Here is a 56,381-nt window from a genome sequence, read left to right as displayed (position 1 = left end):
CATGACGAGGCCGGTCCACGAGATCAGCGTGTCGAGTGTCTTGCGCATCATTGGCTTCTTTCATCGGATGGGTGTCGGTTCCCCAGCACCGCCAAACTACTACCGCACGTAGTAGGCGAGTTGCCCTTTCAACCAGTGGCGACTGAGGGCTGTGTCACATCGCGTCCGGACCGCCCGCGCCCCAGCAGGCTCCCAGCCGACTCCCAGTGGGAACACCACCCCACAGCCGCTCGTTCACCCGACATGCACAACCACTTCAACGGGCTCAAGACGGCCGCCCTCTTCGGCGGCATCTGGGCCCTGCTGCTCGGGATCGGCGCGCTCGTCGGTGGCGGCCGCTTCATCTGGTTCTTCGCGCTGATCGGTGTCGCGATGACGTTCTACGGCTACTGGAACAGCGACAAGCTCGCGATCCGGGCCATGCACGCCTACCCGGTCTCCGAGGCGCAGGCGCCGGCGATGTACCGCATCGTGCGCGAGCTCTCCACGGCCGCCGGCAAGCCGATGCCGCGCCTCTACATCAGCCCCACCCAGGCGCCGAACGCCTTCGCGACCGGCCGCAACCCGTCGAACGCCGCGGTCTGCTGCACCGAGGGGATCCTCGGCCTCCTCGACGAGCGCGAGCTGCGCGGCGTGCTCGGTCACGAGCTCATGCACGTCTACAACCGCGACATCCTCACCAGCTCGGTCGCCGCCGCGGTCGCCGGCGTCATCACCTCGATCGGCCAGATGCTCATGTTCTCGAGCATCTTCGGCGGCGGTGGCTCCGACGAGGACCGCCCCAACCCGCTCGCGCTGCTCGCGATGAGCCTGCTCGCGCCGATGGCCGCGATGATGATCCAGATGGCGATCAGCCGCACCCGCGAGTACGACGCCGACGAGGACGGCGCCAAGCTGACCGGCGACCCGCTCGCTCTCGCCTCGGCGCTGCGCAAGCTCGAGTCCGGCGTCGCGCGGGCACCGCTCGCACCCTCCCAGGACATCGTCAACGCGAGCCACATGATGATCGCGAGCCCCTTCCGGGCGCAGGACGTCACCCGGTTCCTCTCGACGCACCCGCCGATGGACCAGCGCATCGCGCGCCTCGAGAGCATGGCCGGCGGTCCGCTCCACCGCTGACCGAGCACGAGGCGGCCACGACGAGGGGGGTGGCCCCGGCGACGGCGGGCCCGTCGATCTGGCAGGCTCGCCCCTATGCGCAGTCTCACCCTGGCCGAAGCCCGCGAGCGATCCTCGCTGATCACCGTCACGTCGTATGCCGTCGAGCTCGACCTCGACCAGGGGACGGAGGTCTTCGGCTCGCGCACGAGCGTCCGGTTCACGTGCGCCGAGCCCGGCGCGGGCTCGTGGATCGACCTCAAGGCCCGCTCGGTCGAGACGATCTCGCTCAACGGTGAGTCCCTCGACCCGGCCGACGTCGTCGTCGACGGCCGACTCCCGCTGGAGGGGCTGGCCGCCGACAACGAGCTCGTCGTGGCCGCGACGATGGCCTACAGCCACGACGGGCAGGGGCTGCACCGGGCCACCGACCCCGCCGACGACCTCGACTACGTCTACGGGCACCTCTTCCTCGACGCGGCTCCGAGCGCCTACGCGTGCTTCGACCAGCCCGACCTCAAGGCGCCCTACGACGTCACGGTCCACGCGCCCCTCGAGTGGACGGTCATCGGCAACGGCGCCGCCTCCAAGGCCGGCGCGGGCACGTGGACCCTCGCGACGACGAAGCCGCTCGCGACGTACTTCATGACGGTGTGCGCGGGACCCTACGTCTCCGTCCACGACGAGCACGACGGCATACCGCTGGGCCTCCACGCGCGGGCCTCGCTGCGCGAGCCGCTCGAGCGTCACGCGGCCGAGCTCTTCGACGTGACGAAGCGGTCGTTCGACTACTTCCACGGGCTCTTCGGGATCCGCTACCCGTTCGGCGAGTACCACCAGGTCTTCGTGCCGGAGTTCAACGCCGGCGCGATGGAGAACCCCGGCTGCGTGACGTTCCGAGACCAGTACCTCTACCGCGGTGCCGCGACGCGCGACGAGCTGCTCACCCGGGCCAACACCGTCAGCCACGAGATGTCGCACATGTGGTTCGGCGACATCGTGACGATGAAGTGGTGGGACGACCTCTGGCTCAACGAGTCGTTCGCGGAGTACATGTCGCACCGGTGCCTCGTCGACGCGACCGAGTACACCGACGCGTGGGTCGACTCCTCGATCGTGCGCAAGGTCTGGGGCTACGGCGCCGAGCGCTCCCCGTCGACCCACCCCGTCGCGGGCGTCGAGGCGCTCGACGCGCAGAGCGCGCTGCAGAACTTCGACGGCATCTCGTACGCCAAGGGCGCGGCCACGCTGCGCCAGCTCATCGCGTACGTCGGCGACGAGCACTTCATCGCCGGCGTCCGTGCCTACCTGACCGACAAGTCCTACGGCAACGGCACGCTCGCCGACTTCCTCGGCGCGATCGAGACGGCGAGCGGCAAGGACCTCGAGGCCTGGTCGCGCGCCTGGCTGCTGACGGCAGACCGCGACACGATCTCGGTCGACGTCGAGGAGCAGGCGGGCGTCGTCGAGTCGGCGGTCGTGCGCCGCGAGGCACCGGCCGACCGGCCGGCCGACCGCCCGCACGCCTTCGACGTCGCGGGGTGGACCGACGGGCGCGAGCTCGGTCGGGTCATGGTCACCGCCACCGGACCCGAGACCACCCTCGCCGAGCTCGAGGGGACCCCGGAGCCCTCCGTCGTCGTGCCCAACGCGTCCGACCTGACGTGGGCTCGCGTACGCCTGTCCGACGCCACGGTCGCTGCGCTGCCGTCCCAGCTCGGCCAGATCCCCGACGCGCAGGCCCGCGCCGTCGTGTGGTCCGCGCTCATCGACGGGGTGCACGGGGCGACGGTCGCTCCCGAGGCCTTCCTCGACGTCTTCGACGCCGCATGGCCGCTCGAGACGAACTCCTCGATCCTGACCCGGGTCGCGGCCTACGCCGAGCACCGGATCGTCCCGTACTTCGTGCCGCGCGAGCTGCAGGAGGCGGCCATGGCCCGTCTCAACCGGGCCGCTGTGGGGCTGCTCGAGCGGGCCACGGCCGGCACGACCGAGTCGCTCCCCGGGCCCCGCCTCGTCGCCGGCACGAGCGACGACGAGGCGCTGCTGCGCGCCTGGGCCGACGGTCAGGGGCTGCCGGCCGGACTCGAGGACGACGGCGACTTCCGCTGGATCGTCGTGCGCAACCTCTCGGCGCGCGGACTCATCGGGGTCGCAGAGGTCGAGTCGTTCCGCGCCAAGGACGACACCCTGCAGGGCGGGCTCAACGCGCTCATGTGCCGGGCCAGCCTGCCCGACGCGGACGCCAAGGCGTGGGCGTGGGAGCAGCTGACCGGCCGCCAGGGCCGCTCCAACTACGAGATGGTCCACCTGGCCCGCGGCTTCTGGGTCGCGCCCGACGACTCGCTCGTCGCCGACTACGTGCCGCGCTACTTCACCGACGTCCCGGCGATGTCGGACTGGGTCGGGGAGGACGCCCTGTCGCGGGTCGTCCTCGTCGCCTTCCCGCGCGTCTTCGACGACGAGACGGCACGTCTCAGCGCCGCGGCCATCTCGCGTGACGACCTCACCCCGGCGGTCCACCGCTCCCTCGTCGACGCCGACGCCGAGCTGCGTGAGGCCCTCGCGTCGCGGGCGACGTTCGGCGCGGCCGTCTGACCGCGGTGGGCGTCCCGACCCGCGACGAGCTCCCGGACGTCGTCCGCGACGTGTGCGGCTCCCATCTCGCCCTCCTCGACGAGCGCGTGCCGGGGTTGCTCGACGGTCTCCACCTCCACGGGTCGCTCGGTTTCGACGGGGAGTTCCACGGCGGCAGTGACATCGACTTCGTCGCGGTCGTGAGCCGCCGTCCCACCGAGGCCGACGTCGAGGTGCTCCGGGAGGTCCACGCCGAGCTCGCCCGGCTCTGGCCGGAGCCCGACTACGACGGCTTCTACGTCGTCGAGAGCGACCTGGCCGGTGCTCCGGGCGACGTGCCCGAGGGACCCGGCGTCCTGCACCAGTGGTTCGACGTCGGCACCCACTGCGACCTCAAGGAGATCACGTGGCGTGAGCTGCGGGACCACGGGATCACGGTGCGCGGCAAGGACATCCGTGACATCGCGATCGCGAGCGACGACACCGCGCTGCACGACTCCACGCGCGAGAACCTCGACACCTTCTGGCGCTCGCAGCTCGAGGCGATGGAGCACCACCCGCGGGAGGCGTCCTTGCCCCAGGCCGCCGAGTGGGGCGCCCTCGGGGCGCCGCGGCTCGTCCACCTGCTCGTGACCGGACAGCCCACGTCGAAGTCCGGGGCGGGTCGATGGGCACGCGAGGCGTACCCCCAGCACCGCGAGATCGTCGAGGAGGGCCTCCGGGTGCGGGAGCGTCCCGACGACCCGTCGACGTATGCCACCGACCCCGGTCGTCGTCGCCGTGACCTCGTGGCCCTGATGACCGAGGTGATCGCCGACGGGGTGGCGATGACGGCCCCGCCACGGCAGTGAGTCGCCCGCGGGCCACGGGGTGGGTCGTCGAGCGCGGGGACGTCACGTCGGAGGAGTCCGCCACGATCCTGCGCGACTACCTCGTCGACGTCAGCGACCGGTGGTTCCGCCTGCGCGAAGGCCGCGACTCGACGCCGGAGGAGATCGAGCAGAGCCTCGCCGAGATGCCGAGCGACGACCTCGCACCACCCACGGGCGCGTTCGTCGTGGCGCGGTCCGGGGCGCGGTCCGGGGCGCGGCTCGTCGGCTGCGCCGGCGTCCGCCTCGTCCCTGACCGACCCGACGTCGTGGAGCTGAAGCGGATGTTCGTACGACCCGAGGCGCGCGGGTCCGGCATCGCAGCGGCGCTGCTGGCCGCGGCGGAGGAGGCCGCGCGCGACCTCGGCGCGACGACGGTCCGGCTGGACACCCGTCTCGACCTCGTCGAGGCCCGCGCGCTCTACCGCCGGCAGGGCTACGTCGAGGTGCCCGCCTTCAACGAGGGCGACTACGCCGAGGTCTGGTACGCCAAGACCCTGCGTTGACCGCTCGTTCCTGGAGATCGTCCGGCACCGGGTGCCGAAGGATCTCCACGAAGAGGTGTCCCGAAGGCCGGGGTCGAGGTCAGCGGTCGTAGGCCGTCGTGTGGTGGGGCTCGTAGAGCTGGATCTCGTCGGCTCCCGGGACCGCCATCATGACGACGACGCCGAACCCCCGGTCGGTGGGCTCGGTCGTGAACACCGCTCCGCGGGCGATGAGCTCGTCCATCGTCGAGCGCAGGTCGTCGCAGATGAGCGAGATCGCATGGTGCCGTGGTGCCGACCACGTCGACCCCTCCGGTCCGCGGGTCGGGTGCACCCCGAGCTCGCTGGGCCCTGTCGCGAAGATGAGCCAGGCGTTCGTGTCGTCGGCACCCTCCGAGCCGTCGTCGGTCACGCATGGCCACTGCAGCACGTCACGGAAGAAGGCCCGCGTCGCGGCCGCGTCGTCGGAGTACACGAGATTGTGGACGGCTGTGATCATGCACGGGACGCTACGCCCGAAGAAGCTCGGGTGTCAGGTGTGCTCGTGTGGTTCGATGCGCTGGTGGTACCGAGAGGTCGTCAGGGGAAGCGGAAGCCGTCGAAGAGGGCGCCCTTCCTCGTCCGCTGTCTCTACGTCTGCATGTTCCTCCGGCTGCCGGTCGAGCGCTTCGGCTACGGTCCCGTCCTGGCGGTCGCCGGGGTCGTCGCGGCCGTGCTGGTCGCGGTCCGAGGCGCCGGTGTCCTCGTCCACGTGCAGGAGCTCCGACGGTCGGGACAGCACCTGACGTCTCGCGCGATCCTGCGGCTGGTCATGACGATGCCCCAGGTCGCGCTGAGGTCGACACCGGACGCTCCCGGCCTCGTCTACCGTTGGCGCGGTCACCTGCGCCGTGAAGGTGCCGAGATGCGGGACCTCGTGCACCACCGCGGAGGGCGGGTCGCGGTCACCGTGCTGTACAAGGACCCCGAGCGCGACCCGGTGTCCCAGGTGCCGCCCTGGTGCCCCGGGTCGTTCACGGTGGAGGTCGAGGGCGCGGTCCTCACCCCGAACCGAAGCCACCCGCCCCTGCTCGGCGACCCGACCACCTTCTGGTCGACGCTCGTCGCCGACGCCGCCGCGGGACACCTCGTGGTGCTGCGCGGGGCGGGCGACGTGTGTGTCGTGGCCCGGGTCGGGTTCCCGCGCGGCGCGACGTTCGCGATCGTCATGGCCGACTCGGACTGGGACCTAGTCCGGGCGGCTCACCCCGCTCGCCGGGTGGCGGCCCGCGGTGTCACCAGGGGCTGGGCTCGTAGTCCTTGACGAAGCAGCCGTAGAGGTCCTCGCCGGCCTCGCCGCGCACTATCGGGTCGTAGACGCGGGCGGCGCCGTCGACGAGGTCGAGCGGGGCGTGCCAGCCCTCCGCGGCGATGCGCAGCTTCTCGTCGTGCGGGCGCTCGTCGGTGATCCAGCCGGTGTCGACGGCCGTCATGAGGATGCGGTCGGTCTCGAACATCTCGCCCGCGCTCGTGCGGGTCATCATGTTGAGGGCGGCCTTGGCCATGTTCGTGTGGGGGTGCCCGGGCCCCTTGTAGCGGCGCGAGAACTGCCCCTCCATGGCCGAGACGTTGACGACGTACGCCCGTCGCGCACCACCCGCGACTGCGGCCCGCATCGCCGGACGCAGACGCGAGACGAGGATGAACGGCGCCGTCGAGTTGCACAGCTGCACCTCGAGCAGCTCGAGGGGGTCGACCTCCTCGACCTTCTGCGTCCACGAGTTGGTGCGCTGCAGGTCGGGCAGCAGGCCGCCGGCGTCGACGGCCGTGCCGGCCCGGTGGGCCTCGAGGCTCGCGTGCCCGGCGGTCAGCGCCAGGGCGGTCATCGACGCGGCTGTCTGGGCCGCGATCGCGTGCTCGACCGACTCGCCGTCGTGGTGCGCGATGGCATGGGTGCCGAGGGCCCCGGCGATCGAGGCCGGGTGCGCCTCGCTGATCCGGTCGAAGGTCACCATCTCGGGCAGGGCGACGCCGTCGGGCAGCGGAGCCGACTCGAGCTCGACGAGGTTGCTGTAGGCGCCGGGGGAGCGGCGCACCGTCTGGGCTGCGTTGTTGATGAGGATGTCGAGCGGCCCGGCCGCGCTGACCTCGTCGGTCAGGGCGACGACCTGGGTGGGGTCGCGCAGGTCGATGCCGACGATCTTGAGCCGGTGGATCCAGTCCGCCGAGTCCTCCATGGCGGAGAAGCGGCGCATCGCGTCCTTGGGGAAGCGCGTCGTGATCGTCGTGTGGGCGCCGTCGCGCAGCAGGCGCAGGGCGATGTACATCCCGATCTTCGCGCGGCCCCCGGTGAGCAGGGCCCGCTTCCCCGTGAGGTCGGTGCGCTGGTCACGCTTCGCGTGCGAGCGAGCCGCGCAGTCCGGGCAGAGCCAGTGGTAGAACGCGTCGACGAGCGTGTAGTCGGTCTTGCAGATGTAGCACCCGCGCGGGTTGATGAGCTCACCGGCGAAGGCGCCCGTTGCGTTGGACACCAAGGGGATTCCCTTGGTCTCGTCGTCGATCCGCATCGGCGATCCGGTGGCCGTCGACTCGATGACCTGCCGGTCGGCCTTGCGCTCGGCCCACGTCTTCGCGTTGCGCCGGTCCTTCTTGAGCCGCTTGTACATCAGCGACGCGGCCCGCTTCAGCGTCTCGAAGTCCGGGTCGTCGATCTCGAGCGAGGGCGCCAGGGCCAGCACACGCACCGCGGTCGCGACGTCCTCGGGGTCGAGGTGCACGACGGCAGCGGGGTCCAGCTCGATCTCGGTCTCACTCACCGCGCAAGGGTACGCGGGCGACTCGCTCCGCCCCCAATCCGCGGTCCCGGCCCGGAGATGAGGTATGCCGCCGGGCCGGCGACCGTCCGAGCCACCACGAGCGTGGTGGCGGGGACAGGCGCGAGCCCGACGGCATACGAGACCGGGGAGGTTGGCCTCGCCCGGGTCACGTCCAGCGTGTCGTCACCCTGTCCGTGACCCGGTGCGAAGTGGAGGGGTCAGTTCGAGCTGGCCGGCTTGACCGCAAGGGTCACGGGGACGTCCTGGCGGGCGCCGTCCCGGATCACCGTGAGCGTGGTCTTGTCGCCGGCCGTCATCTCACGGATCTGGGCGACGAGGGCCGTCGCGGAGTCGATGCGCTGTCCGTCGACGGCGATGATGACGTCGCCGTTCTTGATGCCGGCGTTCGCGGCGGGCGTCCCGCCGTTGACCGCGACGACCTGGGCCCCGGCCCGCTTGGCGCTGCCGTCGGAGACCACCGTGTCGCGGGTGCTGACTCCGAGGAAGGCGTGCTCGGCCTTGCCGCTCTTGATGAGCTGGTCGGCGATCGACTTGGCCTCCTTGACGGGGATCGCGAAGCCGATGCCGATGTTGCCGCTCTGGCTGCCGCTCGAGCTCTGGCCCAGCGACGCGATGGAGCTGTTGATGCCGATGAGCTCGCCCTTGGCGTTGACGAGCGCGCCACCGGAGTTGCCGGGGTTGATCGCGGCCGACGTCTGGATGGCGTTCGTCACGACCTCGTCGCCGGACGTCTGCTGCTGACCGAGGGGCGACTCGCTCGCCGTCCCGGTGCTGACCGGACGGTTGAGCGCCGACACGATGCCCGTGGTGACGGTGCCCGACAGGCCGAGCGGGTTGCCGACGGCCATGGCCGGGTCGCCGACCTTGAGGGACTCGGAGTCCCCGAGGGTGATCGGGGTCAGGTCGCTCGGTCCGTTGGTCAGCTTGATGACGGCAAGGTCGGTCGAGGGGTCCGTGCCGACGATGGTCGCGGCGTAGGTACGGCCGTCGTTCAGCGTCACGGTGATGGCGCCGTTGCCGGTCGCGTCACCGACGACGTGGTTGTTGGTGAGGATGTGTCCGCTCTTGTCGAAGACGACGCCGGAGCCGGCGCCCGACCCCTGCTGGGTCGTGACGTCGATGCTGACGACGCTCGGCGTCACGGCGGCGGAGACGGCGGTCCAGTCGGGCGCCGTGGCGTTGCCCTGCACGACAGTCGGCGAGGAGCCCTGGTTCTGGTTCGTCGTCGACGTGGTGGACGTCGGCGACGCGGCGGTGCCCTGGTCGCCGAGCTGCGTGGCGGCATACGTGCCACCGCTCGCGAGGACGGCTGCGAGCAGCGCGACGCCGATGGTCTGGCCGATTCGGCTCTCGCGCTTGGGCGCCGGACGGCTGCCCTCACCCAGGGGCGGCGTCGGCGGGGCCGGCGGCGCGGGTGGTGCGGACTGGCTGTAGTAGCTGCCCTGCGGGATCTGCTGGGTGTGGTCCTCAGGTGCCAGGGTCATGGCTCCTCCTCGCTCTGGTCTGTTGTCTCCATGACATCGACCCAGCTTTGGACGACGTTGTGGTGTTCCTAGGAATCCGCTGTGCCTTGGGACGGGCGATGGTGACGTGGCTCACTCGTGGTCCGGGTGATCGGCAGCTCGACGACGACGGTGGCCCCACCGCCGGGCGTCTCGTCGACACGGACGGTGCCGTCGTGGGCCTCGATGATCGCGTGGACGATGGCCAGCCCGAGCCCGTTGCCGCCCCCCTGGCCACGGCTGCGGCTGCGGTCGGCCCGGTAGAAGCGCTCGAAGACCTCGTCCCGGGCGTCGGCGGGGATGCCGGGTCCGTGGTCGCGCACGTGGAGTGCGACGTGCCGGGCGTCGACCCGTCCGACGAGGATCTCGATCGGGGTGCCGTCGGGCGTGTGCACGCGCGCGTTGGTCACGAGGTTGGTCACGACCTGGCGCAGCTGTTGCTCGTCGGCGCGCAGCTCGGTCGGCTCGATCGGTCCACTGATGCCGGTCGCGACGATGTGGCGGCCCGGCGCGATGGTGCGCGCGTCCTGGGCCGCATCCGCCGCGAGGACGGCGAGGTCGACGGTCTGCAGCTCGAGCGGGCGCTCGCCGTCGAGGCGGGCGAGGGTCAGCAGGTCCTCGACGAGACCGCTCATCCGGTGCGCCTCGGACTCGATGCGCCCCATGGCTCCGGTCACGGCGTCGGCCGTCGGCAGCGCGCCCTGGCGGTAGAGCTCGGCGTAGCCGCCGACCGCGGCGAGCGGGGTGCGCAGCTCGTGGGACGCGTCGGCGATGAAGCGGCGCATCTTCTCCTCGTTGGCCTCACGCGCGGCGAAGCTCTGCTCGATCCGGGCGAGCATCGCGTTGAGCGACCGGGAGAGCGAGGCCACCTCGTCGTCGGTGTCGGGCACGTCGACGCGCTGGGTCAGGTCGCCCACGGCGATCTGGGCCGCGGTGTCCTCGATGCGGGTCAGCGGCCGGAAGGTGCGCCCGATGAGGTACCAGCCGAGCAGCGCCGTCAGGAGCAGGGCGATGCCGCCGATGGCGGCGGCATACAGGAGGAACTGACTGACGGTGGCCTCGAGCGGCCGCAGGGGCAACGCGACCTCGACGATCCCGCTGCCCTCGTCGTTGAGCTTGGCGAGAGCCAGCCACTGGCCCTCCCCGGTGGCGGAGCCGACCTGGAACGTCGACGGCTCGAGCAGGTTCGTGTCGGTGAGCTTCGGCGTGGGCAGGGCAGGGGTCGTGGGCTCCAGCAGTGCGGCGTCGCGGAGGTTCGTGATCTCGCCGGTCGACAGGTCGAGCACCTTCGCGGTGAAGTTCGACGGCAGCTGCGAGCTCGTGGCCTGCAGCTCGGAGAGCTCGACCGAGGCCAGGCTCGCCGCGTAGACCTCGAGCTCCTGCTCCGTCTGGCTGACGAGGTAGCCGCGCAGCAGGGCGCTGACCGCGAGCGAGGTGACGGCGAGGGCTGCTGCGACGAGACCGAGGGTGACGGCGAGGAGGCGCCAGCGCAAGGGCAGGGCCCGCAGGCGGCGGGTCAGCGAGCGTCCACGCACCGCGGCGGGCGGGACGCTCGCGTCGTCAGCGGTGGCGCGCAGGTCGGCCGCCGGGGCGGTCAGGTCGGCCATCCGGTCAGGGGGCGGTCAGCTCTGGGGGCACCCGGAGAACGTAACCCACGCCGCGCTTGGTGTGGATGAGCGAGGGGCCGTCGGCGTCGATCTTGCGCCGGAGGTAGGAGATGTAGGACTCGACGATGCCGGACTCGCCGCGGAAGTCGTAGTCCCAGACGTGGTCGAGGATCTGCAGCTTCGAGAGCACGCGGTTGGGGTTGAGCAGCAGGTAGCGCAGCAGCTTGAACTCGGTCGGGGACAGGTCGATGATCCGCCCGCCGCGGCGCACCTCGTGGGAGTCCTCGTTGAGCTCGAGGTCGTGGAAGCGGAGCGTCGCGCCGTCGTCGGCCTGTCCGCGGGTGCGGCGCAGGACCGCCCGGATGCGGGCGATGACCTCCTCGAGGCTGAACGGCTTGGTGACGTAGTCGTCGCCACCCACGGTGAGGCCCTGGATCTTGTCGCCCGTCGCGTCACGAGCGGTGACGAAGACGATCGGCTGCTGGCGGCCGCGGTCGCGCAGGCGACGGGTCACCTCGAAGCCGTCGACGTCGGGGAGCATGACGTCGAGCACGACGAGGTCGGGCTCGGACTCGGCGGCCATGGCGAGGGCGGTCGTGCCGTCACCGGCCGTCTCGACCTCGAAGCCGGCGAAGCGGAGTGAGGTTGCGAGGAGCTCGCGGATGTTCGGCTCGTCCTCGACGACGAGCAGGCGAGCCTCGGGTGCCGCAGCTGTCTGGGTGTCCACCGTCCCAGTGTCAGGGTGTTCGCTGGGAGTTCGCTGGGAACCCTCGGTCTCTCAAGTGGCGAAAACGGACAAATCGGGCAGGGTGGAGACGTTCGAAGGATCACGGGGGGCCGACACTCAAGGAGATGATCATGGTGAAGACCAGGAACATGGTGCGGACCACGGCAGCCGCGGTCGCCCTCGTCGCCGCGTGCGGGCTCGGTGCGGGTGCGTATGCCGCCCCTGTCGCGGGGGCCCCCGCTCCAGCCGTCGTGCGCGCGGGCGCGGATGGACCGAGTCTGGGAACGGTGACGCTGTCGGAGCTCAAGGCTCGCGTCATCGAGGCCATCGACCGGCAGGCGACGCTCGTGACCAAGCTGTCGCAGCGCGTGGCGGCGAGCGAGCGGCTCACGGCCGAGGCCAAGGCGCGGATCGCCGAGCGGCTGGCGGCTCGGCAGGCGGCACTCGCGAAGCTGCGCGAGGCGGTGCAGGCCCAGACCACGAAGGAGGGTGTCGTCGCGGCGGTGCGTTCGGCACGCAAGGACGGCGCCCTGGTGCGTGGTGGGGCGAAGCCCGGGTCCGACGACGCTGCCGATCACGAGGGGGCGGAGGACTCGGACCAGGCGGGCGACGACGACGCTGCCGACCACGAGGATGCGGACTACGAGGACGGCGACCACCAGGGTGGCGACCACGAGGACGGCGACCACCAGGGTGGCGACCACGAGGACGGCGACCACGAGAGTGGGTCGCGCGACGGGCGCGGCTGACCCCGACCCGTGCAGCATCGGGGCTCACCCTCTCGGGTGGGCCCCGGTTCGCGTGGTCAGCGCTTGCGGGCCTTGGCGAGGGCCTTCTTGAAGTCCTTGCCGCACATCGAGGCGCAGTCCTGCGCGCACAGTCGCTTGATCACCACGGGGCACCTCGTGCACCGCGGGCTGTCCTTGCAGCACTTGGACTTCGGCTTGAGCTTCGCCACGTCCTTGGCCTTGAGCTTGCCCACGACGTCGATGCTAAATAGGCAAGCCTTGCCTGACCTAATTGAGTCGCAGGGTGAGACGGTCCCGATGCTCAGAGGTCGTCGGCGTCGACGATGCGGTACGCGTACCCCTGCTCGGCGAGGAAGCGCTGGCGGTGCGCGGCGAAGTCGGCGTCGACGGTGTCGCGGCTGACGATCGTGTAGAAGTGCGCGGTGCGGCCGTCGCCCTTGGGGCGCAGGACGCGTCCGAGGCGCTGGGCCTCCTCCTGGCGGGAGCCGAAGGTGCCGCTGATCTGGATCGCGACGCTCGCCTCGGGCAGGTCGATGGAGAAGTTCGCCACCTTGCTGACGACGAGCGTCGTGATCTCGCCGGTGCGGAAGGCGTCGTAGAGGCGCTGGCGCTCCTTGACGGTCGTCTCGCCGGTGATGACCTCGGCGCCGAGCCGCTCGGCCACCTCGTGGAGCTGGTCGAGGTACTGCCCGATGACGAGGGTCGGTTCGCCGGCATGCTGCTTGGCCAGCGTCTCGACGACGGGCAGCTTGGCGTCGGAGCACGACGCGAGGCGGTAGCGGTCCTCCGGCTCGCTCACGGCATACGCGAGGCGTTGGCCCTCGGGGAGCGTGACCCGCACCTCGACGCAGTCGGCGGGAGCGATGTAGCCCTGGGCCTCGATGTCCTTCCACGGCGCGTCGAACCGCTTCGGGCCGATGAGGCTGAAGACGTCGGCCTCGCGGCCGTCCTCGCGCACGAGGGTCGCGGTGAGGCCGAGGCGGCGCCGAGCCTGGAGGTCGGCGGTCATCCGGAAGATCGGTGCCGGCAGCAGGTGCACCTCGTCGTAGACGATGAGACCCCAGTCGCGGGCGTCGAGCAGGTCGAGGTGCGCGTAGGCGCCCTTCCGCTTCGTCGTCAGCACCTGGTAGGTCGCGATCGTGACGGGCCGGATCTCCTTGCGGGCACCGGAGTACTCGCCGATCTCGTCCTCGGTCAGCGTCGTGCGCCTGATCAGCTCGTCCTTCCACTGCCGCGCGCTCACCGTGTTGGTGACGAGGATGAGGGTCGTCGCCTTGGCGGCGGCCATCGCCCCGGCGCCGACGAGCGTCTTGCCCGCCCCGCAGGGGAGGACGACGACGCCGGACCCGCCGTGCCAGAAGCCGTCGACGGCGTGCTGCTGGTAGGGGCGCAGGTGCCAGTCGGCCTGGTCGAGGTCGATCGGGTGGGCCTCACCGTCGACGTAGCCGGCAAGGTCCTCGGCGGGCCAGCCGACCTTGAGCAGCTCCTGCTTGAGGGTGCCGCGCTCGCTCGGGTGCACGACGACGGCCAGGTCGTCGAGACGCTCGCCGGTCAGCGGCTTGATCTTCTTGTGCCGCAGGACCTCCTCGAGCACCGGGCGGTCCGTCGTGCGCAGCACGAGCCGGGTGCCCTCGGGGCTGTCGGCGAGGCCCTCCTTGGTCAGGGTGAGCCGGCCGTAGCGGTCCATCGTGTCGGCCACGTCGACGAGCAGCGCGTTGGGGACGGCATACCGGCTGTGGGTGATGAGGGCGTCGACGACCTGCTCGGCGTCGTGGCCGGCCGCCCGGGCGTTCCACAGGCCGAGCGGGGTGATGCGGTAGGTGTGCACGTGCTCGGGAGCACGCTCGAGCTCGGCGAACGGAGCGATGGCCCGGCGTGCGGCCTCGGCGTTCGGGTGGTCGACCTCGAGGAGGAGGGTCTTGTCGCTCTGGACGATCAGGGGTCCGTCATTCATCGTGTGGGGACAACTCCGAGCGTGGGTCGAGGTATTCCGTCGGGGCCCTCGCCGGCCGATACCTCGGCCCGGGCGTGGGGCGTGCTGGTGACAGTATGGGCGCATGCGATCCCCACAGGTCGAGGCGGCGACGGGGCTGCCCCCGAAGGTGACGATCTACGAGGTCGGTCCACGCGACGGCCTGCAGAACGAGAAGACGATCGTCCCCGCCGCGACGAAGGTCGAGTTCATCCGACGTCTCGAGGCCGCCGGGCTCGGCACCATCGAGACGACCTCGTTCGTCCCGGCGAGGTGGGTGCCGCAGATGGGTGACGCCGAGGAGGTGCTCGCCGGCCTCGGCGCCGACGGGCTCGGGCGCCGCCGCCCGGCCCTCGTGCCCAACGAGCGGGGCCTCGACCGCGCCGAGGAGCTCGGGCTCGGTGCGATCGCGATCTTCGGCTCGGCCACCGAGACCTTCGCACAGAAGAACCTCAACCGGTCGGTGAGCGAGCAGTACGCCATGTTCGAGCCGGTCGTGAAGCGCGCCCTCGCCGACGGGATGTGGGTGCGCGCCTACGTCTCGATGTGCTTCGGCGACCCGTGGGAGGGCCCGGTGCCGATCGGGCAGGTCGTCGACACGGCGGAGCGGCTCATGGACCTGGGCTGCCACGAGCTCAGCCTCGGCGACACGATCGGCGTCGGCACGACGGGGCACGTCCACCGGCTGCTCGAGGCGCTCGCCGCGCGAGGCATCGGCACCGACCGCATCGCCGTGCACTTCCACGACACCTACGGACAGGCGCTCGCCAACACGATGGCCGCCCTGCGTGACGGCGTCTCGGTCGTCGACGCGGCCGCCGGCGGTCTGGGTGGCTGCCCGTACGCGAAGTCCGCGACCGGCAACCTCGCCACGGAGGACCTCGTCTGGGCCCTGCACGGCGCGGGCGTCGAGACCGGGGTCGACCTCGACGCGCTCGTCGAGACGTCGGTGTGGATGGCGCAGCAGCTCGGCCGCCCCAGCCCGAGCAACGTCGTGCGCGCCCTCGCCGGCGCCTGACCCACCCCGCCCGTCCAACCGCGACGGTGGCATCGAGGGTCGTGCGTCAGGGCGTCGGCTGGTCCTTGGTGAGGTGGAGCAGCCAGTCGCGGTCGGTGCGGATCAGGGCGTAGCGGTGGGAGCCGGCCCGACCGTGCAGCACGAAGACGATCCGGTGGTCGTCGCGCGACTCCTCCTCCCACCATCCGGTGTCGGCGACCGACTTGTGCTCGTCGGTGTACGTCAGGTGGTCCAGGTCGTGGTCGTCGACCGCGACGGCCAGGCGGTCGTGCCGGCTCGTCGTCGGCAGGCCCTTGGGCACCGCCCACGAGCGCAGGACGCCGTGCTCCTCGAGCCGCAGGTCGAAGTGCGGCCGCGGCTTCCGGTGGTCGTGGAGCACGTATGCCGGCCGGTGTCCCCCGCGGATGTCGTTGCCTGCCAAGGCTGCTCAGCTCTCGAGCGTCGCGCCGGTGATGCGGTGGACCGAGAACGACTTCTCGTGGCCGGACTCGTCCGTGGCCCGGACCCGGCCGCCCTCGACCTTCTGCGGGTGGATGAGGTGGCGACTCGTGGCCCCGTGGCCGTCGGAGTAGCCGATCCAGACGCCGTGCCGGTCGGCGACCGCGTCGCGCAGCAGCGAGAGGGTCACGACGGGGTCCATCGCCTGGATGCGCGGGCCGGGTCGGGTCTCGTCCTCGACCCGGCGCTGGTCGGCCGTCGCCTCGGCCGCGCGCAGCCCGTCGACGAGGGACTGGGTGTAGGGGCGGTCGACCGGCGAGACCATCGGACCGGGGCCACGACGGCGTGAACCAGCACGGCGGCGCGGCGTCTCGGCGTGGACGACGGCGCCGTCCTGCCCCTCGTGCACGGGGGCGAAACCGTTGTCGCGCAAGAGGTCCACGAGGACGCGGGGGTCCGCCGAGGACACGAGCACCGTCGGCGCGAGGCGCCGCAGCCGGAGTGGCGTCAGGTCGCGCGACGCGAGCATCGTGTCGAGCACCGCCGCGTCGTCGGACCGGATGTAGGCCGCCGCGCCGCCGATCCGGGTCTGGCCGTGCTTGCGCGCGACGTCGGCGACGAGGTACTCGAGGGGCTGCGGCACCGGGGTGCGGCTCGACCGGCGCACGGTCTCGGTGAAGTCGGCCGCGGTCCACCCGGCGTCGAGCGCGCGACGCACCGACTCGGGGGTGAAGCGGTAGACGGTGGCGCCGCCGCGGGACTCGACGTCGGCGGCGAGGCGCATGAACGACCCGAGACCGCCGACGAGCGGCCCCGGGGCGACGGCGGTGAGGTCGGCCTGGACGAGGATGTGGTCGACCGGCGACGGCAGGTGCGCCGACATCGCCGCGGCGACCGTCTCGGCCACGGCTCCCGCCTCCGGTGGCGGCTGCGCGGTCGAGGGGATGTCGGCAGCGCCGCCGGCGCGATCAGCCCGAGCCCGGGCGGGGCGCTTGCCGTTCGAGGTGGTCGCGACACCCGTCGTGCTCGAGCCACCACCTCGAGCCGAGGGGGCGGGCGGGGGGAGGAGCGGGGCGACGAGCGCACGGCCGGCCTCGGACAGGGCCCCGCGACCGGTCACGCCTAGCCACTCGGACTCGCGCAGCACCGCCTCGACGGCCTCGTCGAGCACGGCGGCAGACCGGTTCGGCCGGCGCCATGCCAGGCGCCGGCGCAGCGAGGTGTGGTCGGCAGCGTGCCCCGGCTCGAGGGACGCCAGCTCACGCAGCACCTCCCGGCGGATCGCGCGGATCGCCGGCCACTGCACGTCGGGGCCGAGGGCGTTCGCAGGACCGGTCCCGGTGCTGCGCCGACCGACGAGATGGGGTGCCCGGGTCGAACCGAGCCAGGCCACGGCCAGCGTCGCCCACCGGTGCCCGGCCTCGCTCGAGCTCCACTCGTCGATCTCCGAGGTGGGGGCCCACACCGGCACGACCTCGCCGTCGTCGGCGACGAGCCCGGCGGCATACGCCAGCTCGACGACGAAGGCGGTGTGCTCGGGGTCGAGGTCGAGCGTCATCTGCGTGACGCGGAGGTCCCGGACCGACAGGCCGCCGGCACGCAGCACCCGGGGCGGCTCGGCGCCCCACTCCGCGGCGAGCTCGTCGAGGTGGGTCAGGCACTCGCTCGCGGCACCGCCGGCTGCGGCGTCGACGAGCGCGACGGGTCGGGCCTCGATGTCGGGCGGTGTGAGCTCCACCGACCGGTGCAGTCGACCCTCGCGCAGGACGAGGCCGACCTCGCGGGGCATCGCGACGCGGTCGGTCGAGACGGGGACGAGCAGGTGGTGCTCGAGCAGCCACCGGGCCGTCGTGCGTCCGGGCGTGGAGGTGGGCAGCACACCGAAGGCCGGACCCCACGTCATCCGCTCGAGCATCGCCCGCGCGTCGTCGGGCGCCTCGGCGACGGCGGCCCGGATGCGGTCGGGGTCGGCGTGCTCGGGAGGCGACGAGGGACGCAGCTCACGCATCGGCGCGCCGAGGCCGGCGACCGCCGTGCCGAGGACCTCGGGCACGGTGCGCACGACGTGGTCGCCGTCGGCGCCGCGCCAGAGCAGCGCCGCGCGCCAGAGGTCCTGCACGATCGCGTCGACGGTCCTGGCGTCGTCGGTGCCGAGCAGGTGCAGGAGCGTGCCGCGTTCGGCGGCATCGCCGGCGACGACGACGGCCTCGAGCACCTGGAGGTGTCCCCGGTCGAGCGCCTCGACGGCGCGTTGCACGCTGGCCCGGGTGCCGGCGCGGGCCGCGAGGCTCGTCAGGTCGGCCGGCGCCGGGCGCGCGAGATCCGGGCGCGCGAGCACGAGGTCGATGAGCTCTGCGTCGCTGCGACCGCGGATGTCGTCGGCGAGGCTCCGGCTCGGGGTGGCCATCCTCCCAACCTACTGCCCGCACGCCGTGCCTCCGACTCGCGCCGGGGGCGTGCCCGCTAGCGTTGCTCCCATGAGCGCCCTCTCACCGGCGACACCCGCCGAGCCCGTCCCGGCGTACCCGACCGGCCAGCAGTGGACCATCGGGCACGGCCCGTTCGAGGCGACCGTCGTCGAGGTCGGGGGCGGCCTGCGCACGTTCACCCGAGACGGCGTCGACGTCGTCGCGGGCTACGCCGCCGACGAGACGTGCGCGTCAGGTCGTGGTCAGCAGCTCATGCCCTGGCCCAACCGCATCCGCGACGGGCGCTACACGTTCGCGGGCACCGAGCACCAGCTGTCGGTCACCGAGGTCGCCCGCGGCAACGCGAGCCACGGCCTCGTGCGCTGGGCGCTGTGGGAGCTCGTCGAGCTCGAGGACGACCGCGTCACCGTCGGCTACCGGCTCCACCCGCAGCCGGGGTGGGACCACTTCCTCGACCTGCGCACCACCTACCTCCTCGACGACTCGGGCCTCGTCGTGACGACGGCCGCGCGCAACGTCGGACCGTCGGAGGCGCCCTTCGGCTACGGCGCGCACCCCTACCTCGCCATCGGCGAGACCCAGCTGTCCGACGTCGAGCTGCGCATCCCGGGGTCGACGTGGGTCGAGGTCGACGAGCGACTGCTCCCTGCCGCGAACCGTCCGGTCGACGGCGAGCCCTACGACTTCCGCGAGCGTCGCCCGGTGGGCGAGACCCGCCTCGACACCGCCTACACCGACGTCGTGCGCGACCCCGACGGCATGTGGCGCGCCACGGTGGCTGCCGCCGACCGCACGACGACGCTGTGGGCCGATGCCGCCTTCTCGTGGCTGCAGGTCTTCACCGCGATCGCCGAGGACCGCAAGGGCGAGGTCGGCATCGCCGTCGAGCCGATGAGCTGCCCGGCCGACGCCTTCAACTCCGGCGACGGTCTCGTCGTGCTCGCCCCGGGCGAGGAGTGGACCGGCACGTGGGGGATCTCCCCGGCCTGACCCGCCGGCCTGATCCCGCCGGCCCGACCCCGCGGCCCCGACCGACCGCGTGACGCCTCAGCGGCCGAGCAGCACGTCCGACGTCTGCTCTAGGGCCTGGCGTGCGTAGCCCCGCCACATCCGGCCGACGAGCGGCAGGACGCGGGCGGCATACGTGCTCGTCGGGTGCAGCGTCCAGCTCCACGTGACCCGCACGCCCGTGCCCTCCGGCGCGAAGGCCCAGCGGCCGTCGACGTGCGAGACGAGCGGCCTGAACGCCCCGGTGAAGTCGGTGAGCACGTAGTCGAAACGCTCGGGCCGCACCACCTCGGTCAGGCGCTCACGCATCGTCCCGCCGTCGGCCAGAGCGATCGTCCGGGTCTGCCCGACCTCGCCCCACGGCCCGGCCTGGTCACGCACCTCGCGGATCGGCGGCAGCAGCCCGTAGCGACGCGACATGAGGTCGGTGAGCGGGTGGGGGAGCAGACGGTCGTACGCGTCGGCGACCTCGACGGGGACGGCGCGGGACGACTCGAGGTGCAGGGGCGTGGGCATGCCCCAGCGTAGGTCGGCGAGCCGGCCGGTCGGGGGCCCGGCGCCTGCGCGGCGCGGAATCCGGCTTGCCCCGAGCCGTTAGGCTGGAGCGGAGCGCAAGGAGCGCCATCGAGTCGTGCCGCGAGAGCGCCGACCGAGATCTGAACGAGGTGGACTGTGCCGACTGGCAAGGTCAGGTTCTACGACGCGGACAAGGGCTTCGGATTCATCTCCGAGGACTCGGGCGCGGACGTCTTCCTGCACGCGAACGCGCTCCCTGAGGGCATCACGACCCTGAAGAAGGGCGTGCGTGTCGAGTTCGGCATCGTCGAGGGCCGCAAGGGTGCCCAGGCGCTGTCGGTCAAGGTGCTCGACCCGGTCCAGTCCGTCGCCGCCAACAAGACCGCACAGACCCGCCGCACGCCGGAGGAGCTCACCGTCATCATCGAGGACGTCGTGCAGCTCCTCGACGGCGTCGGCAACGGCTACCGCGCCGGACGCCGTCCCGACCGCAAGCTCGCCTCCACCGTCGCCCGCGCCCTGCGCGGCCTCGCGGACGAGCTGGAGAAGTGAGCTGATGACCGTCACCACCCCCAAGACCGATGCGGTGCTGCTGGCCGCGTCCGATCTCGCCCGCAGCGTCCTCGAGGACGTCGCCGAGCCCGGAACCATCGGCGCGCACCTCGGCATGGACCTGCTCGAGGAGCGCCTCGGCATGCACTGGTTCGAGTGCACCTCGCCCGGCTACCGCGGGTGGCGCTGGGGCGTCAGCGTCGCGCGGGTGCCGCGCGCCAAGGTGGCGACGGTCTGCGAGACCAACCTGCTGCCCGGTCCCGACGCCGTGCTCGCCCCCGAGTGGCTGCCGTATGCCGACCGGCTCGCTCCCGGCGACCTCGGCGCCGGCGACGTGCTGCCCTACCGCCCCTACGACCCCAACCTCGAGCCCGGTTTCGAGGCCACGGGCGACGAGGAGGTCGACCAGATGGCCTTCTTCGAGCTGGGTCTGGGCCGTCCACGGGTGCTGTCCGCCGAGGGGCGCGAGGTCGCGGCGAGCCGCTGGTACGACGGCGACCACGGCCCGACGGCCGAGATCGCGACGAAGGCCACCGCGCAGTGCACGACGTGCGGCTACTTCCTGCCGATGGCCGGCGCTCTGCGCGTGACGTTCGGCGTGTGCGCCAACGAGTGGAGCCCGTCCGACGGCCGGGTCGTATCGCTCGACCACGGCTGCGGGGCCCACTCCGAGACCGACATGGACCACCCCGAGCCGACACCGATCGGGGAGCCGATCGTCGACGAGTTCGCGGTCGACCTCGAGCCGGCTGAGCCTGCGGGCCGGGACGACCGGGACGACCGGGACGACCGGGACGACGAGGACCAGGACGACCGCACCGATCAGCCCGGGGACGACGCCAGCCAGGGCGGCTCCGCGCAGTCCGGACGGGCTGCCGACGATCAGGCTCCGGTCAAGGAGTCGCACGGCTCGGACGACCCGGTCACCGACTGACCGCGCCCGACCACGGACGAACCACCCGGCACACCCGGGTGGTTCGTGCGTTCCGGGGTGGTGCGGCGCTGGCGAGGAGGCGGAAGCGGGTCAGGCGGCGTCGCTCGCGTTGCCGCGACCGCGCCACACGTAGACCCAGCCGATGGCGCCGAGCACGAAGCCGGCCACGCACGTCCACGGCCACCAGTCCCGGTCGCCCTCGTGGAGCGCGGGCACGACGAGGGTGACGACGAGGGCGACGAGCCACACGGCGAGCCCGACCTCGATGATCCGCAGCATCGGCACGGGCAGCGGCGCGATCTGCTCGGGCGCTGTCGGGTCGGCCGGGCGGGCCGGCACGTCGGGGGTGGTTTCGTCGCTCACGTGGACAGCCTAGGGTCTCGTCACACACCGGAAACGCGCCGCCACTAGGGTGTGCGCCATGTCGACGGATACACGCAAAGCGCCCACACTGACCGGGCTCGACGGCTTCTTCAAGATCACCGAGCGCGGGTCGACCGTCGCTCGCGAGGTCCGGGGCGGCTTCGTCACCTTCTTCACGATGGTCTACATCGTGGTCCTCAACCCCATCATCCTCTCGGGCGTCGTCGACGGCTCGGGCACCATGATCGGCGGCACGACCGACCTGACCCAGAGCAAGCTGCTCGTCGCGGTCGGCACGGCGGTCATCGCCGGCGTCATGTCGATCCTCATGGGGCTCGTCGCGAACTTCCCGATCGCGCTGGCCGCCGGTCTCGGCATCAACGGCCTCATCACCGGCATGGTCATCACCCACTCGGCCGACAAGATCACCTTCGCCGACCTCATGGGCCTCGTCGTCATCGAGGGCGTCATCATCCTCGTGCTCGTGCTGACCGGCTTCCGCAAGGCGGTCTTCAAGGCGATCCCGGGGCCGCTCAAGGTGGCGATCTCCGTCGGCATCGGCCTGTTCATCGCCTACATCGGCGTCATCGACGCGGGCTTCGCGCGCCGCCCCACGACGCCCGGCTCGGTCCCGAGCGAGCTCGGCATCGGCGGCAGCCTCGACGGCTGGCCGACCCTCGTCTTCGTCTTCGGCGTCTTCCTCATCGCGGTCCTGCTCATCCGCAAGGTCAAGGGCGCCATCCTCATCGGCATCGTCGCGGCCACCGCGCTGGCCATGGTCCTCGAGGCGATCTTCCAGATCGGCCCGCGCGTCTTCGACAAGGGCGTCCTCACCAACCCGTCGGCGTGGGCGCTGACCCCGCCGCGCCTGCCCGACTCGATCACCCAGACGCCCGACCTCGGGATCCTCGGCCAGTTCAACCTGCTCGGCTCGTTCGAGAAGATCGGCGTCGTCACGGCCGTCATGTTCGTGTTCTCCCTCCTGCTCGCCGACTTCTTCGACACGATGGGCACCGTCGTCGCGATCGGCACCGAGGCCAAGCTCCTCGACGAGGACGGCAACCCGCCGCACACCGACCGCATCCTCGTCGTCGACTCGGTCGCCGCGATCGCCGGTGGCGCCGGCGGCGTCAGCAGCAACACGTCCTACATCGAGTCCGCGTCCGGCGTGGAGGAGGGGGCCCGCACCGGTCTCGCCTCGGTCGTGACGGGCGTGCTCTTCCTGCTCGCGACCTTCCTCGCTCCGCTCTTCGCGGTCGTGCCGTCCGAGGCGGCGGCCCCGGCGCTCGTCATCGTCGGCTTCCTCATGATGACCCAGGTCAAGAACATCGACTGGGACGACATGGAGATCGCGCTGCCGGCCTTCCTCACCATCGTGCTCATGCCGTTCACCTACAACATCACCGTCGGCATCGGCGCCGGCTTCATCGCCTGGGTGCTCGTCAAGATCGCGCGAGGCAAGCGCCGCGAGATCCACCCGCTGCTGTGGATCGTCGCCGCGTTCTTCGTCGTCTACTTCATCAAGGCGCCGCTGGAGTCGATGCTCACCTGAGTGACGCTGCCGTACAAGGCGGTTCGCTCCAAACAACACCAGAGCACGTATGCCGTGAAGGCCCCCTCCCGCTCGGGAGGGGGCCTTCACGCGTCAGGTGGAGGGCTCGGTGTGCCCGGTCTGTCCAACCTTGGGAATGGTTAGCCGAGGTAATGAGTTAGGCTAAGTATCACCAGACTGCACTTCCGAGGATCCGCCCTTGACTGCCAAGACTCCGACCATCCGGCTCTCCAGAGCCGAGCTCGTCTCGCTCTCCAACGACATCCGACTCGCCTGCATGCGCATCTCGCGGCGAGTCCGTTTCGAGTCCGACCGTGAGCTGCCCCCGCACCAGTTCTCCGTCCTGTGCCGGCTCGAGTCCACGGCTCGCACCAACAGCGAGCTCGCCGACATCGAGCGCGTGTCAGCCCCGAGCATGAAGCGCACGACCAACATGCTCGTCGAGCGCGGCTACGTCGCCCGGGCTGACGACCCCACCGACGGCCGACAGGTGATCCTGTCGCTGACCCCCGAGGGCCGCAAGGCGCTCAAGCGGATCCGGAAGCACCGCGACGAGTGGATGCTCTCGCGCTTCGAGCAGCTCACCGACGACGAGCGCGAGCTGCTCCAGCGGGCCGCCGCCGTGCTGGCCAAGGTGGCCAGCGAATGAGCCCCACCTTCCACTCCCTCTCCATCCCGAACTACCGCATCTACGCCTCCGGCGCGATCGTCTCCAACGTCGGCACGTGGATGGGGCGCGTCGCACAGGACTGGCTCGTCCTCACGGTCCTCACCGACCACTCGTCGACGGCGCTCGGCATCGTCACGGGACTGCAGTTCCTGCCCTTCCTCATCCTCGCCCCGTTCGCGGGGATGCTCGTCGACCGCTTCCCCAAGCGGCGCATCCTCTTCCTCACCCAGACGGCGCTGCTCGTCACCGCCCTGCTGCTCGCCGTGCTCACGGCGGCCGGGGTCGTCGAGCTGTGGCACGTCTACGCCCTCGCCTTCCTCCAGGGAGTCGCGACGGCGGTCGACAACCCGGCCCGGCAGACGTTCGTCTCGGAGATGGTCGACACCGCGCACCTGCCCAACGCCGTCGCGCTCAACAGCGCCTCGTTCAACCTCGGCCGCCTCGTCGGGCCGGCCGTCGCCGGGCTCGTCATCGCCTGGTTCGGCATCGCGCCCGCGCTCTACGTGAACGCCGCGACCTTCGTCTTCGTGCTCGTGGCGCTCCTGCGGATGAACACCAGCCTGCTGACGCCGTCGCCCCGGGCCCGAGGCAAGGGGCAGATCCGTGAGGGACTGCGCTACGTCAGGGGACGGCCCGACCTCGTGCTCATCATGGCGCTCGTCTTCGTCCTCGGGACCTTCGGGATGAACTTCCAGCTGACGATGGCGCTCATGGCCACCAAGGTCTTCGACAAGGGGCCGGGGGAGTACGGCCTGCTCGGCTCGATCATGGCCATCGGTTCGCTCACCGCGGCCCTGCTCTCCGCCCGTCGCGCCAGGCCCCGGATGCGGGTCCTCCTCGTCGCCCTCGCCGGCTTCACGGTGTCGACGGCCTTCCTCTCGACGGCCCCGAACTACGTCATGTTCGCTGTCTTCCTCGTGCCGACGGGCCTCGCCGCCCTGACCGCGCTCACCACGGCCAACGCCATGGTCCAGGTCAGCGTCGATCCCGTGATGCGAGGACGGGTCATGGCCCTCTACATGGCGATCTTCATGGGTGGCACGCCCATCGGTGCGCCCGTCATCGGGTGGATCGGGGACGTCTGGGGACCCCGCTGGACGATCGCCATCGGCACCGTCGCGGTGGGCCTCAGCCTCGCAGCGGTTGGACTCTGGGTCGCACGTCGGCAGAATGTCGCGGTGACCATCCAGACCCAGCGGCGCCCCCGACTCCGGATCCAGCTCGCCTCGGTGGTGCCGTCGGCCCCCGAGGTGACCAAGTGAACTTCAAGTTCCGCCACCGGATCACGGTCGCGGCGCTCGTGCTCTTCATCGCGATCGCCGTCATCGCCGCGTTCGTCAACCGCTGACCCGTCGGGCAGGGTTCGACCCGGTCCGGCTCCCGCTCGGGGTGTGGCCCGACGTGTGGGCGGGCGCCGTCGGGACCGGACCGCCTCCCTAGGATGGGCGTCTGCCCCACCCGTCGAGACCAGTGCGGAGGAGCCACCATGGCCGCCCAGAGGTTCGTCGACCTGCTCAACGAGCAGATCGGCCACGAGTACGCCGCCCACCAGCAGTACGTCGCGATCGCGGTCTACTACGACAACCTGACGATGCCTCAGATGGCAGCGCTCTTCTACCGCCAGGCGGTCGAGGAGCGCGACCACGCGATGATGATGGTCCAGTACCTCCTGGACACCGACTCGACCGTGGCGATCCCGGGCGTGGCCGCGCCGACCAACACCTTCGCCGACATCGTCGAGCCCGTCGAGCTGGCCCTGGCCCAGGAGAAGCGCGTCACCGACCAGATCAACGCGCTGACCGCCGTCGCCCGCGAGGAGCACGACTTCGCGTCGGACCAGTTCATGCAGTGGTTCATCAAGGAGCAGGTCGAGGAGGTCAGCTCGATGTCCGACCTGCTGACCGTCGTCCGGCGCAACCGGGCCGACGTCGAGAACATCGAGGAGTACCTCCGCCGCGAGGCCAGCAGCGAGGAGGCCGACGCCTCCGCCCCGCCCATCGCGGGCGCCGGCGCCTGACCGGTCGTCCCGGCGCGCGCGGCTGACGCCTGCCGCGGACACGACGAGAGCGGCCGCCCGACGGGCGGCCGCTCTCGCGGTGAGGGGTGCTGCTCGGCCGACGGGGGGTCGATCAGCCGAGCAGACCTCCGGCGGGACACGTCACGACCTTGGCGTCGAGGACGCAGACGACCTTGGCGGTCAGCGGGTCGAGCACCCGGACGAGGTCCTTGGGGTCGCCGCTGAGCAGCGGCAGGTGGGGCAGGGCGAGCAGCCGCACGATCTCTGCCGGCAGCGTCGGCACGGGCACCTTCGGCACGGACGGCAGCGGCACCGTGACCGACGGCAGTGGGACGCCGGGGACCGACGGCAGCGGGATCGGCAGGTGAGGGGCGCCGGGCTTCGGCTTCGGGGCCGGCTTGGGCGACGCCGGCTTCGGTGACGGCGCGGGCTTCGACGTGCTGGAGGGTGCGGGTGACGGCTTCGCCGAGGAGCTCGGTGTGGGGCGTGCGCTCGGCGAAGCCGTCGAACGGGGAGCCGGCGAACCGGCATACGCGAAGCCCGAGCCCTCGGGGGTGGCCGAGCCACTCCCTTGAGCGGGGCGGGCAGCGGGGATCGCGCTCATCGGGACCACGGTCACGCCGCGGCGGTAGGCGTCGGCGATGGACAGCACCGTGCGCGCGTAGGAGTCGGAGTGGTTGTAGCGCAGCACGGCGTCATAGGCCGCACCGGGCCGGCGCAGGTCGGTGCCGCCCGAGCAGAGCAGCACGCCGGCACCGGTGACCGCGTCGGTGAGGCTCTGCGGGTTGGCGACGCCGTCGCCGTCACCGTCACGGCCGGCCATGGACCACGACGTCGGGATGAACTGCATCGGGCCGACGGCGCGGTCGTAGGTGGTGTCGCGATCGAGCGCACCGCCGTCGGTGTCGGTGATGCGGGCCGTGCCGCGTGACCCGTCGAGCGGGATGCCGATGATGCCGGGGCGGGCGATGCCGCTCGCGTCGAGGACGTTGCCACCGAAGCGGGCGTGGTTGCTTTCGACGCGTCCGATGGCTCCGAGCAGGGCCCAGTCGATGCCGCAGCCGGGCTTGATGCTGCCGAGGACGCCGGCTGCGCGCTGGTAGGCCGTGACGGCCACCGCGGGTATGCCGTTCGCGTCCAGGCGGACCGGCGCGAGCGAGTTGATGGCCGTGATCGCGCCCTTGGCCGGCCCGGCCACGTTCACGCGGGCGTAGTCCTGGGTGAAGGTCTGGTAGATCGGGGGCAGCTGCATCGGCGCGGGCGCCGGACCGGCCTCCGGGTAGAGCGGGCTGCCCTGGGTGATGGCCTGGTCGGGCACGGTGATCGCCGACGTCGGGGCGACGGTGTCGCCGCCGCGGGTGGCGGCGAACGCGATGCCGGCGGTCGTCAGGGCGATGACCGGCACGGCTGCAGCGACCCGGCGCGCGGTGGTGCCTGCGCGGACGATGCGGACCATGGTGACTCCTCGGATGCGACAGCCGCCCCCTTTGGCGGTCTGCTGGGATCAACGAGGGACGTACCCAAAGGTCACGCGCGGACGGCGGCGTTCGCGCGGAGGGCCAGCACCCGGCATACGGGAGCTGGCCCTCGGGGGACGCGTGCGGTCGGTCAGCCGAGTGCTGCGACCACGTGGTCGATCGCCTGCGTCAGCTTCGTCACGTCCTCGGGGTCGACGGCGGGGAACATCGCGACGCGCAGCTGGTTGCGGCCGAGCTTGCGGTAGGGCTCGACGTCGACGATGCCGTTGGCGCGCAGCGTGCTGGCGACCGCGGCCGCGTCGATGGAGTCGTCGAGGTCGATCGTGCCGACGACCTGCGAGCGGGCGGCCGGGTCGGCGACGTAGGGCGTCGTCCAGCCGGTCTGCTCGGCCCAGCCGTAGAGGCGGCTCGAGGAGTCCTGGGTGCGACCGGTCGTGAACTCGAGCCCACCGTTGCCGTTCATCCAGTCGAGCTGGCTCTTCATGAGCGCGAGCGTGGACAGGGCGGGGGTGTTGTAGGTCTGGTTCTTGAGCGAGTTGTCGACGGCGGTCGGCAGGCTGAAGAAGTCGGGGACCCAGCGGCCCGATGCCGCGATCTCGTCGACGCGCGCGAGAGCGGCAGGGGAGAAGGACGCGAGCCACAGGCCGCCGTCCGAGGCGAAGCACTTTTGCGGAGCGAAGTAGTAGACGTCGGTCTGGGTGATGTCGACGGGCAGGCCGCCGGCGCCGGAGGTCGCGTCGATGAGGACGAGCGCGTCGTCGTCGGCGCCCTCGACGCGCTGGACCGGTGCCATGACGCCGGTCGAGGTCTCGTTGTGCGGCCAGGCGTAGACGTCGACGCCGGCCTCGGCTCGCGGCGAGGCGAGCGTGCCCGGGTCGGCCTTGATGATCGTCGGGTCGCCGAGGAAGGGGGCGGCCGCCGTGACGTTGCCGAACTTGCTCGAGAACTCCCCGAAGGCGAGGTGCTGGGCGCGCTCGCGGACGAGGCCGAAGGCGGCGATGTCCCAGAACGCCGTGGAGCCGCCGTTGCCGAGGATGATCTCGTAGCCGTCCGGCAGGGAGAAGAGCTCGCGCAGGCCGGCGCGAACCTCACCGACGAGGTTCTTGACCGGCGCCTGGCGGTGGGACGTGCCGAGCACCGTGCGACCGAGGGAGCTGAGGTAGTCGATCTGCTCGGGGCGGACCTTCGAGGGTCCGGAGCCGAACCGTCCGTCGGCGGGCAGCAGCTCGGCCGGGATGGTGATGGGCGGGGTCACGACTGGTGCTTCGGTCACGGATTCACCCTTGCGAAGTGCGGCCACGTTACGGTCTCGTGGCGGACGTGTTGAGGTCGGATGACGCCGTTGTCACCGCTGACATTCAACCCCACCTGCCCACCCCTTGGACATCGCTGCTCGATGTGTGGACGCCCACACGGCGTGCGGTCGGGGTGCGCGGTGCGTCGGGGCTGCGCCCCCGCACCAGGAGTGCGCGGTGGAACACGCACCCCAGGCGCGAGCGTGCACCCAGGAGGCCGGCACGCAAAGGTGGTGGGCACCGGCCCGGTGGGTGTCAGCGGACGATGCCGCCGAGCGACGTGCTCGTGAAGGCGCCGACCCGCCCGTCGTAGACCCGCAGCTCGCCACCCGAGCCACGGCCGAAGAGCAGGAAGGTCCCATCGGCGCGCGTCACGACGTCGGGCGCGGACGTGAAGGCCTGGGCCGTCCCGACGAGGAGGCTCCCGCGCTGGACGACCGCGCGACCGTCGACCCCGTTGCCGACGGCGACGAGCGCCCGCCCGGGCCAGACGTCGCCGAGGGCGCGGTCGGACCACGCTGCGAGGTTGTCGCCGCGCTGGACCCAGCTGCTCGTCGCCGTCGTGGGGTAGAAGGTGCGCTCGTAGGTCGCGCCGTTGGTGCCGCGGCCCGTCACGAGGAGGCCACCGCTCGCGGGGTTCGCCGACGCGGACAGGCCCGACGTGAAGACCCCGCCCGTCGAGATCCAGCCGCTCCACCGCGTGCCGTCGAAGTGCTTGCGCCAGGCCGATCCGGTGGTCGCGACGGCGAAGACGTCCATCGTGCCGTTGCCGAGCGAGGCCCCGTGCTGGGCGACGACGGTCCCGCCGAGGTTGGTCGACCCCTTGCGTATGCCGTCCTGGTACCACGTGTGGACGAGCTGCCTCGCGCTGTTGCGGGTGAAGAGGTCGACGCGTCCGGAGCGTGAGCTCGTGGCGGACGGTGCATCGGTGGAGGTGACGCCGGCCGAGATCCAGGACCCCCACGAGGCCCCGTCGTTGGTGCTGCGCTTGAACGAGACGGCGTCGTTGGTGCCGCGGATGAAGGTCGTGACCTGCGAGCCGGTGCGCGCGGCGGTGACGCCGACGGGCGAGATCAGGCTGCCGCCGGACCGGCGAGGGACGGTGGCCTTCGGGGTGATGCGGACGATCTTGTCGTCGGTGCCGTTTGAGGTCGTGAACCACAGCGCCCCGTCCGGGCCGAGCTGCACGGCACGGATGCGGCCGTAGCCCTGGGCGACCGCCATCCGGGTCACCGTCGCGGGGCGCGTCGTCGTGGGGGACGGGTTGAAGCGCATGAGGTAGATGCCCTGGCCCTTGAGCAGGCCGACGGCGAGAGCACCCTGCCACTCACCCCAGGCCGAGCCGCGCAGGAAGGTGGCCCCGCTCGTCGCCACGGTCGGGTCGCCCGAGGACCACATGGCGACGCGGGCGCTCGGGAACTTGCCGAGGTCGGTCATCGGGGTCGTCTCGTCGTAGCCGGGCACGGGGTCCCAGCCGTAGTTGCCGCCGCGGACCGAGAGGTTGATCTCGTCGTCGCGGCTCGTGCCGTGCTCGGCCGACCACAGCTCGGTCGTGCCGGGCCGCACGGCGAGTCCCTGGATGTTGCGGTGCCCGTAGTTCCAGATGTAGCGGGCGTTGCCGCCGCGGGAGTAGAAGGGGTTGTCGGTCGGGATCGTGCCGTTGGCGTTGACCCGGAGCACCTTGCCGCCGAGCGAGCCGAGGTTCTGCGGGTTGGTGCCCGTGGCCGCGTCGCCGGTGCCGACGTAGAGCTTTCCGTCACTGCCGAAGCGCAGCCGGCAGCCGGAGTGGCGACCGCTCGTCACGGGCAGCCCGGTGACGACCGGCGACCCGTCGGAGACCGCGGTGGTGTCGCCGGTCAGTCGCCAGCGCAGGACGCGCACGTCGAGCGGGTTGCCCGCCGAGTTGCGGACGGCCTGGCAGGTGTAGAAGCGCTTGTTCGTCGCCGCGGCGGGGTCGGAGACCATGCCGAGCAGGCCACCCTCGCTGTTGACGTAGAGCGAGGGGAAGCCCGAGATGGCGACGCGGCGAGGAGCGTTGCTCCCTCGCTTGCTCCAGACCTGGCCGGCGCGCAGGTCGTAGAGCATGAGGTCGCCGACCCACGTGATGTCCCACGGGTAGCTGAGCCCCGACACGACCGTCGTCACCTGGAGCGTCGGCGCCGCCTCGGCCGTGGGCGTGGGCTGGACGGCGAGCGCACCTCCCGCGACCAGGGCGCCCACCAGGGCGATCGATCCTCGGACTCGCAGTCGCTGCACCATGCTGACTCCCCGACTCGGTGACCTGCTGGCTCTGCTCGCGAGGCTACGCGCGAGCCTGCGGGCACGCGCGTCGAAAGGGACCTTCCCGGCATACGGCCCAGGTCGGGTGCCGGGAGACGACGTGTCGCCGGGCGGTCAGTGCGAGATGTCGGGCGTCCAGCCGGCGACGTCCTCGGGCTTGCGCGGACCCTCACCGATGTAGCGCGAGGACGGGCGGATGAGCCGGCCGGTCTGCTTCTGCTCGAGGATGTGCGCGGACCAGCCGGCCGTGCGCGCACACGTGAACATCGGCGTGAACATCGACGGCGGGACCTCGGCGAAGTCGAGGATGACGGCGGCCCAGAACTCCACGTTCGTCGCGAGCACCCGGTCGGGTCGGCGGGCGTGCAGCTCGTCGAGGGCGGCCTTCTCGAGGGCGGCGGCTGCCTCGTAGCGCGGTGCACCGAGGCGCTCGCAGGCCGAGCGCAGCACGCGGGCGCGCGGGTCCTCGGCGCGGTAGACGCGGTGGCCGAAGCCCATGAGGCGCTCGCCCTTGTCGAGGACGCCCTTGACGTAGGCCGTGGCATCGCCCTGCTGCTCGACACCGTCGAGCATGTGGAGCACGCGCGAGGGCGCACCACCGTGGAGCGGACCGGACATCGCCCCGACGGCGCCCGAGAGCGCGGCGGCGACGTCGGCACCGGTCGAGGTGATGACGCGGGCGGTGAACGTCGAGGCGTTCATGCCGTGCTCGGCGGCGGAGACCCAGTAGGCGTCGACGGCCTCGACGTGCTTGGGGTCGGGCTCGCCGCGCCAGCGGATCATGAAGCGCTCGGTGATGGTGCGGGCCTTGTCGACCTCGCTCTGCGGGACCATCGGCTTGTCGAGCCCGCGGGCCGACTGCCCGACGAACGACAGGGCCATGACCGCGGCGCGGGCGAGGTTGTCGCGCACCTCGTCGGCGTCGATGTCGAGCGTCGGCTTGAAACCCCACACCGGGGCGAGCATGGCGAGCGCGGACTGGACGTCGACGCGTACGTCCCCGGTGTGCACGGGCAGCGGATAGGGCTCGGCCGGCGGCAGACCGGGGTCGAACTCGTTGTCGACGAGCAGGCCCCAGACGTGGGCGAAGTCGACGTGCCCGACGAGGTCGTTGATGTCGACGCCGCGGTAGCGCAGCGCCCCACCCTCCTTGTCCGGCTCGGCGATGGTCGACTCGAAGGCGATGACGCCCTCGAGTCCTGGCTTGAAGTCGGGGTCGGGCGTGCTGTCTGCCATGTGCGTCCTTGCTGTGCAGGCGGTACCACCGCGGTGTGGAGGCCGCAGCCGGGATGCGGACCGTGCGTCGGTCCCGGCTGACAGACTCACCGTATGCCGTCAGCCGCCGACCAGACCGTGTTTCGTGACGCCGTGTTCGCCACCCGAGACCAACATCACGACGCCGTCCGGTTCGAGGGCACCGACTTCACCAGGGCCCACGCCGAGGGCCACTCGTTCCTCGAGTGCTCGGTGCTCGGCGGCACGCTCGACGAGGCGCACCTCGAGGGCTCGCGATGGTCGGAGTGCGAGTGGGAGCGGGTGGGCGGCGTCGGCGTGACGCTGGCCGAGGCGAGCCTCGTCGAGACGACGATCGAGGGGTGCCGGCTGGCCGCGGTCTCCGCCTGGGGCTCGACGTGGCGCGACGTCACGGTGCGCGGCGGCAAGGTCGACTTCCTCAACCTGCGCGGCGCCCGGCTCAAGGACGTCGCCTTCGTCGACTGCGTCGTCGTCGAGCTCGACCTCCAGGAGGCGACCGTCGACGGCCTGACCTTCGAGGGGTGCACGCTCGTGTCGCCGACCTTCGGTCGCGGGAGGTATGCCGCCCTCGACCTCTCGGGGGCCACGCTCCGTTCACCGGTGGGTCTCGCCGGGCTCAAGGGCGCGACCATGAGCCGCCCGCAGGTCATCGACCTCGCCGACGCGTTCGCGGCCGAGCTCGGGATCGTCGTCGCCGACTGAGCGCAGGTCGGCGTCAGCCCCCTGAGCCCGGCGCGGGTGTCAGTTGATCTGGTTGGGCTTGGCCCGACGCAGCGCCGCGGTGGCGGCGTCCTTGGCGCGGTCGGTGGCCTTGACCTTGTCGTCGGGCCGGATGCGCTTCGTCAGGTCGGCCCGTTCGACGAGGGTCGAGAGCAGCATGTCGGTCTCGGGATGGACGCCGACCGCCTCGTCGCCGCTGAAGACGACCCAGTGGGCCACGTCGCCCTTGTAGACCTTGAGGATGCTGCCGTCGGCGAGCGACTTCGCGTGCGCCATCGCCTGACGACGGGCGCGCTCGCTCGAGATCGCCTTGTTGGCGGCCTCCTTGGCCGGCTCGCGCAGCGCCTGGGTGGCCACCCAGATCTGGGGGCCGTACTTGATGCCGAGCTTGACGGTCTGGGTGACGAGCTTGCCCTTGCCTGCCATCGTTGGTGACTCCTCACAGCGCCCCGGACGGGCCGGGGCTGTCGCCGGGACCGCGCGCGCCGTGGCCTGACGTCCGCGCGGACCTTCTCGGGTCAACCCTAGTGTGGGGTCATGGACAGCTCATCTCGCGAGCCGGCCCGGGAGGGCCTCGCTGCCGTACGCCGCGTCGACTACTCCGGCGACGGCCTCGTCGAGTCCGACGTGGCCGCGTCGCCCTACCTGCAGGCCAAGGCCTGGGTCGATGCCGCGCTCACCGCGGCCGAGGACCGCGACGACGTGCCCGAGCCGACCGCCATCTCGGTGGCCACCGTCGACGCGACGGGCACGCCCGACGTGCGCACCGTGCTCATGCGCTTCTTCGACGAGCGCGGTCCGGGCTTCGTGACCAACCTCGGCTCGGCCAAGAGCGAGCACCTGCGGGCCAACCCTCGGGTCGCGGCGGCCCTGACGTGGCCCGCCATCTACCGCGCGATCCGCTTCCGGGGCACGGCCGAGCTCGTCGACCGGGACGAGGTCGAGGCCTACTTCGACTCCCGGCCCTACGGCTCGCGGCTCTCGGCCTGGGCATCGGACCAGTCGCGCCCGGCCGCGGATCGGGCCGAGCTCGAGCACAAGTGGCAGGAGGTGCTCGAGCGCTTCCCCGACACCGGCAGGGACCACGACGTGCCGGTGCCGGACTTCTGGGGTGGGTGGCGGATCGTCTGCGACGAGGTCGAGTTCTGGGCCGGGCGGCGCAACCGCCTCCACGACCGGATCGTCTTCCGCCGCACGGGCGACGGCGACCTCGCCGACGCCGACTCGTGGACCCGGCTGCGCCTCCAGCCCTGACCCCTCTGCAGCCGCCCTGACACCCCGAACGCGGCGTTCGGTCGCGAACGCGCCGTTGGAACACTGCGTTCGGCACCGAACGCCGCGTTTAACGAAGGATCGGGGTGGGGAGGACGGACATGGAACAGGGCAGCCCGACGAGTCGGACTGCCCTGCTTCATCCATGGGTGTGGATGGGGACGCGGCTATCGCGTGGCCACCTCACACGCTCCGGAAGAAATCACTTCTCGGATCACCTCCCTTCGGTTTCGATGTCACGACCGTACGTCGGGGCCTGAGCGGCGGCAAGACCTTTTACGAGGGTTGCTCGTCGGGCCCGTCGGGGCCGTCCGGACCACCGGGCTGCTGTGGCCGGTGCTGCTGCGGGTCGGTCGGCAGCGGGTCGTCGGTCGTCGTGCTGCCCGTTCCGCCCGCACTGCCGCCCGTCGTGCCGGTCGCGGGGCCGGTGCCGCGGGGAGCCGACTCGTCGTCGGCCCGTCGGCGCCGGGTGATCCGGCCGAAGGCGACGACCGCGGCCACCACAGCGACGACGACGAGCGCCACGACGACCATCGGGCCCCAGGCCGCGTCCGGCGGTGCCGTGGCGTCGGTCGGCAGGGCCGCGACCAGCCCGGTCGGCCCAGGCAGCGTCATGACGCCACCTCGGTGTCCGGGGCGACCGCCGCGGTGGCCTCGGGTCTCAGCTCGGCACCGCGTGACCCACCGCCGGCAGGAGGGAGTGGCGTGGGAGATGCGGGGGTCGACGGGGTCGACCCGGTCCCCGAGCCGTCACGGTCGGACGCGCGGGTGGCTGTGGAGAGGCTCCGGGCGCCCACGAGCAGGGCGAGCAGCACGGGCAGCTCGAGGTAGGCGTGATAGCTCGCCAGGGCGGCATACAACGTCTTGCCCTGGGCGAAGTCGAGACCGAAGAGGACGGCGAAGAGTGAGGCGGCGAGGAAGCCCATGGCCCACAGCCGCGGACCGGTCATCCACGGCACGCGTGCCTCGAAGGCGGCCGAGGCATCCGGTGCGACGCGGGGGAGCAGGGCCACCCACACGACGTAGTGCATCGTCTGCATGAACGCGAAGACGGTGAGGAAGCGCATCCCGAGCACGGTCGCCGTGGCGCTCGGCGGGGCGCTCGCCGCGAGGACGGTCTGGCCGTCGCCGACGACGCTGCGCACGATGCCGGGGTCGGCGCTGAGGGACCCGTCGAGGAACCCGAGCAGGACCACCGCCGGGATGGCGACGACCCACAGCAGCTGCACGGCCCGGAACGCCTGCCTCCCGCGACGCGACGTGATCCGGCGCGACCACTCCCAGAGGAAGAAGAGCGGCACGACGTTGTGCAGGTGGGTCAGCACGACGAAGTGGTACGTCGGGAAGGTCAGCGAGACGGCGGCCGCGGCACCGATGAGCACCCACGCGGCGACCCGACGCCGGCCGTCGAGCCCGTGGCGGGCGGCAGCCGCGAGGATGACGTAGCCGAGCACGATCTCGGCCAGCTGCGCGGGCCGCCCGACCACCCCGGCGAGGAGCCGACAGACGACGATGCCCGTGACGAGGGCGGCGAGCAGCTCGAGGAAGGGGCGCCCGAGGAGGCCGGAGAAGCGCCCCGCGACGTAGCGGATCTCGAGGAGGTTGTGCAGGATGCCGAAGAGGATGAGACCGATGACGGCGGTCGCGATCGGTGCCCCGAGCGCGATCGCGAGCGAGAGGCAGACCGCCGCGAGCACGAGGAGCGTGATGGTGCTCGACCGATGGACGGCGACGGCCGGGTCAGGCGCGTCGGTCACGGAGTCTCTCGGTCGGGGCTGCGCGGTCACGAGGTGAGCCCCGCTGCGCTGTGGGCGCTCGCGCTGACCCTCGCCGTCGAGGTGCCCGTGCTCGTGGCGTTCGCGCGCGCAGCGGGGTGGACCGGGTGGGGCCGCGCGCTAGTCGGCGCGGTCGGCGTCAACGTCGTGACCCACCCCGTGCTGTATGCCGTGTCGACGGGCTTCGGGTCACCGTGGCAGCTCGTGGGGGCGGAGGTCGCCGTCGCCGCCGTGGAGACGGCGCTGCTCGTCGCGGGGTGGCGGGTGAGGTCGCGCGAGGACGCGGTGACGGTGGCGCTGACGGTCGTCGCCGCCAACGCCGCCTCCACCGCCCTCGGTCTGCTCGTCCTCTGACTCCTGGCCACGGGCCAATGCTTTCGTCGGCTGGTCGGCCCGGCCACCCGAGTAACCCGATCGTTAGGGTCCTGTGGCGTGACCGAGATTCGGGGGGACGGCGCGGACGGACGCAGCGGCAGCCTGCGTGCCATCGCGCTGTCTGCCTACGGGCCCACCCTCCTGGGCTCGACGGGCGCGGGCGCGGTGTCCCCGATCATCGCCGTGTCGGCGCGCGAGCTCGGCGCCTCGGTCGGCGTCGCGGCGCTGCTCGTCGCGATGCTGGGCGTCGGCCAGCTGCTCGGGGACCTGCCGTCCGGGGCTCTCGCGGCCCGCATCGGTGAGCGCCGTGCGCTGCTCGTCGCGGCCGTGATCGAGGCGGTGGGCATGCTCGTCGCGGCCCTGGCCGGCGGCCTCGTCATGTTGTTCGTCGGCGTGCTCGTCATCGGGCTCGCCGGCTCGCTCTTCGGCCTGGCCCGGCAGGCCTACCTCACCGAGGCCGTACCGGTGGCGATGCGGGCGCGGGCCCTGTCGACGTTGGGTGGCGTGCACCGCATCGGCTACTTCGTCGGCCCGTTCATCGGGTCGCTCGTCATCGTCAGGTGGGGCACCGAGGCGGCGTATGCCGTCGGCGGCGTCGCGAGCCTCGCCGCGTTCGTCCTCGTCCTCCTCGCGCCGGACATCACCGGCTCGGCGCACCGGGTCGCGGGCGGCGGACCGCCGCGCAGCGTGGCGTCCGTGCTCCTGCAGCACCGTCACGTCCTGCTGACGCTTGGCACCGGGGCGATGTGCGTGGCCGGGGCGCGCGCCATCCGCGAGGCCCTCGTGCCGCTGTGGGCCGAGTCGGTCGGATTCACACCGGCGCAGACGTCGCTCGTCTTCGGTGTGGCCGGGGCGCTCGACATGGCGCTCTTCTACCCCTCGGGCTGGCTCATGGACCGCTACGGCCGGGTCGCGGCCGCCGTGCCCAGCATGCTCGTGCTCGGCCTCGGCATGATGCTGCTCCCGCTCGCCACCAGCCTCGCCGCCGTCACGGCCGCGGCGACCGTGCTCGGTCTCGGCAACGGCCTCGGGGCGGGGCTCATCATGACCCTGGGTGCCGACGCCTCGCCCGCGGACGGACGCGCGCAGTTCCTCGGCGGGTGGCGCCTCTGTGCGGACGTGGGAAGGGCGGCGGGCCCGCTGGCGTTGTCAGGGCTGAGCGCCATCATGTCGCTCGGCGCCTCCGCCGTCGTGCTCGGCGTGGGGGCCGTGGTCGGGGCGGGCTGGCTGCGCGTCTGGGTGCCACGGCACGACCCGACCCGACGCGCGAGGACCGGCCCGACGCCGGGGCCACTGACGGGCGGTCCCTGACCGCTCTCCGATTCTGAGAAGGTATGACCGTGACGGACCTGATCGACACCACCGAGATGTACCTGCGCACGATCTTCGAGCTCGAGGAGGAGGGCATCGTGCCCCTCCGCGCGCGCATCGCCGAGCGTCTCGGCCACTCGGGTCCCACCGTGTCGCAGACCGTCGCCCGGATGGAGCGCGACGGTCTCGTCGCCGTCTCGGGCGACCGGCACCTCGAGCTGTCCGACCACGGCCGGCTGCTCGCGACCCGCGTCATGCGCAAGCACCGCCTCGCCGAGCGGCTGCTCGTCGACGTCATCGGCCTCGAGTGGGAGTACGCCCACGACGAGGCCTGCCGGTGGGAGCACGTCATGTCCGAGAAGGTCGAGCGCAAGATCCTCGGCCTCATCGGCGAGGGGCTCGAGTCGCCCTACGGCAACCCCATTCCCGGTCTCGAGGAGCTCGGGGTGCGCCAGGACGAGGACTTCCTCACCGGCCTCAGCACCCTGACCGCCGCCGTGGGGGCCGCGCCGACGGTCGTGACGATCCGTCGCATCGGTGAGCCCGTCCAGGTCGACCCGGAGGCGCTCGCGCTGCTGACGAGTGCCGGCGTCGTGCCCGGCGCCCGGGTCGAGGTCGTCCGTGACGGCGGCCGGGTCCTGGCCGTCCGTGAGGGCAGCGAGCCGTCGACCGGCGTCTCCCTGCCCGACGACGTGGCCGTCCACGTCTTCTGCCAGGCGGCCTGAACACGCCGTATCCGGCAGGGTTTGCCCCGTTCTGCGGGGTCGTTTTGGCATGCCTTGCCACACCTCGTCCGGCCCGGTTCGGAGGTCAATGAAAATTCTTTGACTTCCGGGAACTCGAAGGTGACAAGGCACCCCTACTTGGGTACGGTGGGCGAACTTGCTCTCCCCGTCGAGTGAGTGCCCCGGGTCGGACCGCCGAGTCCTGCCATCGACCTGAGGCTCAGTACGAACCGCATGGCAGGAGCGGGGGAACCACTTTCTCCGGGCGTCGAGAGACGCCCTCGGGGTGAAGCCCTCCGTGGACCGAGACCGGTCCGAGCGAAGGCCGGGCAGTACCTCCAGCCCGAACCCGACAGCTCACCTCGTAGGCGTCGAGAGGTCAAACGTGGCTCAGAACGTTCCCGGGCGCCACCGCGCCCCCGGTCGCTTCAACGCGATCTCGGAGCTCAAGACGATCGCCAAGGAGTCGGCCCAGCCCGCCGTGAAGGGTGCCGCCATCGTCGCGGCCTCGGGTGGTCTCGTCGCCTCGTTCGCCGGCACCGCGAACGCCGCTGACGGCTCCGCCAGCACGGTCGCCGGTCCCGCGGCCGTCGGCCCCGCCGTCGGCACGCTCAAGGCCGGCAACGCCCTGTCGGCGATCGGTTTCGCCAAGCCCGCCCTCAAGCAGGCCTCGGTCAAGCCCGTCGTCATCGAGGACGTGCAGGTCAAGTCCGAGCGCGCCGCGAAGAAGGCCGCCGAGAAGGCCGCCGCCGATCGTGAGGCCACGCAGCAGCGCGCGTCGCGCTCCGCGAGCCGCGCCGCCCTCAACGTCGCGCCCGACCCGAGCGCCACCGGCATCATCGGCATCGCCCAGTCGTTCTTCGGCGTTCCCTACGTCTACGGCGGCACGACGCCCTCCGGCTTCGACTGCTCGGGCTTCACGTCCTACGTCTACCGCCAGGCCGGCATCTCGATCCCGCGCACCGCGTCCGCGCAGGCCGCGGCCTCGACCCCGGTCAGCAACCCGCGTCCCGGCGACCTCGTCTTCTTCGGCTCGCCGATCTACCACGTGGGCATCTACGTCAGCCCGGGCCGCATGATCGACGCCCAGCGCCCCGGCACCGTCATCGGCAACCACTCCATCTGGACGACGCCGTCGATGTACGGCCGCATCTGAGCCGTCACCTCTCACGCCACACACTGCGCCCCCACCGGATCCGGTGGGGGCGCAGTGCTTTTCCGGCCCCGTCGACCTCCGTGGTTGACTGAGTCGATGACCGACCAGCCTGCTGCCGAGTCCACGACCGTCATCGAGCTCGAGCTCTGGAGCGACCTGGTCTGCCCGTACTCGTGGGTCGCCAAGCGTCGTGTCGAGGCTGCCATCGCCGCCTTCGAGCGGCCGCACGACGTCACCGTGCGCCTGCGTTCCTTCGAGCTCGACCCGGACGTCCCGGTCGGCGGCTCCGTGCCCGTCAGCGACCACCTCTCGGTGCGCCACGGCGGCGACGCGGGGACCGGCCGGCTCATGAACGCCAAGGCCAGCGAGGTGGCCGAGGCCGACGACCTCGTCTTCGACTGGGACCGCGCCGTGCGCGCCAACACGTTCGACGCCCACCGGCTCTGCGCCCTCGCCGGAGAGATGGGTGGCCCGGCGCTGCGCTCCGCGGCGGTCGAGCGCTTCCACACCGCCCACTTCGGCGAGGGCCTCGCCATCGACGACCACGAGGTCCTGCAGCGCCTCGCCGCCGAGTGCGGCCTCGACGAGCGTCGGGTGTCGGCCGTGCTCGCGTCCGACGAGTACGCCGAGCAGGTGCGTGAGGACGAGCAGCAGGCGCGGTCGATGGGTGTCACGTCGACGCCGTTCGTCGTCGCCAACGGGTATGCCGCCGTGACCGGGGCCCGGCCCGTCGAGGACTACCTCGCGCTGCTGCGTGGGGTGGCCACGCAGAGCGTCTGAGCGCGGCCGCACGAGCAGAGGCCCCGGGCCGGGAGCCGGGCGGACGGCATACGCCCTCGGTCAGGAGGGCTGGTCCGCGGCCGGGCGACCGAAGGAGACCGCGTCGTCGACGGCCGGCGGGGCATCGGCGCGCAGCTGGTGGTCGGGGAGCGGGCCGAGGGCGTCGTTGACGGTCGAGAACGCCCGGCGCAGCGCGACGAAGACGGTGATCGCGAAGATCTGCCGGTCGTCGAAGCCCGCGGAGCGCAGCGGCTCGAGGTCGGCGGGGGTGGTGGCGTTCGGGGTGCTGGCCACGGTCCTGGCCCACGTCGCCAGAGCGGCGTCGGTAGCGTCGAGGGAGTCGTCGTCGCCGCGGAGCACGGCGCCCGCGACCTCCTCCCCGGCAGCGGTGGCGAGGCGGCCACCCCAGGCCAGTGCGCAGTAGGAGTCGCCGATGGTCGAGGCGGTCGCGGCGATGAGGATGCCGCGCTGCCGGAAGCTCAGGCCGGCGACGGAGACCATGTCGGCCAGGAGCCCGAAGAGCGTGTCGTGGGCGGCGGGCCACTGGGCCCAGACGCGGCTGAGGTTCATGACGTAAGGGTGGTCGGTGACGTCGCTCGCGAAGTAGGCCTCGAGCTCGGGCGTCAGAGCCGGCTCGGTGAGGAAGCCGTGGCTCGGGTCGGTCGCCGTCATGTGCTGCTCCCGGGGTGACGGTCGTGGGTCGTGGAGCCTCCATCGTCGCACGCAGGTCCGGGCCGGATCCGGCTCTTGGGCAAGCCGGCCCGGCCTCTGGTGGGTGCTCCCGTCCCCTCCTCGGGAGCACCCACCACCCGTCGGACGGCAGCCCCGTCGCCGCCGTCCGTGATGCGCCGACCGTGGCCCCCACGGCTCGCACGGGGCGCCGCCCCCCGTGGCCGGCGCGGCGCATCACAGGGGAAGACGTCCAGGCCCGCGAGGTGTGTCGCAAACGCACGCAAATCACCCGGCATGCCGCCAACCCTGTACATCCGCGGGCATGTCGCGCCATGATTCGGTCTCTCGCGCGTCTTCAGGGGGAGGATGCGTGAGGTGCGTTGCTGACGCGCCGACGGGTCGGGGACGGGACCCGGCGCCCGGTCACGCACCCTGCTGGAGCGTGGGTCGAGACAGCCGACGGGACGTCGGCGTACGGGTGGGGGACAGAGGATCGTGGAGCGGGCGCACGACGAGCATGGCGGCGTGGCAGGCGAGTCCGCGGCGGGGGCGGACGAGGGCGTACGCGTCGACGGGCCCGAGAGCGACGCGGAGCTCGTCGAGCGGGTGCGGTCGGGCGACGACACCGCGTACTCGGTGCTGTGGTCGAGGCACGAGCCGGCGGCCCGACGGCTCGCCTCCCGGGTCGCGTCGCCGAGCGACGTCGACGACCTCGTCAGCGAGAGCTTCACCCGTACCCTCGATGCCCTCCGCGGTGGAGGCGGCCCGGACACCGCCTTCCGGCCCTACCTGCTCAGCACGCTGCGCCGAGCCAACATCGACGTCGCGAGGCGCTACACCAACCGGGTCGTGCTGACGGACGACGAGGCGACCGTCGACACCCGCACCGCCGCCTCGGCGGAGGACGAGGCCGTCGACGCCGAGGAGCGTGACGCCGTCTGGGCGGCCTGGCGTTCGCTGCCCGACGAGTCCCGGTCGCTGCTCTGGCGCCTGGTCGTGCACGAGGAGAAGCCGCACCAGATCGCTCCCGGGTTGGGCACGACGCCGAACGGCATCGCGAGCCGGAGCAAGCGGGCGCGCGAGCGGCTGCGCCAGACCTTCCTGTCCGAGCTCGTCTCGAACGCCGGCGACGCGGACTGTCGAGCGGTGCGACGCCAGCTCGGTGGCTACGTGCGCGACTCGCTCCCGGTCAAGGCCCGCGAGCGCGTCGACGCGCACCTCGACGGCTGCGCCCGGTGCCGGGCCGCGGTGCTCGACGTTTTCGACGTCGACGCAGCCATCCGCCTGCGTGTCGCGCCGGTGCTGCTGCCGGGAGCGTTCGCGTTGGCGTCGGGAGTCGGTGCCGCCGACGCGGTGGGTGCCGGCAGGGTGGGTGCCGGCGCTGCGGGCGGCGGCGCTGATGGTGCCGGCGCTGCGGGCGCGGGTGGGGTCGCAGCGACCGGCGGTGCCACGATTCCGGTCGCCGTCGGAGTGGCCTCGCTCATGGACGGGGCCGACGACCTGTCGGAGTTCGCCGCCGACGTCGGCGACGGCGGTCCCGGAGACGGCTCGGGCGGGGTCGCCGGTCGCGTGCTCTCGGTGCCGGGTCGCTCGGCGGCCGCGGTGGTGGCCGCAGCCGCACTCGTCGTCGCGGCCGCGCTCTTCCTGCTCCAGCTCCAGCCGACCGGACGGGTCTCGGCCGACGCGCCGGTGGGTCGGGACTCGTCGGCCGGGCCGGTGGACGGGACGGAGTCGGCCAACCCTGCCGAGACGACGCGCTCGTCGGCGCCGACGTCGACCGCGCCGCGACCCGTGATCGGCGTCGCGACGGCCGAGGGTGTCTCGCGTTTCCGGTCGTCGGGCGGGCGCACCGGGAGCGCCGACCAGCAGACGAGGTCGCCGGCGAGCCCCGCGCCGACCTCGACCGGCACGAGTGCCAGCGCGACGAGCCGCCCGAGCCGGAGCCCGAGCCCGAGCGCGAGCGCCACCTCCACGCCAACGTCCACGCGGCCGACGACGACGCCGAGTGTCGTGCCGCCTCCCGCTCCGGTCGGCACGGTGACGAGGCTGACGTTCACGCCGAGCGACCGCGGCTACCTCGCGCACCTGACGGCACCGGCCGGATGGCTCGTCACGTCGGTGCGCGACGTGCACGGCGCCCGGGTCGTCGAGCACGTGAGCCAGCCGACCTCGCAGTTCGACGGACGGCTGCGGGCCGGGGAGCTCGTCGTGGAGGTCACCCGCGTGCAGCCCCGTCTCTCGGGGGACCTCGTGGCCCTCTTCACCGGGCGCTCCGGAGCGACTCTGCCCGGATCGGGCAGCTACCCGTTGCGCTGATCGCCCTCGGGGTCGGACATGTCAGGGGCACCTGGGTCGGGCGCGTCTGTCGTGGCTGGGGGCTGGGACCGGTCGGGCGCGCTGTCGGGCGGGAGGGCGGCATACGCCATCTGGCCGGAGAGGTCGGGGGCACTCTGGTCGACCGGGATCACCTGGCTCAGCCGCGTCAGCTCCACGACGGCGCGGATGGGTGAGGCGTCGGGGACGACGAGGCGGAGGTCCTGGCGGCGGTCCCGCAGCCGCTGGGAGAGGCGGAAGAACGCGGCGATGCCGCCGCTGTCGAGGTACGTCGTGCCGCTGAGGTCGACGACGACGAGCGTGACGTCGTCGGGGACCGCGTGTCCCACGGCGTCGGTGAGCTCGCGCGCGTTGGACAGGTCGAGCTCGCCGGTGATGCGGACGAGCTGGGTGGTGCCGGCACGGCGGGTGTCGACGCGGGCGAGGTCGCTCATGCCTCGACCCCCACGTGGACGCGACGGTGCAGGCGGACGTCGGTGCCGGCGGGGGTGTGCTCGACGTCGACGTCGTCCATGAGGGCGCGCATGAGGTGGAGTCCCCAGCCGCCGCCGCGGTCCGCTGCCGGGCGCCAGTGGCCGTGGTCGCGGACGCGCACCACGAGGTCGTCGCCGTCGAGCCGGGCCTCGACGACGAGCTCGCCCACTGACTCCTGGTCGCTGTAGGCGTGCTGGACGACGTTGGCGCAGGCCTCCCCGCAGGCGACGAGGACCTCGTTGACGTCTGGCTCGGAGACGGCGGCCTCCTTGAGCCAGCGGCGCAGGGCGCTGCGGACCTGCACGAGGTTGCGGGCCTCGGCGGGCAGCCGGACGTCGAGCTCGCCGTCGACCGACGGCACGGGTCGCATGGCGAGGATCGCGACGTCGTCCTCGATGTGCTCCTCGTCGAGGAAGGTGTCGAGGAGACGCTCGCAGAGGGCCTCGACGTCGTCGTCGGGGACGGCGCAGGCCTCGCGGTCGAGGCGGGCGAGGCCAGCGGTGAGGGAGACGCCGCGGCGCTCGACGAGGCCGTCGGTGTAGAGCAGGAGGGTCACCCCCGGAGGCAGGACCTCGCTGGCCTCGGTGAACGAGCCGTCGACGGTGACGCCGACGGGCGGGGAGAGCGCGCCCTCGAGGAAGGCGCCCTGGCCGTCAGCGAAGGCGAGCGCCGGTGGGTGGCCCGCGTTGGTCCAGCGGATGCGGCGCGTGGCCGGGTCGAAGACGAGATAGATGAGCGTGACCATCTCGGGGACCGGCAGCTGGGCGACGAGCTGGTGGACGCCACGCATGACGGCGGGCGGCGAGGGGTCCTGGAGGGCGTACGCGCGCAGGGCCATCCGGACCTGGACCATCGTCGCGGCGGCGTTGAGGCCGTGCCCGGCGACGTCGCCGATGGCGAGCCCGATGAGGCCGCCGGGGAGCTGGACGACGTCGTACCAGTCGCCGCCGACCTGGACGTCGGCCGTCGCGGGCACGTAGCGCGCGGCGAGCGCGACGCCCGGCACGTCGGGAAGACGGTCGGGCAGGAGGCTGCGCTGCAGGGTCTCGGCGATCTGGTGCTCGCGCTGCGCGCGGGCCTCCTCGTGGCTCAGCTGCTCCTGGGCCTCGGAGCGCTCCTGGATCTCCTGGACGAGCCGGGTGTTGGCCGCCGACAGCTGGGCGGTGCGCTGCTCGACCCGTCGTTCGAGCTCGGACGCGGCCGCCGTGAGGGCGGCGGCGGTCTGCATGCGCTCGCTGACGAGCGCGGCGAGGAAGAAGGAGGTGAGGGCGACGCAGGCGTTGAAGGCCTGGAGCGTCACCATCTGCTCGAGCAGCGTCTTGCCCTCAAAGGGACCTCGCTGCCGCGCGGCCGCCGCCGTGGCGAGGAGCGTCGCGATCAGCGCAGCAGGGGCGGCTCCCCGCAGCTGGAGGCGCCAGGCGGCCCAGCCCAGCAGCGGGAGGGTGAGGAAGAAGATGTGCAGCCCCGTGGTGACGGCGGCCGCCACGACGAGGCTTGCCACCACGAGGATCGCCAGCGCCTCGAGCCACAGCCGCAGCGGCCAGCGACGCTGCTCCCAGAAGAGGGGCAGGCAGAGCAGGAAGGGTGCGACGGTGAGGACGCCCATCGCGTCACCCGTCCACCACACCGCCCACGCGGCGGGTAGCTGTCCGGTCGTGATCGAGCCCGACGCGAGCAGGGTGACCGCGCCGATCGTCGCGCTGACGAGCATGCTCGCAAGGGCGCCGAGGAAGACGATCGCGATGGCGTCGCTCTGACGGTCGAGCTCGCGGCGGAAGCCGACCCGCCGGAGGAAGGTGACCGCGACGACGGGCGCGAGGGTGTTGCCGACGGCCGTGACGACTGCGGCCAGAGGGTTGGCGCTGATCGGCAGGTTGACCGCGAGGGCCGCGACGGCAACGGCCGGCCAGTACGACCGCCCGAAGACGATGAGCGCGGCGACGGCGACACCGGTCGGCGGCCAGAGCGGGGTCACGTCGTTCCCGACGAGCGAGAGGCTGAGGCCGAGGCGGGCGCCGAGGTAGTAGGCGACGGCGATGGCAGCGAGGCGGACGAGGCGTCGCGTCGGGGTGGCGGCGGGGGAGATGTCCGGTGTGTCCCTGCCGTCCGGGTCCTGGGTGCCGCTGGAGGGCAGGGGAGCAGGGCCCGAGGTCTCCACCGCCCCCACGCCTGTCGTCATCGTCGGGAGCAGTCCAGCCGCCCACGCCCCGCCATGGCAGTGACTCTAGGAGCACCGAGTGTCGTGTGACGAGCGTTTCGTGCACCTCGTCGGGGAGTCTCTGCGTCGGCGTGGGGCGGTGGCGGCTGGCTGTGGTGGCCGCTTGCTGCGGTCGTCAGTCGACGGTGCCCACGGGCCCCCGGGCGAAGTGAGCGTGTCCGCGGCAGCTGGTTGCGCTCACGAGGCCGGGGTGATGAAGCCGACCGACGTCCCGACGCCGTGGAAGGTCCCCGTGGGGGTGACGCGCTCGAAGTCGAAGTGACAGGTGACGAGGTCACCGACGACGTGCGGCTTGGTCGTGTCGATCTGGCTGACGACGACAGTTTCGCCCCCGGTGGGGGTGAACGTCAGGGTTGCCCGCAGGGACTGGAGCACGAAGGTCGCCGTGCTGGCGACGTCGTGTCCCGGAGTGAAGTCCCCGTTGCCGTTGAACGCAGCCTGGATGGACTGCCCGTTGTCGCAGGTCAAGGGGATCGTGGTGTTCTTGGGGTCGGCGGAGGCAGCCGCAGCGAAGGCTGTGGATGCGATGGCCGCCGAGATGAGCGAGGCGCAGAGGCGCTTGACCATGACGGTCTTCCTATCGTTGTGGAGACGTCCGGCAGGAGGCGCGCGAGCCGGCCTGGTGGCAGGACTCCGCCTCGGGCACAGGTGAGGTGGTCGCCGTGGGTCGCGCAGACTCGGAAGTCGCTCGTGCGTCTCGGCAGTGTGGACCGGCGGGACGTCTCATGACTGTCCATCGGTCCTGACGGTTCCTGGTCGCGGAACATCGCCGAATCCGGAGTGGTGTGCCCGTGCCACGGTCGTGCTCGGTCATCGGGTCAGCCCACCTCGTCGAGCGGTTCTGGGCCAGTCGGCGAACGGCCCATCCTCCGGTATACGCCTGCACGGACGGTCTCGCAGGGGGATCGTCACCGGTGCCCGACCTGCCCCGTTGGTCCCGGTCGCGGGGCGCGTGCTGTCTTCATGCGCGGCTGCTCTGCGTCGACCGGTGCCGAACTGGACTGTCGCGAGAAGTGCTGCGCTCGGCCCTGGCCTTCGTGGGGCACCGTGACGTGCCCATCCGGGCAGGCGGCGGTCGACGCCGAGGCGCGGTTGGCGCCCGGATGATCTGCGGATATCCCGCTCGTGCCCCCGGCAGGATTCGAACCTGCGACACCCGCTTTAGGAGCCGAATATGCCCTATTTTCATGGGTATTGGGGTGGCTGGTGATGTGCTTGCTCATCTGCCGTTAATGGGCTCTTACGGTCGACCGACTCGGACGCCGTGTGCCACAGATGCGCCACACGGGTCTGTGCAGTGACCCCGACGATCTGGGCTGGGTGGTGCCGCGCAGAAGGCGCTTGTGGAATCAGGCCGAGCGGGTCGTCGCCGTCGCCACGCGCTCGAGGTGGGCAGTGGTCCTCCCTGGAAACCGGCCCGGCGCACGACGGCTGGGGCCTCCCTCGTCCCCAGCGCCTGAATTGGACGCCAAGGCCGTGGTCTATTGCCGTTGTATGTCGTTTGTCGGTGGTGGCGCCTACCTTTCTGCCATGTCTCTATCGGATTGGATCGCTGCGTTCGCCCTCGTTCCCGTCGGCCTGCTGGTGGCGGACCGGCTGCGCACCTGGTGGGGCCGACACGGCGTTGATGTTTGGCTGGCCAATCACGCCGAGCGATTGGCCGCTGCGCAGCGGCTGGACGCTGTTGGGGAAGCCGACCGCGCTCGTGCCGAGCGCGATCAGCGGATCGGGACCTCGCGAGTCGCTTGGTGGCCGACGAGATCGCAGACTCACTGATCGCACGCCACCGAACGATGTTCAGGGTCGTGGGATGGATCTACCTCGTCCTCGCCAGTGGCTACTTCGTCAGCATCCTCGGGAGCTGGCTCATGGGGTCGCAGATTCCTTGGCCTGCGCATTTGGTGGTCTGCGCAGTGCTGCTAGGTGCTGCTTCGTGGTGGTCAAGCTACACGCGGGCGGGCCCTAAGACGCTGCGACGTCGGGCAGCGCGAGCCGTGCTGTACCGACGGGTCCGAGAGGCATCGAGCACATAGCGCGGGGTGCGGTGGGGTGCGCGTAGGCGCGCCAGCGCCGGAGCGCGGGGTCCCCATCGCGGGGTCCCGCGCTTCTTCGCGCCGAAGGCGCGCTTGAGCCAGTACAGAAACTACTCACGCGGACGCAGAGCTGCAGCCGTCTGTGCGTCGCCAGGCGGATGGCGCTCCGCACTTGCGGGCGGTCGGTGCCCTACCCTTGCGGCATGGCAAAGAGCGGGCTGTCGTCAGCGGCGGACCCGAGCGCGCCGGCAACCGTACCGCCGGCGCCCGCACACGTGTCTTTCGAGGAGTACAAGCTCCTATTCGAGTCTTCGGAGCGAGTAACCGAGCGTCGCGTTGCGATGAACCGCTTCAACTACTCTGTCTGCGCCGCTATCGTGCTGGCGATCGCGGTTCTCGCGAATCTGTCGGTCGAAAGAGAGACGTTGCGGCTCTCAACCGTTCTCCTGATCATCGCGCTATGCTTGCTAGGTATCGTTTTCTGCTTTTACTGGGTCGCGCAGATCGATGATGCGAAGCAATTGAACAATGCTAAGTTCAAAGTGCTGAACGAGATGGCACCACTAGTCATCTTTGAATCGTCGGGAGGGGCCTCGTTGGCGAAGTCTTTTTCTCCGTTTGATCGGGAGTGGCAGGTACTCCTCGAAGGGCAGGCGCTCGTCAAAGTTTCCAGCGGTGCCGGTAAGCGGCTTCTTGTCCTGAAGGGTGGAACCGCAGAGTACTTCGTTCCCAAGAGTTTTCGTGTGCTGTTCGCGTGCTTCTTGATTGGCACTATCTTCGTAACACTGGCGAACTTCGGGGAAGTGACCAAGTATCCCTCGCCGTTCTCGAAGGTGCCCTCGGCTACGCCGACCTCGGGGGCGAGTTCGTCGGGTGTGCCTTCCACAAGACCGACCTCCGTCGTCTCGCAGACCAACGGGCGGTCGCTGCCCCCGCCCAGCGGCGACGAGTCTCTCCGCACTTCAGCGAAGCCGACGAGTTAGATCTATGTATATCTACATGATTATGCCTGTAGGGTCCGATCCGGAATATGCTGCGAAACGTGAAGTTTTGCAGAGCCTGGAGAGTACGAATCGCGTGCAGTTGCACCTTCCCTTTGAGAGAACAGACCTGCATGCGATACAGCCTTCCGATGTCCTGGGCGACCTTAAACGGGCTGAGTTGGTTGTCGCTGACCTTTCGCTTGAACGCCCAAGTTGCTATTTCGAATTAGGGCTAGCCCAAGCGCTCGAGAAGCCATGTGTGCTCGTCGCCAAACGGGGTACGGCATTGCATCAGGTCTTTGGCCGAAGTCAAACTCAATTTTATGTGGATCTAGACGACTATGCGCACCTGATGCTGTCTATCGTTGCAGGCCGTGAGGGGGGAGCAGTATGAGTCGCAGCACAAGCGGACCGTTGCCAGCCTGCCCAACCTTCGTGGCTAACCTCGGCTCGCGTCTAAGCCGAATCTCATGAGGGTCGTTCACGCTGAGGATGCCAGCTATGCGTATGAGCAGGAAGTCCTCTGGCAGGTCCATCGCCCCCCAAATGAGTTGAGGTGGCGCTCACGGCAGATCAAAGTCGGCCAGCGATCGTTGCAAACGACAGAAGTTTTCGACACGTACTGGAGGTTTGCAGCCCGACGGCAAGCGCTGTACGAGGCGCGTACAAGGGGTGCGGTGGGGCCATGGAGCACTGATCCGATTCTTGCTCGACACCGTTTCACCAACTGCTACAGGGCCTCTGACCGCGTGAGCCAGTTTGTGATAAAGAACGTCGCTTATGAGGGATCGCAGAAACCTGAAGAAGTCATCTTTCGCACGTTGTTGTTCAAGTTCTTTAACAAAATAGAAACATGGCTAGCCTTGTCGAAAGAGTTTGGGCCGCTACAGATCTCGCGTTTTGATGTTGACGAAATGTCGGATTTCCTCCTCGCGCTCTCGCGTTCTGGCCCGATTTACTCCGCAGCATATGTGATCCCCCAGCCAGGGATGGGGGCACCGCGAAAGGCGACGAACCATCTTCTCCTATTAAGGAAGATGTTGGAAGAGGGCCTCCCGGAGCGCATCCACTCCAGCGGTTCTATGGAGGAAGCCTTCCTTGCAATACGCGCCTATCCTGGCATTGGCGACTTCTTAGCCTATCAATTCGTTATCGACATCAACTATTCGAACGCGCTCAACTTCGACGAGATGGAGTTCGTCGTTCCTGGCCCCGGGGCGCGAGATGGAATCCGCAAGTGTTTCGGGGCGGCGTCCGCAGGACGTGAGGCATCGATAATCCGATACATGGCGGACTCGCAGGATGAGCACTTTGAGCGACTCGGCTTGCAGTTTGGTGGGCTAATGGGGAAGCGGAAGTTGACTCTCATTGATTGCCAAAACTTGTTCTGTGAAACCGACAAGTATGCGCGCGTTGCGCATCCAGAGATCTTAGGGCTCACGCGACGTAAGAGAATTAAGCAAGTCTTCCGCCCCAAGGGCGCGCTAGAGACGCCTTGGTTTCCCCCGAAGTGGGGGATCAATCCGAGATAGTCGGTCTGAGCTTTAACATCGTGAACCTAGGGGAATCACAGGGGTGAGTGTTGAACTTCGATGAATACCAAGCTGTAGTGCGCGGTCTGGCGGATCCCGCTGACTATGCGCATGAACTAATTCCGCTCCTCGGCGTGGGTGCCCATGTCGGAGACCTTCTAGGCAGTCAACAGAGGTACTTACGTGACGCGCTGGTCGCGGGCGCTAGCCGGACGCTGGTGGCCCGACACTTGGGCGAGTTGCTGAGGTGGGCTTCTCTGCTGGCGTCACATCACACTTTATCGCTCAGTTCGATAGCCCTCGCGAACTTAGAAAAGGTTCACCATCGGGCTGTGCAGTTAGGCTTTGCCGGTCTGCCGACTTTTGACGCCAGTGAGGGCGCTGACATTGGCGGATACCAGGCATTGGCGAGGCACACGGATCAAGAATCCGCCGATGGCTACGACCCGCTAGCACTGAGCGTTCCTATGCTGGGTCTTGCCGGTGAGTCCGGAAGCCTGATGGTCGCGCTGAAAAAGCGGTTTCGCGGGGACGAGCCCGGAGGTAACTGGGGAGGCTTCATCCAGACTGAGCTAGGCGACCTACTGTGGTACATGGCCGCCTGTGCGTCCCATGCTTCGCTTGATCTCCTTGAGATTGCAGCCGATGACCTTGAGCGTGCTCGGAGATCACGCCAGGCGTTGGGGCAAGCTGTTGATCGGGCGGACCTCCCAGTTCTGGATGCCGGTTATCCTAGTGCTGAGCGTTTCCCTCGCAGAATGCTCTTGCGCTTCCAAGAGGGCTTGAGGGAAGGACGTCCAGAAGTCACCCTGACCCTAATTGCCGCGGATCCAAACGCGTTTCCTGATGGGCCGATCCCGCGCTCCGGTGGCAAGTCTCAGGGTTTTGCCGTCCGGGCACAGTTGGGTGACAAGGTTACGGACAATTCGTCTGCGAACGATGCCTATCGGTACCACGATGCGGTTCACCTTGGGTTTGTCGCGGTGATGGGATGGTCCCCAAATCTGAGGCAGCTGTTGGGTTTGAAGCGCAAGAGCGACCCGCTCGTAGATGAAAATGAGGACGGTGCGCGCGCAGTCTTCGCCGAAGAGGGCCTTTCGGCATTGTTGGCAAAGCGCGCGCCAGACAGTCAGGGCTTTGCAAATCCGCGGCTTGTTCCCGATGACCTCGTCGAGATCATGACGACCGTTTTGGAGGATCTGGAAGTATCCAAGATGCCACCTTGGCTCTGGCGTGAAGCGATCAGCCAAGGATTCAGTGTCATGGGTGAGCTGGAGGCAGGCAAGGGTGGCTTCGTGGTGGCAGACCTAGATCGACGCAGCTTGGTGTATATGAAGGTCCCGCCGCGGTTCCTGGGTGACGTTGAAATCAGAGGAGCGATGTAATGAGTTCAAGTCTTTCGAGCAGCGCCCCTCCGGGGGCTCCGTGGCAACCTCTGAAGGACCATGGGTCTGGCTATCTTTCAGTTTACCTTAATGAGCCCCTGGCACGGTGGCCGATTCGCGAAGTTACGAGGCCGAGTGACAACAAGAGTGATCCGAACATCGAAACCGGAACGTATGGGCTCTTCTCAACGTGCGAACCCAGCATGCGGCGCATCATTGTGTCAACGGGCGCTGCGACCATTGTCTTTATGACAAGTAGGCCTGGTGCTGGCCGGCTGGTGGCCGGCTATTACCACGTCGGCTGGTTTGCGGAAGGCAGTCGCGGTCAGGAGAAGGGGGATTTCGCTCTAGCAGCCGATCGCCTGAAGTTCATCGACCCGGTTCCTCCGTCAGAGTTTGCTGAAGGCGTTTCTGAGGTAATGCAGGTGCCGTTTCGTACTCAGAAGCCAATCGGAGCGGCCATTGTTGATAGCATCATGGCCACATTTGACGCTGTGCCCGATAGGACGTCCGACTACTTGGCTGAACTGCAACGCATCGAGCAGTTCTCGAAGAGCCGGTCGGGATATGCGTACCCGTCTTGGGGGCGAGAGCAGGGGTTTACGTGGAGCGACGCTGGTGACTACTTGAGACAGCCAGGCGATCCGGTGGATGCCCCGAACAGTAGCCCGACGGGGGAATGGCGATGCTCCGAGTGCGATCACGTCATTAGCAATCGTGCTCTCCTTAAGCGGTGTCCTGTGTGTGGGAAGCTCGCGACCCTTCGGCCGGAAGGAGCGTGAGCGGGAATGGCGCGCCGAGTTTTTCTTAGCTATCAGCATCGTGACCAGATGAAGGCCAAAGGTCTGAATCTCGCAACCTATAACAAGAATGTCAAGCTCGATGTCTCAATGCGCCATCTCTTGGACCCTGTGAACAGTAGCGATCCCGCGTACATTACGCGGAAAATCAAGGAGCAACTCAAGGGCACCTCTGCCACCATCATTCTTATCGGAAAGGACACGGCGAAGAGTGACTGGGTAGCAAATGAGATTGAGTGGAGCCGCGAAAAGGGTAATGCGCTGGTCGGAATTCGCATCGAAGATGGTGCTGCCGTGCCTGAGGGCCTGACAGAGTCCGGCGCAGAGATCTTGGATTGGGCCAAGCCCAGTGACGTGCAAGAGTTTGCGCCTGCGATTGAGCGAGCGATTCGAGGGACGGCGCGCGGGGCCAACATGCCTACGAACTCGATCGCGACCTGCCGGCGATGAGACTCAGGCCGTTGACGACCTCGAGGCGCGCCACATGGTGTGTTCTCGGCTGATCGCCTCCTCGGCGTCTGCCACCGCCTTTGCCCATGTTTCTTCCTCGTCAATGGCCTTAAGGCGCTCCCCGGCGATTGCGAGCTCGTGGCTTGCGAATGCGTAGGCTCTGCTAACGGTTTCGTGCTGGCGAATGCCCAGCCACGCCGCGCCGGCGCCTACAAGGGCCGCCGCGATCCCGGCAAGGTCGATGTCTGTCGCACCAAAGGCACGTGCGAAGGCGATAGCTATCCCGATGGCTTCAGTGACGAGGAGGCCGAAGCGCCATTGTCTCGCTCGCGAGCGACTAATGGATGCTTTGTTTGAGTACCAAGATCGTTGTTGATTGATGCGGTCGCGCAGGAAGATTGTCCGACGTTGGTCCAGGGGAGACGCGCGAACTGCACGCATGCCGTCTGAAATTGGATCCTTCGAAGACGGATGAAGTTCTGTCTCCGGTGCGTCCGATAAAAGGGCGCCTAAGTCAGTGACCAATCTTGTGGTCGATGTCTCGTCTTGAATTGGGTAGGGCTCGGCGCCCACCGCGTATCGCCAAGCCATGGTTTTTGCCGATTCGGCCAACGCGCGGCCGTCGTACCATGCCCTGACCGGATTGGTGGCCCAGATCCAAGCTTCAAGTACGAACACTATGAGAAACGCGATGCCCACCGCGAACGCAAGAGTTTTCTCGAGAGGACCTGGCCTGATGGCCGCGGATAGCGCCGCCGCGAGGATCGCCGCGGTCAACTTGGCGCGTGTTGTACCGATGAACTGGTTCTGTCCATCAGTTGAGGCCCGATCGGCACCGTCGTGGAGGTCTGGCAGGTCTCCGTCCAGGAGTTGGAGATGCTGTCCGGCGTTGGGCTCGCTGGCTGAGCCAGGATGGTGGGACATCGGCTATTTCACTTCACTTCCGTCTGGCCATCGTGGGATCTAATCGACGCACCCCGAGCTGCGGCGTCTGTGATGCGGACGCCGAACGCCGGAACCATGATGTTCTGCACTTCAGATACCCGAATCCAAGCCACTTCCATGGCCTCGTCGGATGAGCCTTCCGGCTCAGAAAGTAGTCGCGCTCTGAAAACAAGTGCGACGATTCCGTGTCGCATGTTCTTGTACACCCCAGACAGGGTGCCGATTTCAACGTCGGCTCCAGTTTCCTCGCGGACCTCCCGGCGGAGGCCGTCCTCGATCGTCTCGTCCAGTTCTAGGACTCCGCCGGGGGGTTCCCAGCGGCCGTTGTCGCGTCGCTTGATGAGAAGGACGTTCTCGCCGCTCTCGTCGAAGATCGCGGCGGCAACGCTGACCGAGTGACGTGGTGTCTCGGTGACGTCGTGTGTGCCCATCTGCCAAAGTGTAGGTACTACAGACGTCTGGAGGAGTGAGCCATGCTCGAACTGGGCCAGGTCGACAAGACCTCGGACACTCCTGCCTTTAAGCAGATCGCGACCGCGCTGCGCGACGCCATCGGGTCGGGCCGCATTGCCCCCGGTGACAAGGTGCCCTCCGAGACGCAGCTGAGGGAGCACTTCGGCGTTGCACGCATGACGGTGCGCCAGGCCCTGGGGGAGTTGAGTGCCGAGGGGCTGCTGGTTGCCGAGCATGGGCGCGGTGTGTTCGTCCGCGAGCGTCCGGTGGTGCGGCGCGTTGCCTCCGACCGATTCGCTCGGCGGCATCGAGAGGCCGGGCAGGCCGCGTTCATCGCTGAGGCCGAGGGTGTTGGCGTACCGTCCGTCGATGAGATCGAGGTCGGTACTGAGGCGGCGTCTGGCGATGTGCGCGAGGCCCTGGCCCTCCCGGCTCGGTCGAGAGTGGTCGCACGTCGACGTCGCTGTCTGATGGATGGTCAGCCGGTCGAGCTGGCGACTTCCTATGTGCCGCTGTCGATCGCGAAGGGAACCGCGATCGAGGCGGCAGACACCGGGCCGGGCGGTATCTATGCTCGCATCGAGGAGGCCGGCCACGCCTTGGCTGAGTTTTCCGAGGAAGTGGCTGCTCGGATGCCGTCCCCCGAGGAGCGTCGGCGGCTGCGTCTGCCGGCAGGTACGCCAGTCCTGACTGTGCGGCGAATCGCTTTTGACATCAATGGATTGCCGGTCGAATTGACCGACACGGTGAAGGCGGCCCCGAGCTATGTCCTCGAGTACCGGTTCCCGGCTAACTGACGCCATCCCTTGCTGCTTGTCTAGATGAGTGCTCTACCGTTGTCACGGAGCAACTGCTCTAGACGACCGAATAAGGAGACGTCATGGCAATGCAGAAGCGGTTCAAGGTCGGATTCGGGGACGTGTTCCCGAACGGTGCGTTCCTCAAGGGCTCGGTCGAGCCGGTCCTCGACTTCAACGCCGAGAAGCGGGCCGATGGGTCGCGGCCGCAGCAGGCCGACCCGGAGACGGGCCTGCTCGTGTGGTCGGTGACCGTGCTGGACGCCGACGAAGAGGCCAGCAAGCGGGAGACCGCAGTGTCGGTGAAGTTCTTCGCAAAGGTCCAGCCGGTGCCCCCGGAGAACAAGACGCCGTTCCCGTGGACGCCGGTCGAGTTCATCGGGCTGACGGCGCTGCCGTGGATCGAGGAGACCTCAATGGGCCGGGGCCGGATCTCGTGGTCCTTCCGGGCTGAGTCGATGATCGCACCCGGCCAGTCGAGCCAGGCCGGTCAGTCCGGCACCTCGTCCGGGGCGGCCGGCCTCGATGGCGTGACGCCGCACGACCTGCGCCACACGGCTGCCTCGCTCGCGGTCCGAGGTGGCGCGAACGTCAAGGCGATCCAGCAGATGCTCGGGCACGCGTCAGCCGCGATGACGCTCGACATCTACGCCGGCCTGTTCCCCGACGACCTCGACGCGGTGGCCCTCTCGCTGGACATCCATGTGCCACAGATGTGCCACAACGAGCCGGTCAGCCTGATCGAGGGGGAGTGACGGATGAGTGCCACCGCCCCTGACCTGCGTAAACGTGTGGTGCCCCTGTACGGGTTCGGTTGATGGTTGACGGTTGTGTGTCGGTTGATCCTTGACACTCGTTGTTGGTGTTCATTCTGCTCTGGTCTTGGTCAGGGCACCTCCCAGGGGTCGCTTGTTGCGGACGGATCCGGTGCTCTCGCGTCGCACGGTGCGGAGCAGTTCGTTGCCGATCCAGAACTGCAGGATCT

At 70.2% G+C, this 56,381-nt stretch carries 53 protein-coding genes, 1 pseudogene and 1 riboswitch (1 of these 55 running past the window's edge); of the genes and pseudogenes, 29 read left to right on the top strand and 25 right to left on the bottom strand.

Annotation, left to right across the window (positions count from 1 at the left end; all coding sequences use genetic code 11):
* Window positions 1-48, bottom strand: the 5' end (the start) of a protein-coding gene (locus H283_RS0121845; protein ID WP_156023382.1) for a hypothetical protein. It extends 552 nt beyond the left edge of the window; 48 of the gene's 600 nt are visible here — the first part of the coding sequence; it begins with the start codon at window positions 46-48; the stop codon falls past the left edge of the window.
* A gap of 195 nt (window positions 49-243) precedes the next feature.
* Between H283_RS0121845 and htpX the strand changes: the two genes are divergently transcribed.
* From htpX to H283_RS0121825, 4 genes are all read left to right on the top strand, one after another.
* On the top strand, window positions 244-1,119 hold the full coding sequence (gene htpX, locus H283_RS0121840) for a zinc metalloprotease HtpX (protein WP_020145660.1): 876 nt from the start codon (window positions 244-246) through the stop codon (window positions 1,117-1,119).
* Between the two features lie 75 nt (window positions 1,120-1,194).
* On the top strand, window positions 1,195-3,696 hold the full coding sequence (gene pepN / locus H283_RS0121835; RefSeq protein WP_020145659.1) for an aminopeptidase N: 2,502 nt from the start codon (window positions 1,195-1,197) through the stop codon (window positions 3,694-3,696).
* Between the two features lie 5 nt (window positions 3,697-3,701).
* Entirely contained in the window at window positions 3,702-4,526 is an 825-nt protein-coding gene (locus H283_RS0121830) for a hypothetical protein (RefSeq protein WP_020145658.1), read from the top strand.
* Window positions 4,523-5,050, top strand: a complete 528-nt coding sequence (locus H283_RS0121825) for a GNAT family N-acetyltransferase (protein ID WP_020145657.1) — start codon at window positions 4,523-4,525, stop codon at window positions 5,048-5,050. The genes H283_RS0121830 and H283_RS0121825 overlap by 4 nt, the downstream gene beginning before the upstream one ends.
* A gap of 79 nt (window positions 5,051-5,129) precedes the next feature.
* Here the strand turns inward: H283_RS0121825 and H283_RS0121820 are convergent, their stop codons facing one another.
* On the bottom strand, window positions 5,130-5,528 hold the full coding sequence (locus tag H283_RS0121820) for a VOC family protein (RefSeq protein ID WP_028785820.1): 399 nt from the start codon (window positions 5,526-5,528) through the stop codon (window positions 5,130-5,132).
* 30 nt (window positions 5,529-5,558) lie between these two features.
* Between H283_RS0121820 and H283_RS27975 the strand changes: the two genes are divergently transcribed.
* Window positions 5,559-6,332: a hypothetical protein gene (locus H283_RS27975; protein ID WP_156023381.1), complete on the top strand. Its 774-nt coding sequence runs from the start codon at window positions 5,559-5,561 to the stop codon at window positions 6,330-6,332.
* Here the strand turns inward: H283_RS27975 and H283_RS0121810 are convergent.
* From H283_RS0121810 to H283_RS0121795, 4 genes are all read right to left on the bottom strand, one after another.
* Window positions 6,304-7,824 carry an SDR family NAD(P)-dependent oxidoreductase gene (locus tag H283_RS0121810; protein ID WP_020145654.1) on the bottom strand — a complete coding sequence of 507 codons (1,521 nt, stop codon included), beginning with the start codon at window positions 7,822-7,824 and terminating at the stop codon, window positions 6,304-6,306. The genes H283_RS27975 and H283_RS0121810 overlap by 29 nt on opposite strands.
* Window positions 7,825-8,042: 218 nt before the next feature.
* Complete coding sequence (locus H283_RS0121805) at window positions 8,043-9,329, bottom strand: S1C family serine protease (RefSeq protein WP_020145653.1); 1,287 nt, start codon at window positions 9,327-9,329, stop codon at window positions 8,043-8,045.
* 68 nt (window positions 9,330-9,397) lie between these two features.
* Window positions 9,398-10,954: a cell wall metabolism sensor histidine kinase WalK gene (locus tag H283_RS0121800; RefSeq protein ID WP_020145652.1), complete on the bottom strand. Its 1,557-nt coding sequence runs from the start codon at window positions 10,952-10,954 to the stop codon at window positions 9,398-9,400.
* A 4-nt stretch (window positions 10,955-10,958) separates the two neighbouring features.
* Window positions 10,959-11,681, bottom strand: a complete 723-nt coding sequence (locus H283_RS0121795) for a response regulator transcription factor (RefSeq protein ID WP_020145651.1) — start codon at window positions 11,679-11,681, stop codon at window positions 10,959-10,961.
* A gap of 131 nt (window positions 11,682-11,812) precedes the next feature.
* Between H283_RS0121795 and H283_RS26995 the strand changes: the two genes are divergently transcribed.
* A complete protein-coding gene (locus H283_RS26995; RefSeq protein ID WP_156023380.1) occupies window positions 11,813-12,430 on the top strand; it encodes a hypothetical protein in 618 nt (205 codons plus the stop codon).
* 56 nt (window positions 12,431-12,486) lie between these two features.
* Here H283_RS26995 and H283_RS28280 read toward each other — a convergent pair whose 3' ends face one another.
* Together H283_RS28280 and H283_RS0121780 are read right to left on the bottom strand one after the other, a co-directional pair.
* Window positions 12,487-12,663 (bottom strand): hypothetical protein, encoded by a 177-nt coding sequence (locus H283_RS28280; RefSeq protein ID WP_020145649.1) that lies wholly within the window; start codon window positions 12,661-12,663, stop codon window positions 12,487-12,489.
* 68 nt (window positions 12,664-12,731) lie between these two features.
* Complete coding sequence (locus tag H283_RS0121780; protein ID WP_020145648.1) at window positions 12,732-14,384, bottom strand: DNA repair helicase XPB; 1,653 nt, start codon at window positions 14,382-14,384, stop codon at window positions 12,732-12,734.
* 103 nt (window positions 14,385-14,487) lie between these two features.
* Between H283_RS0121780 and H283_RS0121775 the strand changes: the two genes are divergently transcribed.
* The gene (locus tag H283_RS0121775) at window positions 14,488-15,420 is read left to right on the top strand and encodes a hydroxymethylglutaryl-CoA lyase (RefSeq protein ID WP_020145647.1); all 933 of its coding nucleotides are present in this window, start codon (window positions 14,488-14,490) and stop codon (window positions 15,418-15,420) included.
* A gap of 46 nt (window positions 15,421-15,466) precedes the next feature.
* Here H283_RS0121775 and H283_RS0121770 read toward each other — a convergent pair whose 3' ends face one another.
* A complete protein-coding gene (locus tag H283_RS0121770; RefSeq protein WP_231372346.1) occupies window positions 15,467-15,841 on the bottom strand; it encodes a DNA polymerase ligase N-terminal domain-containing protein in 375 nt (124 codons plus the stop codon).
* A 6-nt stretch (window positions 15,842-15,847) separates the two neighbouring features.
* Window positions 15,848-18,265 (bottom strand): helicase-associated domain-containing protein, encoded by a 2,418-nt coding sequence (locus tag H283_RS0121765; protein ID WP_020145645.1) that lies wholly within the window; start codon window positions 18,263-18,265, stop codon window positions 15,848-15,850.
* Between the two features lie 70 nt (window positions 18,266-18,335).
* Between H283_RS0121765 and H283_RS0121760 the strand changes: the two genes are divergently transcribed.
* Window positions 18,336-19,277 (top strand): aldose 1-epimerase family protein, encoded by a 942-nt coding sequence (locus tag H283_RS0121760; RefSeq protein WP_020145644.1) that lies wholly within the window; start codon window positions 18,336-18,338, stop codon window positions 19,275-19,277.
* Window positions 19,278-19,334: 57 nt separating this feature from the next.
* Here H283_RS0121760 and H283_RS0121755 read toward each other — a convergent pair whose 3' ends face one another.
* Window positions 19,335-19,811, bottom strand: a complete 477-nt coding sequence (locus tag H283_RS0121755; protein WP_020145643.1) for an SRPBCC family protein — start codon at window positions 19,809-19,811, stop codon at window positions 19,335-19,337.
* Between the two features lie 156 nt (window positions 19,812-19,967).
* On the opposite strand from H283_RS0121755, the gene H283_RS0121750 reads away from it, so the two are divergent.
* Entirely contained in the window at window positions 19,968-20,363 is a 396-nt protein-coding gene (locus H283_RS0121750) for a cold-shock protein (RefSeq protein WP_020145642.1), read from the top strand.
* Window positions 20,364-20,367: 4 nt separating this feature from the next.
* The gene (locus H283_RS26145; RefSeq protein WP_020145641.1) at window positions 20,368-21,297 is read left to right on the top strand and encodes a DUF3027 domain-containing protein; all 930 of its coding nucleotides are present in this window, start codon (window positions 20,368-20,370) and stop codon (window positions 21,295-21,297) included.
* A 90-nt stretch (window positions 21,298-21,387) separates the two neighbouring features.
* On the opposite strand, the gene H283_RS0121740 is transcribed toward H283_RS26145, so the two are convergent.
* Window positions 21,388-21,660 (bottom strand): DUF2530 domain-containing protein, encoded by a 273-nt coding sequence (locus H283_RS0121740; RefSeq protein WP_020145640.1) that lies wholly within the window; start codon window positions 21,658-21,660, stop codon window positions 21,388-21,390.
* 58 nt (window positions 21,661-21,718) lie between these two features.
* Here H283_RS0121740 and H283_RS0121735 point away from each other — a divergent pair, with 58 nt between their 5' ends.
* From H283_RS0121735 to H283_RS0121715, 4 genes are all read left to right on the top strand, one after another.
* A complete protein-coding gene (locus H283_RS0121735; RefSeq protein WP_020145639.1) occupies window positions 21,719-23,212 on the top strand; it encodes an NCS2 family permease in 1,494 nt (497 codons plus the stop codon).
* Window positions 23,213-23,411: 199 nt separating this feature from the next.
* Window positions 23,412-23,861 carry a MarR family winged helix-turn-helix transcriptional regulator gene (locus tag H283_RS0121730; RefSeq protein ID WP_020145638.1) on the top strand — a complete coding sequence of 150 codons (450 nt, stop codon included), beginning with the start codon at window positions 23,412-23,414 and terminating at the stop codon, window positions 23,859-23,861.
* A complete protein-coding gene (locus tag H283_RS0121725; RefSeq protein ID WP_020145637.1) occupies window positions 23,858-25,144 on the top strand; it encodes an MFS transporter in 1,287 nt (428 codons plus the stop codon). Before H283_RS0121730 ends, H283_RS0121725 begins: the two co-directional genes overlap by 4 nt.
* Window positions 25,145-25,368: 224 nt before the next feature.
* A complete protein-coding gene (locus H283_RS0121715) occupies window positions 25,369-25,899 on the top strand; it encodes a ferritin (RefSeq protein ID WP_020145635.1) in 531 nt (176 codons plus the stop codon).
* Between the two features lie 112 nt (window positions 25,900-26,011).
* Here H283_RS0121715 and H283_RS26990 read toward each other — a convergent pair whose 3' ends face one another.
* The 4 genes from H283_RS26990 to H283_RS0121695 form a co-directional block, all read right to left on the bottom strand.
* On the bottom strand, window positions 26,012-27,355 hold the full coding sequence (locus H283_RS26990; RefSeq protein WP_051103717.1) for a lytic transglycosylase domain-containing protein: 1,344 nt from the start codon (window positions 27,353-27,355) through the stop codon (window positions 26,012-26,014).
* A gap of 152 nt (window positions 27,356-27,507) precedes the next feature.
* Window positions 27,508-28,632, bottom strand: a complete 1,125-nt coding sequence (serC, locus tag H283_RS0121705; RefSeq protein ID WP_020145634.1) for a phosphoserine transaminase — start codon at window positions 28,630-28,632, stop codon at window positions 27,508-27,510.
* A gap of 295 nt (window positions 28,633-28,927) precedes the next feature.
* Window positions 28,928-30,931, bottom strand: a complete 2,004-nt coding sequence (locus tag H283_RS27970) for a PQQ-dependent sugar dehydrogenase (protein WP_156023379.1) — start codon at window positions 30,929-30,931, stop codon at window positions 28,928-28,930.
* 135 nt (window positions 30,932-31,066) lie between these two features.
* Window positions 31,067-32,188: a citrate synthase 2 gene (locus tag H283_RS0121695; protein WP_020145632.1), complete on the bottom strand. Its 1,122-nt coding sequence runs from the start codon at window positions 32,186-32,188 to the stop codon at window positions 31,067-31,069.
* 93 nt (window positions 32,189-32,281) lie between these two features.
* Between H283_RS0121695 and H283_RS0121690 the strand changes: the two genes are divergently transcribed.
* Window positions 32,282-32,908 carry a pentapeptide repeat-containing protein gene (locus H283_RS0121690; protein WP_020145631.1) on the top strand — a complete coding sequence of 209 codons (627 nt, stop codon included), beginning with the start codon at window positions 32,282-32,284 and terminating at the stop codon, window positions 32,906-32,908.
* 39 nt (window positions 32,909-32,947) lie between these two features.
* Here H283_RS0121690 and H283_RS0121685 read toward each other — a convergent pair whose 3' ends face one another.
* Complete coding sequence (locus H283_RS0121685; RefSeq protein WP_020145630.1) at window positions 32,948-33,352, bottom strand: hypothetical protein; 405 nt, start codon at window positions 33,350-33,352, stop codon at window positions 32,948-32,950.
* Between the two features lie 111 nt (window positions 33,353-33,463).
* Between H283_RS0121685 and pdxH the strand changes: the two genes are divergently transcribed.
* Window positions 33,464-34,180 carry a pyridoxamine 5'-phosphate oxidase gene (gene pdxH, locus H283_RS0121680; RefSeq protein WP_020145629.1) on the top strand — a complete coding sequence of 239 codons (717 nt, stop codon included), beginning with the start codon at window positions 33,464-33,466 and terminating at the stop codon, window positions 34,178-34,180.
* 294 nt (window positions 34,181-34,474) lie between these two features.
* Here the strand turns inward: pdxH and H283_RS0121675 are convergent, their stop codons facing one another.
* On the bottom strand, window positions 34,475-34,813 hold the full coding sequence (locus H283_RS0121675) for a hypothetical protein (protein WP_020145628.1): 339 nt from the start codon (window positions 34,811-34,813) through the stop codon (window positions 34,475-34,477).
* The gene (locus tag H283_RS26130; RefSeq protein ID WP_020145627.1) at window positions 34,810-35,955 is read right to left on the bottom strand and encodes a hypothetical protein; all 1,146 of its coding nucleotides are present in this window, start codon (window positions 35,953-35,955) and stop codon (window positions 34,810-34,812) included. Before H283_RS26130 ends, H283_RS0121675 begins: the two co-directional genes overlap by 4 nt.
* A gap of 33 nt (window positions 35,956-35,988) precedes the next feature.
* Between H283_RS26130 and H283_RS0121665 the strand changes: the two genes are divergently transcribed.
* The 5 genes from H283_RS0121665 to H283_RS0121645 all read left to right on the top strand — a co-directional run bounded on the left by H283_RS0121665 (window position 35,989) and on the right by H283_RS0121645 (window position 40,320).
* Complete coding sequence (locus H283_RS0121665) at window positions 35,989-36,327, top strand: hypothetical protein (RefSeq protein ID WP_156023378.1); 339 nt, start codon at window positions 35,989-35,991, stop codon at window positions 36,325-36,327.
* Between the two features lie 78 nt (window positions 36,328-36,405).
* Window positions 36,406-37,659 carry an MFS transporter gene (locus H283_RS0121660; protein ID WP_020145625.1) on the top strand — a complete coding sequence of 418 codons (1,254 nt, stop codon included), beginning with the start codon at window positions 36,406-36,408 and terminating at the stop codon, window positions 37,657-37,659.
* 29 nt (window positions 37,660-37,688) lie between these two features.
* Window positions 37,689-38,384, top strand: coding sequence for a metal-dependent transcriptional regulator (locus H283_RS0121655; protein ID WP_028785818.1), 696 nt, complete (start codon window positions 37,689-37,691; stop codon window positions 38,382-38,384).
* 218 nt (window positions 38,385-38,602) lie between these two features.
* Window positions 38,603-38,767: riboswitch (cyclic di-AMP (ydaO/yuaA leader) on the top strand.
* Window positions 38,768-38,769: 2 nt separating this feature from the next.
* Entirely contained in the window at window positions 38,770-39,540 is a 771-nt protein-coding gene (locus H283_RS0121650; protein ID WP_020145623.1) for a C40 family peptidase, read from the top strand.
* 96 nt (window positions 39,541-39,636) lie between these two features.
* Window positions 39,637-40,320 (top strand): DsbA family protein, encoded by a 684-nt coding sequence (locus H283_RS0121645; protein WP_020145622.1) that lies wholly within the window; start codon window positions 39,637-39,639, stop codon window positions 40,318-40,320.
* 60 nt (window positions 40,321-40,380) lie between these two features.
* On the opposite strand, the gene H283_RS0121640 is transcribed toward H283_RS0121645, so the two are convergent.
* A complete protein-coding gene (locus tag H283_RS0121640) occupies window positions 40,381-40,992 on the bottom strand; it encodes a carboxymuconolactone decarboxylase family protein (protein WP_020145621.1) in 612 nt (203 codons plus the stop codon).
* A 525-nt stretch (window positions 40,993-41,517) separates the two neighbouring features.
* Here H283_RS0121640 and H283_RS26985 point away from each other — a divergent pair.
* Window positions 41,518-43,308: a sigma-70 family RNA polymerase sigma factor gene (locus tag H283_RS26985; protein WP_156023377.1), complete on the top strand. Its 1,791-nt coding sequence runs from the start codon at window positions 41,518-41,520 to the stop codon at window positions 43,306-43,308.
* Here H283_RS26985 and H283_RS26980 read toward each other — a convergent pair.
* The 3 genes from H283_RS26980 to H283_RS0121620 form a co-directional block, all read right to left on the bottom strand.
* Window positions 43,293-43,760, bottom strand: coding sequence for an STAS domain-containing protein (locus tag H283_RS26980; RefSeq protein ID WP_020145619.1), 468 nt, complete (start codon window positions 43,758-43,760; stop codon window positions 43,293-43,295). The two genes, H283_RS26985 and H283_RS26980, sit on opposite strands and share 16 nt — an antisense overlap.
* The gene (locus tag H283_RS26975) at window positions 43,757-45,979 is read right to left on the bottom strand and encodes an MASE1 domain-containing protein (RefSeq protein ID WP_156023376.1); all 2,223 of its coding nucleotides are present in this window, start codon (window positions 45,977-45,979) and stop codon (window positions 43,757-43,759) included. Before H283_RS26975 ends, H283_RS26980 begins: the two co-directional genes overlap by 4 nt.
* A 216-nt stretch (window positions 45,980-46,195) precedes the next feature.
* Entirely contained in the window at window positions 46,196-46,585 is a 390-nt protein-coding gene (locus tag H283_RS0121620; RefSeq protein ID WP_020145617.1) for a hypothetical protein, read from the bottom strand.
* A gap of 1,669 nt (window positions 46,586-48,254) precedes the next feature.
* On the opposite strand from H283_RS0121620, the gene H283_RS0121615 reads away from it, so the two are divergent.
* The 5 genes from H283_RS0121615 to H283_RS27410 all read left to right on the top strand — a co-directional run bounded on the left by H283_RS0121615 (window position 48,255) and on the right by H283_RS27410 (window position 53,201).
* Window positions 48,255-49,034 carry a hypothetical protein gene (locus tag H283_RS0121615; RefSeq protein WP_156023375.1) on the top strand — a complete coding sequence of 260 codons (780 nt, stop codon included), beginning with the start codon at window positions 48,255-48,257 and terminating at the stop codon, window positions 49,032-49,034.
* Between the two features lie 4 nt (window positions 49,035-49,038).
* A complete protein-coding gene (locus tag H283_RS27965) occupies window positions 49,039-49,428 on the top strand; it encodes a hypothetical protein (RefSeq protein WP_156023374.1) in 390 nt (129 codons plus the stop codon).
* Window positions 49,429-49,504: 76 nt separating this feature from the next.
* Window positions 49,505-50,566 (top strand): nucleotide kinase domain-containing protein, encoded by a 1,062-nt coding sequence (locus H283_RS0121610; protein ID WP_196806046.1) that lies wholly within the window; start codon window positions 49,505-49,507, stop codon window positions 50,564-50,566.
* A gap of 230 nt (window positions 50,567-50,796) precedes the next feature.
* A complete protein-coding gene (locus H283_RS27960) occupies window positions 50,797-51,951 on the top strand; it encodes a hypothetical protein (protein ID WP_156023373.1) in 1,155 nt (384 codons plus the stop codon).
* 788 nt (window positions 51,952-52,739) lie between these two features.
* Window positions 52,740-53,201: a TIR domain-containing protein gene (locus tag H283_RS27410; RefSeq protein ID WP_081633990.1), complete on the top strand. Its 462-nt coding sequence runs from the start codon at window positions 52,740-52,742 to the stop codon at window positions 53,199-53,201.
* A 3-nt stretch (window positions 53,202-53,204) separates the two neighbouring features.
* Here the strand turns inward: H283_RS27410 and H283_RS27405 are convergent, their stop codons facing one another.
* Together H283_RS27405 and H283_RS0121600 are read right to left on the bottom strand one after the other, a co-directional pair.
* Window positions 53,205-54,125, bottom strand: coding sequence for a DUF4231 domain-containing protein (locus H283_RS27405; protein WP_081633989.1), 921 nt, complete (start codon window positions 54,123-54,125; stop codon window positions 53,205-53,207).
* An 8-nt stretch (window positions 54,126-54,133) separates the two neighbouring features.
* Window positions 54,134-54,577, bottom strand: coding sequence for an NUDIX hydrolase (locus H283_RS0121600; protein WP_020145614.1), 444 nt, complete (start codon window positions 54,575-54,577; stop codon window positions 54,134-54,136).
* Between the two features lie 42 nt (window positions 54,578-54,619).
* On the opposite strand from H283_RS0121600, the gene H283_RS0121595 reads away from it, so the two are divergent.
* Both H283_RS0121595 and H283_RS28275 read left to right on the top strand, forming a co-directional pair.
* Entirely contained in the window at window positions 54,620-55,396 is a 777-nt protein-coding gene (locus H283_RS0121595; protein WP_020145613.1) for a GntR family transcriptional regulator, read from the top strand.
* A 518-nt stretch (window positions 55,397-55,914) separates the two neighbouring features.
* A pseudogene (locus tag H283_RS28275) lies at window positions 55,915-56,151 on the top strand (tyrosine-type recombinase/integrase); the annotation flags it as partial.
* Window positions 56,152-56,381: the final 230 nt, after the last annotated feature.

This window comes from Terracoccus sp. 273MFTsu3.1 (assembly GCF_000383675.1).
Lineage (GTDB): Bacteria > Actinomycetota > Actinomycetes > Actinomycetales > Dermatophilaceae > Terrabacter.
The sequence above is the reverse complement of the archived record's forward strand: the minus strand, read 5'-3'. Positions and strand labels throughout refer to the sequence as shown.

Excerpts from the sequence above, each read along its gene's own strand:
- H283_RS0121600 (WP_020145614.1), bottom strand. The coding sequence starts at position 54,577 with ATGGGCACACACGACGTCACCGAGACACCACGTCACTCGGTCAGCGTT.
- H283_RS0121695 (WP_020145632.1), bottom strand. The coding sequence starts at position 32,188 with ATGGCAGACAGCACGCCCGACCCCGACTTCAAGCCAGGACTCGAGGGC.
- H283_RS0121735 (WP_020145639.1), top strand. The coding sequence starts at position 21,719 with ATGTCGACGGATACACGCAAAGCGCCCACACTGACCGGGCTCGACGGC.
- H283_RS0121725 (WP_020145637.1), top strand. The coding sequence starts at position 23,858 with ATGAGCCCCACCTTCCACTCCCTCTCCATCCCGAACTACCGCATCTAC.
- H283_RS0121610 (WP_196806046.1), top strand. The coding sequence starts at position 49,505 with ATGAGGGTCGTTCACGCTGAGGATGCCAGCTATGCGTATGAGCAGGAA.
- H283_RS0121780 (WP_020145648.1), bottom strand. The coding sequence starts at position 14,384 with ATGAATGACGGACCCCTGATCGTCCAGAGCGACAAGACCCTCCTCCTC.
- H283_RS0121645 (WP_020145622.1), top strand. The coding sequence starts at position 39,637 with ATGACCGACCAGCCTGCTGCCGAGTCCACGACCGTCATCGAGCTCGAG.
- H283_RS0121760 (WP_020145644.1), top strand. The coding sequence starts at position 18,336 with ATGAGCGCCCTCTCACCGGCGACACCCGCCGAGCCCGTCCCGGCGTAC.
- H283_RS26995 (WP_156023380.1), top strand. The coding sequence starts at position 11,813 with ATGGTGAAGACCAGGAACATGGTGCGGACCACGGCAGCCGCGGTCGCC.
- H283_RS0121640 (WP_020145621.1), bottom strand. The coding sequence starts at position 40,992 with ATGACGGCGACCGACCCGAGCCACGGCTTCCTCACCGAGCCGGCTCTG.
- H283_RS26990 (WP_051103717.1), bottom strand. The coding sequence starts at position 27,355 with ATGGTCCGCATCGTCCGCGCAGGCACCACCGCGCGCCGGGTCGCTGCA.
- H283_RS0121675 (WP_020145628.1), bottom strand. The coding sequence starts at position 34,813 with ATGACGCTGCCTGGGCCGACCGGGCTGGTCGCGGCCCTGCCGACCGAC.
- H283_RS0121715 (WP_020145635.1), top strand. The coding sequence starts at position 25,369 with ATGGCCGCCCAGAGGTTCGTCGACCTGCTCAACGAGCAGATCGGCCAC.
- H283_RS0121690 (WP_020145631.1), top strand. The coding sequence starts at position 32,282 with ATGCCGTCAGCCGCCGACCAGACCGTGTTTCGTGACGCCGTGTTCGCC.
- H283_RS0121755 (WP_020145643.1), bottom strand. The coding sequence starts at position 19,811 with ATGCCCACGCCCCTGCACCTCGAGTCGTCCCGCGCCGTCCCCGTCGAG.
- H283_RS0121615 (WP_156023375.1), top strand. The coding sequence starts at position 48,255 with ATGGCAAAGAGCGGGCTGTCGTCAGCGGCGGACCCGAGCGCGCCGGCA.
- H283_RS27410 (WP_081633990.1), top strand. The coding sequence starts at position 52,740 with ATGGCGCGCCGAGTTTTTCTTAGCTATCAGCATCGTGACCAGATGAAG.
- H283_RS27965 (WP_156023374.1), top strand. The coding sequence starts at position 49,039 with ATGTATATCTACATGATTATGCCTGTAGGGTCCGATCCGGAATATGCT.
- H283_RS0121595 (WP_020145613.1), top strand. The coding sequence starts at position 54,620 with ATGCTCGAACTGGGCCAGGTCGACAAGACCTCGGACACTCCTGCCTTT.
- H283_RS0121685 (WP_020145630.1), bottom strand. The coding sequence starts at position 33,352 with ATGGCAGGCAAGGGCAAGCTCGTCACCCAGACCGTCAAGCTCGGCATC.
- pepN (WP_020145659.1), top strand. The coding sequence starts at position 1,195 with ATGCGCAGTCTCACCCTGGCCGAAGCCCGCGAGCGATCCTCGCTGATC.
- pdxH (WP_020145629.1), top strand. The coding sequence starts at position 33,464 with ATGGACAGCTCATCTCGCGAGCCGGCCCGGGAGGGCCTCGCTGCCGTA.
- H283_RS26145 (WP_020145641.1), top strand. The coding sequence starts at position 20,368 with ATGACCGTCACCACCCCCAAGACCGATGCGGTGCTGCTGGCCGCGTCC.
- htpX (WP_020145660.1), top strand. The coding sequence starts at position 244 with ATGCACAACCACTTCAACGGGCTCAAGACGGCCGCCCTCTTCGGCGGC.
- H283_RS0121765 (WP_020145645.1), bottom strand. The coding sequence starts at position 18,265 with ATGGCCACCCCGAGCCGGAGCCTCGCCGACGACATCCGCGGTCGCAGC.
- H283_RS0121805 (WP_020145653.1), bottom strand. The coding sequence starts at position 9,329 with ATGACCCTGGCACCTGAGGACCACACCCAGCAGATCCCGCAGGGCAGC.
- H283_RS0121800 (WP_020145652.1), bottom strand. The coding sequence starts at position 10,954 with ATGGCCGACCTGACCGCCCCGGCGGCCGACCTGCGCGCCACCGCTGAC.
- H283_RS27405 (WP_081633989.1), bottom strand. The coding sequence starts at position 54,125 with ATGTCCCACCATCCTGGCTCAGCCAGCGAGCCCAACGCCGGACAGCAT.
- H283_RS27970 (WP_156023379.1), bottom strand. The coding sequence starts at position 30,931 with ATGGTGCAGCGACTGCGAGTCCGAGGATCGATCGCCCTGGTGGGCGCC.
- H283_RS26975 (WP_156023376.1), bottom strand. The coding sequence starts at position 45,979 with ATGACGACAGGCGTGGGGGCGGTGGAGACCTCGGGCCCTGCTCCCCTG.
- H283_RS0121620 (WP_020145617.1), bottom strand. The coding sequence starts at position 46,585 with ATGGTCAAGCGCCTCTGCGCCTCGCTCATCTCGGCGGCCATCGCATCC.
- H283_RS26980 (WP_020145619.1), bottom strand. The coding sequence starts at position 43,760 with ATGAGCGACCTCGCCCGCGTCGACACCCGCCGTGCCGGCACCACCCAG.
- H283_RS0121820 (WP_028785820.1), bottom strand. The coding sequence starts at position 5,528 with ATGATCACAGCCGTCCACAATCTCGTGTACTCCGACGACGCGGCCGCG.
- H283_RS0121775 (WP_020145647.1), top strand. The coding sequence starts at position 14,488 with ATGCGATCCCCACAGGTCGAGGCGGCGACGGGGCTGCCCCCGAAGGTG.